This is a genomic window from Blautia sp. JLR.GB0024 (assembly GCF_037000545.1).
GTDB lineage: Bacteria > Bacillota > Clostridia > Lachnospirales > Lachnospiraceae > Blautia > Blautia celeris.
In genome coordinates, this window is sequence record NZ_JBANBF010000002.1 from 1 (window position 1) to 57,671 (window position 57,671).

The window sequence follows — 57,671 nt, forward strand, 5'->3', positions numbered from 1 at the left end:
CATCGTTTTGAGCTTGTCAAGAACTTTTTTTTATTTTTTATAGAAGTTTTTTTCTTCTGTCGGATGTTGTCGTTTTTGCGACAGCCATATTAGATTATCACATCTTTTCTGACTTGTCAACAACTTTTTTTAACTTTTTTTCATAATATTTGGAAGTTTCATTTCCTTTCTTATGAAAGTCCGTTACCAGTTGTTTCCATATCGCTTTTGCAACAACTTTGATATCTTATCATATCTTTTGTCGCTTGTCAACAACTTTTTTTCATTTCTTTTTCACTTTAAAAAGTAAAAAAGAAAACGGAGAAGGAGGGATTTGAACCCTCGCACGGCGCAAACCGTCTACACCCTTAGCAGGGGCGCCTCTTCAGCCACTTGAGTACTTCTCCAACGCCTGAATAATTGTTCTTTTATTCAATTGTGCTCATTCACGTGAGCAAAAATTATTATAACCAATGAAATGACATTTGTCAATCACTTTTTCTCATTTTTTTCAATAACTTTTTCAATTCTGCTTTTTACTTCCGCAGCAAGCTCCACGGATTTCATATTTTTGTACTCTTCATAGCAGATCGGCTCCAGAAAATGCACCTGTACTGTCACCTTTTCTATGGATTTCGTATCAAATGGCTTATAGGCGTCAATCAGAGCCACCGGTACAACGGGACACTGTGCCTTCATTGCGCTTTTAAAGCTCCCGCCCTTGAACTCGTGTACATGATTGGGATCCTTTGTCCTGGTGCCTTCCGCAAAGATCAGATAGTTCCTGCCCTCTTTCACCTCTTTTGTCACCTGTATAATAACTTTCATAGCCTGCTTAACATCATCTCTGTCAATGGCATATGCCTTCATACAGGCAAATACCTGCTTTAAGAACGGTATATTCTGAATCTCCTTTTTCATAACAACAGAAAAAGGTCTGGGACATGCTGCCATGATGGAAAGAACATCAAACAGACCCTGATGATTTGGAAAGAACATAAATCCGTTTTTCTCAGGAATATTTTCCTGTCCATGCACATCAATGGTAACTCTTCCGCCCTTAATGGCGCGGCTGTCTATAAAACGCAGTACCTTATAACGTTCTTCTTCTGTATATTTGTCTACATGACTGGCATAGTAGCACAGTTTGAACCACATATAAGGTACCAGAAGGATATTATATGCGACCATCAGCAATATTCTTTTCATAACATGAATTCCTCCGGCATGTTACTGCCTTCCCAATTATTTTGTCATCTCTTTTTTCAGATTTTCCTCAAAGTTGGGATTTTTCCTTACGAATTTCTTATAATCCTTCTCGTAGGTCTTATACTCTTCCGTCTTCATAAACTTTGCAAATTCCTCACTGGAGATCTGACTCATCTCATCTGTGACATCCTTTGCCGGCACTACATGAAACTTTTTGTCTTTCTCCTTCACAAAGTACATGGACATAGAAGGGATTTCCAGAGCTTCTGACTTTTTGTCATCCTTATCCTTTTTCACCAGATTGTAAATAGCATAAACCAGGTCATAACCGTTAAAATTCCCCAGGGATTCACATTTGGTGAAGTCCACCTCTGATGCTCCGTAGGCCTTAAACTGTTTCATATTATATTTTATTTCCTGCGTGATCTCATCCGCGCATTTTTTGTCAGGGTCCAGGCCGAGGCATTTTTTTGCTGCCTCGGTGTCCCCTTTCTGATATGCATTTACAATAGATTTCGTAACGCTTTCCGGTGATTTCGTGCTTACCTTAACGCCGCATCCGCTCAAAGAAAACATAAGCACTATCACCAGAATGCAACATAGAAGCCCTTTTAATCTACGCATTTTACTCTCCTTGGTTCTCTTCTGTCTGGGAATCTGCCTCTGCGGACTCCACGCTTTCACTTTCTTCCTTTTCTCTCACCTTTGCAATGCTGGCAACCGTCACTCCCTCGTTCAGGTCCATAAGCTTCACTCCGGATGTAATTCGTCCCAGAATAGAAATTGTACTGCACTCCAGACGGATCACAATTCCCTCTGTGGTTATCAAAAGAATATCATTTTCCTCATTGACTGCTTTTACTCCGATCACATTACCTGTCTTCTCTGTGATCTTATAGCATTTTACACCTTTTCCGCCTCTGTTCTGGCAGGTAAATTCGCCTACAGAGGTTCTCTTGCCCATACCATGCTCAGAGACGATCAGCAGATAATCCCCCTGACAGTTGAGCTGCATGCCAATGACCTCATCCTCCTCAAGCAGATTGATACCGCGCACACCCATAGATACACGTCCGGTACTTCTTACATCTGTCTCGTGGAAACGGATACACTGGCCGAATTTTGTTATAAGGATAATATCCTTCTTGTTGTCCGTAAATTTTACTTCAATCAGCTCATCGTCCTCGCGGAGGGCAATAGCCGCAAGACCTGTCTTACGCACATTACTGTAATCTTCAATCGGCGTTTTCTTTACAAGGCCGTTTTTCGTTGCCATAAACAGATAATTTCCCTGTTTAAATTCATTGATGGGGATTACTGCTGAAATCTTTTCCTCCGGCTGCAGAGAAAGCAGGTTGATAATGGCAGTACCCCTGGCTGTCCTGCTGGCTTCCGGAATCTCATATGCTTTCATACGGTAAACACGCCCCATGTTGGTAAAGAACATGAGGAAATGGTGGGTAGTGGTCATCAAAAGCTCCTCAATGTAGTCGTCATCAATGGTGCTCATGCCCTTGATTCCCTTACCGCCTCTGTTCTGGCTGCGGAAATTATCAACAGTCATTCGCTTGATATATCCTAATTTTGTCATGGCAATAACTGTGTTTTCCTTTGGAATCAGGTCTTCCATGGAAATATCAAATTCATCGTATCCGATCGAGGTCCTTCTGTCATCCCCGTATTTATCAGATATGCCCAGAATCTCCTCACGGATCACACGAAGCAGAAGGTTTCTGTCCGCAAGAATAGCCTTTAACTCCCGGATTTTTTTAACCAGCTCATTATACTCGCCCTGAAGACGGTCTCTTTCCAGACCTGTCAGTGCACGCAGCCTCATGTCTACAATCGCCTGGGCCTGGGCATCTGAGAAGCCGAATGCCTCCATAAGGGAATCCTTTGCCTCCTGTGTGGTCTTCGATGCACGGATGATACGGATAACCTCGTCAATATGTTCCAGGGCTTTTAACAGACCCTCCAAGATATGTGCACGTTCCTGTGCTTTGTTCAGGTCATACTGTGTCCTTCTGGTCACAACCTCTTCCTGGTGGCGCAGATAATGCTTAAGCATTTCCAGAAGGTTCATGACCTTAGGCTCATTGTTCACCAGTGCCAGCATGATAACGCCGAATGTATCCTGAAGCTGTGTGTGCTTGTAAAGCTGGTTCAGGATAACATTGGCATTGGCATCCCTTCTCAGCTCAATACAGATACGCATGCCTTCCCTGTTGGAATGGTCGTTAATGGCCGTAATTCCGTCTATTTTCTTATCCCTTACAAGTTCTGCCATCTTCTCAATCAAACGCGCTTTATTGACCATATAGGGCAGTTCTGTGACAATGATCTGGCTCTTGCCGTTGGGCAGTGTCTCAATATCTGTGATAGCCCGCACTTTGACCTTTCCGCGGCCTGTGCGGTAAGCCTCCTCGATTCCCCTTGTACCCAGGATCATGGCTCCGGTTGGAAAATCAGGCCCTTTTATAATGGACAGGATTTCCTCCAGCTCGGTTTCCCTGTCTTCTTCAATAATATTGTCAATGATTCTTACAACAGCAGAAATAACCTCCCTCAGATTGTGGGGCGGTATATTGGTAGCCATACCAACAGCAATACCTGATGTACCGTTCACCAGAAGATTGGGGTATCTGGACGGCAGAACCAGGGGCTCTTTCTCTGTCTCGTCAAAGTTCGGAGCAAAATCAACTGTGTTTTTATTGATGTCCGCCAGCATTTCCATGGAAATCTTGCTCAGGCGGGCCTCTGTATACCTCATGGCAGCGGCACCGTCACCATCCACAGAACCAAAGTTTCCGTGGCCGTCTACCAGAGGATATCTGGTGGACCAGTCCTGTGCCATGTTAACCAGTGCCCCGTAAATGGAGCTGTCACCGTGGGGATGGTATTTACCCATAGTATCACCCACGATACGGGCACATTTTCTGTGTGGTTTGTCCGGACCGTTGTTCAATTCTATCATGGAGTACAGAATTCTTCTCTGTACCGGCTTCAGACCGTCCCTTACATCAGGCAGTGCCCTGGATGCAATAACACTCATGGCATACTCAATGTAGGACTCCTCCATCTTTTTCTGTAAGTCCACTTCCTGGACTTTATCAAAAATATTATCTTCCATTTAGCTTCTCCTTAACTCCGCTTCCGTCGTCCGTTCCCTCATTCTGCAGCAAAACAGATCATCGCTGTCTGCCCGGCTGACTCATGGGATCAAATATCGAGATTCTTAACATATTTTGCATTCTCTTCTATGAATTCACGCCTGGGCTCAACTTTGTCTCCCATAAGTGTGGTGAATGTCAGATCTATTTCAGATGACGCCTCATCGTCCATGGTGACTCTTAAAAGAATCCTGCGTTCCGGATCCATGGTGGTCTCCCAGAGCTGTTCTGCGTCCATCTCTCCCAGACCTTTGTAACGCTGGATCCTGTTGTTGCCGTCACGTCCGATCTCATTCAGTATCTCATCCTGTTCCTTCTCGGAATAGGCATAGAAAACTTTTTTATTCTTCTCAATTTTAAACAGCGGCGGTTTTGCCAGGTATACATGTCCCTGTTTTATAAGCTCCGGCATAAAACGGTATAAAAACGTTAAGAGAAGGGTGGCAATATGGGCACCATCCACATCGGCATCGGTCATAATGATGATCTTATTGTAACGAAGCTTACTGATATCAAAATCTTCGTGAATGCCGGTTCCGAAGGCAGTGATCATGGCTTTAATCTCGGCATTCGCGTATATTTTATCAAGTCTTGCCTTCTCCACATTCAGAATTTTACCTCTCAGCGGAAGAATGGCCTGTGTTGCACGGCTTCTGGCAGTCTTGGCGGAACCACCGGCGGAATCTCCCTCTACGATGTATATCTCACATTTGGAAGGATCTTTGTCCATACAGTCAGCCAGTTTGCCCGGAAGGGACATTCCCTCCAGCGCAGACTTTCTCCTTGTCAGTTCTCTGGCTTTTCTGGCAGCATCTCTTGCACGCTGGGAAAGCACGGATTTCTCAATGATCGTCTTTGCAACAGCCGGATTCTGCTCCAGGAAAATTTCAAGCTGGCCGCTCACAACATTGTCCACTGCTCCCCTGGCCTCACTGTTTCCCAGTTTCTGTTTTGTCTGCCCCTCAAACTGCGGGTCCTCTATCTTAACACTGATAATGGCTGTCAGTCCTTCACGGATATCCTCTCCTGAAAGATTTGACTCACTCTCTTTTAAGATTTTATTCTTTCTTGCATATTCATTAAAGGTCTTGGTGAGGGCATTTCTAAATCCCACAATATGGGTTCCACCCTCAGGCGTTGTGATATTATTTACGAAACCATAAGTATTTTCTGTATAGGAATCGTTGTGCTGCATGGCAACTTCCACCACCACGCCGTCCTTTGTCCCCTCAAAGTAAAGAATATCTTCATAGAGTGCGGAATTACTTCTGTTCAGGTACTGCACGAACTCCTTGATACCGCCCTCATAGTGGAAAATGACTTCCTTTGGTTCCTCATCTCTCTTGTCCACAGCAATGATCTTCAGTCCTTTTGTCAGGAAGGCCATTTCACGGAACCGGTGTTTGAGCGTACTGAAGTCAAACACAGTCTCTTCAAATATTTGGGGGTCAGGAAGGAAGGTCACCATGGTTCCCCTCTTATCCGGATCACAGTCACCGATCACTTTTAATTTATAAATAGTTTTTCCACGCTCATAGCGCTGACGGTATACTTTTCCTTCATGAAAAATGGTGACCTCCAGCCATGTGGAGAGGGCATTCACAACAGATGCGCCAACACCGTGAAGACCGCCGGATACCTTATATCCCCCGCCGCCGAATTTACCGCCGGCATGCAGAATCGTAAAAACAACCTCAACCGCCGGAATGCCGGCTTTGTGGTTAATTCCTACCGGAATACCGCGGCCATTGTCTATAACCGTGATAGAATTATCCTCGTTTATAGATACTTCTATGGTATCGCAATAACCGGCCAGCGCTTCATCTACCGCATTATCTACAATCTCATACACCAGATGGTGCAGACCTCTGGCGGAGGTACTGCCGATATACATACCAGGCCTTTTTCTTACAGCCTCCAGTCCCTCAAGTATCTGAATCTGATCTGCTCCATACTCTGTTTTAATCTCTGTGCTCATGCATTTCCTCCTGTTTACCGGCAATGCTCACCGGTTTTCCACTGGTCGTCTCAGGGGGCAACTGTCCCCTCCACCACTTTAAACAATTTATTGATTTCAAATCTTTTATTGACAAAATCATCCAAACCTGTACAGGTTATCATAGTCTGCACATTCCGGATACTGTCCAGCAGGTAATTCTGCCTGCCTGCATCCAGTTCTGACAGAACATCATCCAGAAGAAGGATCGGAACATCCTTTATTTTCTTCTCCACCAGATAAATCTCTGATAATTTCAGGGATAGGGCGGCTGTGCGCTGCTGTCCCTGTGAACCAAACTTACGGATATCAATGTCATTTATTCTAACACATAAATCATCCCTGTGTGGTCCGGATGAAGTATTTCTGAATTTAAAATCTTTTTCCCGGTTTTTCCCCAGCTGTTCGTAGAACTCACCGCTCTTTACATTCGGCTCATAAACCAGTTCAATCTTTTCTTTTCCGCCTGTTATGCTGCTATGTATCCCTCCGATAATATCGTTTATATCACGGATAAATTCATGACGGCTTTCAATGATGGATCTTCCGTAACGTACCAGCTGTTCATCCCACACATCCAGAGTGGCCGCCAGACCGCTTTGAAATCCAATGTCCTTCAGCAGCTTGTTCCTCTGATTCAGAACATGGTTATAACTGGATAAATCAGATAAATACACCTTATTAAGTTGACATAACTCGGAATCAATAAATCTTCTTCTCTCACCGGGACCGTTCTTGATAATATTCAGATCCTCGGGTGAGAAAAATACAATGTTGACAATTCCGAACAGCTCACTGGCCCTTCGGATGGGAATACCGTCAATGGCTATGCCTTTGGCTTTATTCTTTTTCAGATGCATATCTATTTTATGGGATATGCCGTCCTTGTTCACAAACATTCTGATATGGGATTCATCCTGTTCAAACCGGATCATCTCCCTGTCTTTGCTGCCTCGGTGTGATTTCGTGGTACCGCACAGGTATACAGCTTCCAGAATATTCGTCTTGCCCTGGGCGTTGTCTCCATAGAGAATATTCGTTCCCTTGTCAAACTGCAGGGACAAAAGATTGTAATTCCTGTAATTTTTCAGTTCTATAGACTCAATATACATGTAAACACCTGTTGTTGGGATTATAGGATTAGTAAAATTATTTTACTATCTTGATTTCCTGTCCGTCATAAGTTACCAGATCCCCGTCGTAAAGTTTACGTCCTCTTCTGGTATCGGTCTCACCATTGACTTTTACGAGACCGTCCTGAATGACATATTTGGCTTCAACCCCGTCTTCCACAAGATTTGCGGCTTTCAGGGCCTGGCCTAACTTAATAAATTCATCTTTTAATTTGATTATTTCCATTTTTTCTCTCCTAACGGCTTTCAAACCCGTTTTTATCTGCTGACAGCGTTAAAGTTTACAGGAAGGATCAGATAAATATACTGCTCCTCGTCATCCCTGATAAAGCAGGGTGCCTTCGGATTCATGAGATAAATGCTGACTTCCTCGTCATCAATGACTTTCAGTGCATCTATCAAAAACTTGGGATTGAAACCGATGAGAATATCTTTTCCCTCTTTTTCAATATCAATGTCCTCTTTCATGGAACCGATCTGGGAATCAATGCGCAGCTCCATGGAGCCATCCTCAATGTGGATGATAATTGGTTTTTTATCTCCCTCTTTCACAAGAAGGGTTGCCCTGTCGATACAATCCAGAAATTCTCTTTTATTAATTTTAACTTTTGTCTCATAATCACTGGACAGCATCTGGTCAATCTTAAAGTAATCTCCCTCGATGAGACGGGATACTACCTTGGTATTATCAAATTCAAACAAGATATGGTTCTCTGCGAGATAGATATCCACCATATCTTCCATTTCACCGGATAAAATCTTACTGATCTCATTCAGTGTCTTACCGGGAACCACTACTTTTTTATCTGCGCACTCCTCCTTCAAGGCAATTTTTCTGATGGAGATCCGGTGTCCGTCAAGAGAAACAACTCTCAGCATATTGTTTTCAATCTGGAAAAGTTCACCTGTCATCAGTTTATTGTTCTCGTTGGCTGCAATGGAGAAAATAGTCTGTCTGATAATTTCTTTTAAAGTAAACTGCGAAATCCGTACACAGTCATTTTTTTCAATAAACGGAAGATAAGAAAAATCTTCTCCTGATTTTCCCGGAATATTGAACTTGGCTTTTTCACAGGTAATCAGTGTGTTCAGTTTTTCATCTGTTGTAATGGTAACATTATTATCCGGGAGCTTTCTGACAATCTCGGAAAATATCTTGGCATCCAGTGCGATGATGCCTTTTTCTTCTATAGTACCGTCGACGATTGTTTCGATTCCCAGTTCCATATCATTGGATGTGAATTTTATCTCGTTTGCTGATGCGTCAATGAGAATACATTCCAGAATGGGCATGGTTGTTTTTCCCGGTACGGCTTTCATGGCAATATTTACACTTTTTAATAGTTCTGATTTTGGACAAATTAATTTCATGATGTGTATAACTTCCTTTCTGTGCAAAAGTGGCTTTATCTATAAAATATTTAAAAGAAATCCGCAGTCGTAGCCTTAGGGGATGTGAATTTGTGAATAACCCTCGAAACCCGCATAAACTGCGGCTTTCACCGTATGGATAACTTTGTGGGTTAACGTTGAAGTTCAAGTGAATAAGCTGTTGATAAATGAGGCGCCCAAAACCGGGGTTCACGTTATCAACACTTATCCACATGAAAGTCACTGATTATTCACCTAAGGTTGTGGATAGTGTATACCTTAAAGATTACTTGGCGGGATTTATCTTTTTCTTCAATATATCTATGATTTCTCTGGTGGCGTCGTTTTCCTCCACTTCCCGCTCTATTTTATTTATGCCGCTCATGATGGTCGTATGGTCACGTCCGCCCAGGCTGTCACCGATGATCTTCAGCGTAGTCTCTGTCATGTGGCGGCACAGGTACATGACAATCTGTCTTGGATATGCTATTTTTGAACTCCTTTTGTTTCCGGTCAGGTCTGAAGGAGTGAGATCAAAGTGTTCTGCTACTATATTAATAATGAGTTCCGGTGTTATAGTTCTCTTCTGGTTTGGGGATATGATATCTTTCAATACTTTTTCTGCCAGAGCCAGATTGATCTCCCGGTTCTCCAGGTTTGCATATGCCATGATCTTGTTCAGAGAACCTTCAAGTTCACGGATATTTGACTTTACATTCTGTGCGATATACTCGATGACCTGGTCGTCAATCTGGTATCCGTCCAGCTCCTCCTTCTTTCGGAGGATAGCCATTCGGGTTTCAAAATCAGGTGAGGAGATATCCACGATCAATCCCCACTCAAACCTGGAACGAAGCCGGTCCTCCAGGATTTCCATATCTTTCGGAGGCTTATCTGAGGAGATAATAATTTGCTTTTTGGCTCCGTGCAGGGCGTTGAAAGTGTGGAAAAATTCTTCCTGGGTGGATTCCTTTCCTATAATAAACTGTATATCATCGATCAGCAGTACATCTATGTTCCGGTATTTTTCCCGAAACTTGGACATAGTTGAATTATTGCCGTTACGGATGGATTCAATCAGTTCATTGGTAAAATATTCACTGGTCACATACAAAACCTTGGACTGCGGTCTCTTCTGCAGCACAAAATGTGCGATGGAGTGCATCAGATGGGTCTTTCCAAGACCAACACCTCCATATATAAAGAGGGGATTATACACTTCTCCCGGGGATTCTGCAACGGCGACGGAAGCTGCGTGTGCCAGTTTGTTATTGCTTCCGACTACAAACGTGTCAAAAGTGTATTTTGGATTTAAGTTGGCTTTTTCAATACTTTCATTTACTGCAGCGGAAGATACGGGGGTATCCGCCGTTTCCGGCGGCACGTCATCCGGTAAGATCAAAGCAATTTCATAGTCTTCTCCCACGGTCTCTGTAATTGCCACTTTTAATGGAAGAAGATATTTGTTGGCAATATAGTTAATACCGATCTGCCCTGTGGGGACAATGATGGTTACGGTGTCCCCCTCCACTTTGTGGACTGTCAGGGATTTCAGCCAGGTATTAAAAGAGACATCAGATAACTGATGCTCCGTTTTTATCATATTTAATATGTCTGTCCATTTTTCCTGTATTAAATGCATTTTGAATTCTCCCGATATGAAATAATTATTTCAATCCACATTTTGAGTTAAAAAGTCAACTCAAAATGAAATCTTCCTCTTTGTACAAGCACACAACAATAGAAAGTACGCGTCTGCGGACTTTCTATTGCAAAAAAACGTATTATTATCTATATATTATAATAAAATAGAATTTTTAGCAATGAAAAAATATTTCTAAACAGAAATCCACAAGGTTATGTTAATAATGTGGATAAAACCGTGTGGAAAATGAGGATTGTAAAGTTAAAAACATTGTGGAAAAAGAGAGATGTGAGAAATGTGTATAACTTTATTTACATCTTCCACATGGCGAAAATATGGATAAATCAAGGCTTTTTTGTCGAAAAGGGCAAAAAAGCGTGGGGAAAACGAAAAAGTTATCCACAAGTTATCCACAATTTGTGGATAACGTTACGTAAACCAGAAATGTGTGAATAACTGTGGGGATAATCATTTCAGGGATATGATCCAGGGAATACTTTCCACAGGTCAGTATTTTGGAATGTGGAAAACGTGTGAATACACGGATTTCAGCCTATTTTCGTGATAAATATATTTAAATAAAAAAATAAAATATATCTTGACGAATCAGGGGTTTACGAATATAATTGAAATGATGTTTTCTATCATGCATAATCATAGGAATACTATCTGAAACAATAGATAGATATTTGGTTTAAAGGAGGTGCCTGGAATATGAAAATGACATTTCAGCCAAAAAAGAGAAGCAGATCCAAAGTTCATGGATTCAGAGCAAGAATGAGCAGTAAGGCCGGAAGAAAAGTTTTAGCTGCAAGAAGATTAAAAGGAAGAAAAAGATTATCAGCTTAAGACCGCAGATATGTGGTCTTTTCTTCTCTTCTTTTCATTAAAGGATGGTTTATGAAGTATTCGGAATCGTTAAAGAAAAACAGAGATTTTCAACTGGTTTATAAAAAGGGAACATCATTTGCAAATCGTTACTTAGTTATGTATGTGTTAAAAAACCAGTTGGACAGAAACAGAATTGGTATATCCGTAAGTAAAAAGGTAGGCAACAGTGTTGTGAGACATCATTTGACCAGGCTTCTCAGAGAAAGCTACCGATTAAACGAAGAAAAATTCAAGTGCGGATATGATATTGTTGTAGTAGTCAGGGTAAATGGAAAGGATCAGGGATTCCATTCCATGGAGAGTGCGCTTTTGCACTTAGGTAAGTTAACAAAGACCATAAGAAGTGAAGAGAATGAAGACAGTATTGATTAAGATGATTCGGCTTTATCAGAAATATTTATCCCCGTTAAAGAGAACCCGTTGTCCCTATATACCCACGTGTTCTCAGTATGGATTAGAAGCAATTGAGAAGTATGGTGCAGTAAAAGGTAGTTTATTGGCTTGCTGGAGAATATTAAGGTGTAATCCATTTTCAAAAGGCGGATACGATCCGGTACCATAATTGTTGTTTTATCTTGTTAGGAGATAATTATGCACCGCCGTTTTCTTAAAAGGCGGAATGCTTGAGAGATGAAGGTGACAAACCGGCTATAAGGAGGAAAATATTTTGGTTGCGTTGCTAACAAAGAGTACAATGCCGATTGTAAAATGGGTCGCTGAAGTAATGGGCTGGCTGATGAACGGCATTTACAGTATCGGGGTCACAAACCTGGGCCTCTGCATTATTTTATTTACGATTATTATTTATATGTTCATGACGCCTCTGCAGATCAAACAGCAGAAGTTCTCTAAGATGAATGCAGTCATGTCCCCGGAATTACAGAAAATAAACAAGAAATATAAAGGCAAAAAAGACCAGAACTCACAGATGAAGATGCAGGAAGAGACCATGGCCGTATATGAAAAGTACGGTGTATCTCCTACAGGAAGCTGTCTGCAGATGGTTATTCAGATGCCTATCTTCTTCGCTCTGTACCAGGTTATCATCAAGATGCCGGGATACATCGGAGGAATTAAGCACATGTTCGATTCCGCAGTTGTTAAAATCACAAATGTTGACGGATATGTGGGAATCATCACGGAATTTATTAAAGAGCATGGTATCAGAAGTTATAGCTGGCCCACAAATGGCAAGGGTGTAAATGATAACCATGTCATTGACTTTTTATACAGTCTGTCCCCCTCCCAGTGGGCAGATCTTGGCGATGTGGACAAGTTCAGCGGTTTTGCGCAGACCTTGAGTGACACTGCGGGTAAAATCCATCCCATGCAGAATTTCCTGGGACTGAACATAGCGGACACACCGCTTTCCCTGATCAAGACAGGATGGAGTGAGCACACGTATCTTCTGATCGTTGCTGCGATCATGATTCCGCTGTTGTCCTGGCTGACTCAGATGCTGAACTTAAAATTAATGCCCACAGCAGCAACAGATGACACAAACAGCCAGATGAATGCCACAATGAAGGGTATGAACACTTTCATGCCTCTGTTTTCCGCTTTTATCTGTTTCTCATTCCCTGTAGGTATCGGTATCTACTGGATCGCCGGTTCTGTGATCCGCTGTGTACAGCAGCTTGTCATTAACAGACATCTGGACAATATGAATATGGATGATTTCATTAAGAAGAACCAGGAAAAGATGGCTAAGAAGCGTGCAAAAGCAGGACTTCCGCCGCAGAAGATCACGCAGCAGGCTAAGATGAATGTAAGAAACATTGAGGAGCCGAAGAAGACAACCGCTGAGGACAGAAATGCTGCAGTTCAGAAATCTACCGAATATTACAAGAATGTGCAGAATGCAAAACCGGGAAGTTTAGCTTCAAAGGCAAACATGGTTGCTCAATTTGATCAGAAAAACAAATCTAAGAAGAAGTAGGGGTAAGGGGGAAGAAGCATGGAATTCAAAGAATTTTCTGCAAAAACTGTAGACGAAGCGATCACAAAAGCTTGTCTGGATTTTGAGACCTCCAGTGAAAATCTGGAGATTCAGGTTTTATTTGAAGGTAGTTCAGGATTTTTAGGATTCGGAGCCAAACCGGCCAGGATCAATGTTCGCAGAAAAGAAGTATCCTTACCAGAAGAACCAGTAATTGAAGAGGCTGTTCCGGTAAAAGAAGAGAGAAAAGAAGCACCAAAGGAAGAAAGAAAAGAAGCGAAAAAAGAGTTCAAGAGCGAGCCGAGAAGAGAGCCTAAGAGGGAGCCGAAAAAAGATGCCAGAAAGGCAGAGGCTTTCAAAGAGGATGTAAAACCGCAGCATGAAGAGCGGAAGGTCGTTGAAAGAACAGAGGAAGAGATCACAGCTGTCAAAGCAGACGCGGAGAAGTTCTTAAGCGGCGTGTTTAAAGCCATGGAGCTTGAAGTTGAGATCAAGATGGAATATAAGAGCGCGGAAGGCAACCTGGAAATTGAATTTTTAGGTGAGGACATGGGCATTCTTATAGGCAAGAGAGGACAGACTCTGGATTCTCTGCAGTATCTCACAAGCCTTGTTGTCAACAAGGGAAGACAGGGATATATCCGTGTGAAGCTGGATACTGAGGATTACAGAAACAGGAGAAAAGAGACTCTGGAAAATCTGGCAAAGAGCATTGCCTACAAAGTCAGAAAGACCAGAAAACCGGTTTCCCTGGAGCCGATGAATCCCTATGAGAGAAGAATCATCCACTCTGCATTACAGGGCAACCGCTACGTGGAGACTTACAGTGAGGGAAATGAACCTTACCGCCACGTGGTTGTAAAGCTGAAAAAATAATATATATTAAGTATGATTATTCTAGGTGAAAGCGTGAATAATGGAGAATAAATTTCTCTGCGCTTTCGCCTGGAATTTTTTTGATTTTGACTATAAATTTACGTTACCTGTGTTAATGTTGAAATAGAATCAGAGGAGTTGAAGAAAATGGCAGATACCATTGCAGCAATCGCCACAGCTATGACGGCATCGGGAATCGGAATCATCCGTATGAGCGGTCCCGAAAGCCGCGGGATAGTCCGGAAGGTTTACCGTTCCAAAGGCGGCAGAAAGCAGATTGACAAGGAACCGTCACACACCATTCACTATGGGTTTATCTATGACGGGGAGGAAGAGATTGATGAGGTGCTGGTCATGCTCATGGACGGCCCCAGAAGTTATACCGGTGAGGATACGGTGGAGATTGACTGCCACGGCGGTGTTCTGGCCATGAAACGGGTGCTGGAGACCGTGATAAAATACGGCGCCCGCCCTGCAGAGCCGGGGGAATTTACAAAAAGGGCGTTCCTAAACGGAAGGATAGACCTGTCCCAGGCTGAAGCAGTGATTGATGTGATCAATGCCAAAAATGAATATGCGCTGAAAAGTTCCCTGAACCAGTTAAAGGGGTCTGTGCAGAAGGTGATCCGGGAAATCAGGGAGAGTATTATCTATCACATTGCCTATATTGAGTCAGCTCTGGATGACCCGGAGCATATCAGTATAGACGGATACGGGGAGACCCTGGAAAGAGAAGTGGCTGTACAGAAATCCAGAATCGAGAGACTGCTGGAAACTGCCGGGGAAGGCAAGATGATGAAGGAGGGTATCAAGACCGTCATTGTGGGCAAACCAAATGCGGGAAAATCTTCACTTATGAACCTTCTTGTGGGAGAGGAGAGAGCCATTGTAACGGATATTGCGGGGACTACCAGGGATATTCTGGAGGAGACCATTGTCCTGCACGGCATTTCTCTCCGTATGATAGACACAGCCGGTATCAGGGATACAGAGGACCGTGTGGAACAGATTGGTGTGGGAAGAGCAAAAGAGTACGCAAAGGATGCGGACCTGATCCTCTACGTGGTGGATTCCTCTATCCCCCTGGATGAGAACGATGAGGAGATCATCTCCATGCTGGAAGATAAGAAGGCAGTCATTCTGCTGAATAAGACGGATCTGGATACAGTGGTCTCAGAGGAAAGCCTGAGGCTGCGGATGAACCATCCGGTGATACCTGTATCCGCCAAGGAGGAGCAGGGGATCGATGTGCTGGAGCAGCAGATCAAGGATATGTTCTTTGAAGGCGAGCTGTCCTTTAATGATGAGGTATATATTACAAATATCCGCCATAAGACGGCTTTGGAGGACGCTGTGAAAAGCCTGGAGCTTGTGGAAAACAGCATTGCCATGCAGATGCCTGAGGATTTTTTCTCCATTGACTTGATGAACGCATACGAGAGTCTGGGAACCATTATCGGAGAGTCTGTGGGGGAAGACCTGGTAAATGAGATATTTGCGAAGTTCTGTACAGGAAAGTAAAAATACGGCAGTGTTATCCACAAAAATCATCATATTTTATCGAAAATGTGGATAACAAAGTTCAAATAGAAAAATCATGTGAATAGTTATTTCAGAAAGGAAGCCATTAGAATGAACAATCTGGTTGAGAATTACGATATCGCCATTGTGGGTGCGGGTCATGCCGGCTGTGAGGCTGCGCTTGCCTGTGCACGTCTGGGCCTTGAGACCATCATGTTCACAGTGAGCGTGGACAGTATTGCGCTGATGCCCTGCAATCCCAACATAGGCGGGAGTTCCAAGGGCCATCTGGTGAGAGAGATTGATGCCCTTGGCGGTGAGATGGGAAAAAATATTGACAAGACCTTTATCCAGTCAAAAATGCTCAATGTATCGAAGGGACCTGCCGTCCATTCCCTGCGCGCCCAGGCGGACAAGCAGGAGTATACCAGGAGTATGAGAAGGGTACTGGAGAACACGGAACATCTCACCATCAAACAGGCCGAGGTGACAGAAATCCTGGCGCAGGAGCATAAGGCAGCAGGTGTAAAGACGTATTCAGGAGCCGTGTATCAGACAAAGGCTGTGGTGCTCTGTACCGGAACGTATCTGAAAGCCCGCTGCATCTACGGTGATGTAAGCAGTTATACAGGCCCGAACGGTCTGCAGGCTGCTAATTACCTGACGGAATCCCTGAAGAATCTGGGTGTGGAGATGTACCGGTTTAAGACGGGAACACCTGCCAGGATTGATAAGAGAAGTATTGATTTTTCCAAAATGGAAGAACAGTTCGGGGATGAGAGGGTGGTTCCCTTCTCCTTTTCGACCGATCCGGAAGATGTACAGATTGACCAGGCATCCTGCTGGCTTACTTATACCAATGAAAAGACGCATGAGATCATCAGGAATAACCTGGACCGCTCCCCTCTGTATTCCGGCATGATCGAGGGAACAGGGCCGAGATACTGCCCGTCTATTGAGGATAAAGTGGTAAAATTCGCGGATAAGAACAGACATCAGGTATTCCTGGAGCCGGAAGGGCTGTATACCAATGAAATGTATGTGGGCGGCATGTCCAGCTCCCTGCCAGAGGATGTGCAGCATGAGATGTATCACTCCGTACCCGGACTTGAGAATGCAAAGATTGTAAGGAATGCCTATGCCATAGAATACGACTGTATCAATGCAAGACAGCTTTATCCAACGCTTGAGTTTAAGGAGATAAAAGGGCTTTTCTCAGGCGGACAGTTTAACGGAAGTTCCGGTTATGAGGAGGCAGCAGCCCAGGGGCTTGTGGCAGGGATCAATGCGGCCATGGAGGTGCTGGGACGGGAAATGCTCATACTGGACCGGTCCGAATCCTACATCGGCGTTTTGATCGATGACCTGGTGACTAAGGAAAATCATGAACCTTACAGAATGATGACAAGCCGGGCGGAATACCGCCTGCTCCTCAGACAGGACAACGCGGACCTGCGCCTCAGGGAAAAGGGATATCAGGTGGGTCTGGTGAGTGAGGAGGAGTATCAGTATGTACTCTGGAAGAAGCAGAAGATAGAGGAGGAGGCAGCCCGTGTGGAGAACACCTTTGTAGGTGCTTCAAAGGAAGTGCAGGAACTTCTGGAATCCTACGGAAGTACACTGCTGAAAAACGGCTCCTCTCTGGCAGAACTGATCAGGCGTCCGGAACTTTCTTACAAAATTCTGGCGCCGCTGGATAAAAAAAGGCCGAAACTTCCTGAGGATGTGGCAGAACAGGTAAACATTAACATCAAGTATGACGGTTATATCCGCAGGCAGTTAAAACAGGTGGAACAGTTTAAGAAACTGGAGACAAAACGTCTGCCTGAGGACCTGGATTATGAGGAAATAAGCGGATTGAGGATAGAGGCAAAGCAGAAGTTAAAGGAATACAGGCCGGTATCCATTGGACAGGCGTCCAGGATCGCAGGCGTATCCCCGGCGGATATATCGGTACTGCTTGTATATATGGAATCTTACAGAAGAAACGGAATTCATAAGGAGGCGGATGCATGAGTGAAGTGACAAATCAGGAACAGAAGGCATACTGCCTGGATATACTGGAGAATGGCTGCGGGGAATTGGGGCTGACCTTAACAGAGGAACAGAACCAGCAGTTTGTGCGCTACTACGAGATGCTGGTGGAATGGAACAAGGTCATGAATCTGACGGGAATTACGGAGTTCGAGGAAGTTTTGACCAAACATTTTGTGGACAGTCTCTCTATTGTAAAAGCCCTGGATATGGAGAATATAAAATCCTGCATTGATGTGGGAACCGGAGCGGGATTCCCGGGGATTCCCCTTAAAATTGTATTTCCCCACCTTCAGGTGACACTTCTGGATTCCCTGAATAAACGTCTTAAATTTTTGGATGCCGTCATAGAAGACCTGGGGCTTGAGGGCATCCACACCGTGCACGGACGTGCAGAGGACGGGGCCAGAAGGCCGGAGCTCAGGGAACAGTATGATCTCAGTGTTACCAGGGCAGTGGCAAGGCTATGTACCATCAGTGAGTATTGCATGCCTTATGTAAAGGAAGGCGGCTTCTTTGTAGCTTATAAGTCAGGCAGAGTGAAAGAGGAACTTATGGAGGGGAAGAAAGCAGTATCTGTACTGGGAGGAAAGCTGGAGAAGACAGAAGAATTTCTCCTTCCGGGAACAGATATGGAGCGTTCCCTTGTAGTGATTCAGAAGGCAAAGCCTACACCGAAGAAATATCCGCGCAAAGCGGGAACTCCGGCGAAGGAGCCTATTTTGTGAGGTGAGCAGAATGGAATTGAAAGAAAGCCTGAAAAAGAGAGTAGAACTGTTTAAGAAAGAAAATCCTGTTGCTGACAAGGTAAAGGACAGGATCACTGCACCTTCCATGCCGTTTTTCGGGGGGGAAATTTTAGAGAAAGCAGTGACAGCCATTCTGGAGGGGGAGAATATCCTTCTCTGCGGAGACAAGGCCACGGGAAAGAATGTACTTGCCGAGAATCTGGCATGGATTTTCGGAAGGCCGCTTTACAATGTATCTTTCCATGTGAATACGGACAGCAGCACTTTGATCGGCACAGATACCTTTGTGGGCAATGAGGTAAAGCTTCGGAAAGGGCCTATTTACCAGTGCGCCAGATACGGGGGATTCGGAATCCTGGATGAGATCAATATGGCAAAGAATGATGCAGTGTCCGTCCTTCATGCAACGCTTGACTACAGGCGGGTCATTGATGTACCGGGATATGACAAGATAGATCTGGACCCGGCTACGCGGTTTATTGCTACCATGAATTATGGGTATGCGGGGACTAAGGAGTTAAATGAGGCCCTGGTCTCCAGGTTCATGGTGATCAATATGCCGTCCATGACGGAGGACAGGCTCATGGGAATCTTAAAGAGCGCGTTTCCTGATGTGAAGGACGGGGCACTTGAACAGTTCTCAGGACTTTTCCTGGATCTGCAGCTCAAGGCAAAAAACGGAGAAATTTCAACCAAAGCGGTGGATATGCGTGGACTGATTGGGGCATTGAAGCTGATAAAAGGCGGTTTAAACCCGGTTGATGCCATTGATATGGGAATCACGGATAAATGTTTCGACGCGTTTGAGAGAGAGCTGATCGCTGATATCGTCATGACCCGGATTCCTGAGGAGTGGACCAGCAGCGACGTATTTTAAACAGACGCATATGGGGAGATGTATTGTATGGAAAACGAAGATAGATGGGAAGCAGAGGCAAACCGTCTGGATATCCAGAACAGGATCAGGAATCTCATGTGGACGGTCAGCCAGGATTATGAACTGGACATTGAGGTGGATCCGGAGGCCTGGCAGAAGTCAAAATACATTGCCTTTTATGATGCTGTCCGGCATGGAGGATTTGCCAGGTATTTCAGCGTTGAAGAGTATGAGTCTTACATAACCAAAAAGGTCTATGCCGGATGGGAACCATCTGTGCTCCTTGCACTGGGAAGATTGTGTATTGACTGCGCTGTGTATAAAAAGCTGGAAAAGGAGCGGCGCGGCGTGGCGTCCATACGGCGCAAAGCCATGCGGGATACGCTGGAAAAGGACAGCATGAGGCTTACGCATACGGATTGGGGTAATATAGAAGCATGCTATCTGCGGTATATGCTGGATAAAACGGAGGCGGATGAGAGAAACCAGAGACTGATAGAGCTTATCTGTACGCTGGAAGACGCAGAGGATACTTCACAGATTGTAAATTGTCTCGGTGCTGTATATGAGGGGGCATATGCCAAGGGATTTACGAAGAAGTTCAAGGGCCTCAGCGAGGAACTCAGGGATTCTGAGGAGAACAGCAAAGAGTATACGGATAAAGAGAATCTGGAGGAGGAATCCGAGGAGAGTGAGGATGAGCATAAGGTAAATCTTTTTACCGATGAACTGATGGAGGAGGAAGAGCTGCTGAACCGGCACAAGGCAAATGTAATCGTGCTGGACGAGGAATCTTCCGCCCGCCTGGATGAGTATGTGGAGCTTAATTATGGAAGGAGCTATCTGTCTGTCCAGGAACAGAAGCATCAGAACAGCCAGGTCTGCAGGGGCAGCCATGAGGGCTGTCGTCTGCATTTTACAGACGGGCTGCTGCACGGGGATCTGGAGGAGAGCGCCAAGGCTGAGTATGTAAAAAAGGTCAGAGATGATAATCTCAGGGTGCTGAATCTGAACCAGATGGTGACCAGACAGAATGTGCAGATGCTGGCAAATACACTGAAGCGGGCACTTCTTACCAGAAATGAGAGGGAAGTGGTGTCCAGTGAGTATGGGAGTATCTGTGCAAGAAAGTTGTGGAATCTGGGGAGGACAGACAACAGAAGGCTGTTTGAGCGCGAAATTATACGGGATAACACGGATTTCGCTGTGGAGATATTGATTGATGCAAGCGGCTCCCAACAGGGCAGACAGGCCCTTGTAGCGCTTCAGGGATATATTATCAGTGAGGCCCTGAGCATTGTGAGGATTCCGCAGAGAGTTATGGGATTCTGTACTTTTGGAGATTTTACTATTATGCAGAGATTCCGGGATTATGAGGATGACAGGGCCGCAAATGAGAGAATCTTTGAGTTCTACGGTTCTGCCAATAACCGTGACGGGCTGGCTGTGAGAGCGGCGGCGGAAAGCCTGGAGAAACGGAAGGAAGAGAATAAGATTCTGATCGTACTCAGCGACGGAAGGCCAAATGATGTGATCGCAGGAAGCCTGAGGGGGAGTAAGAAGGAGGCTTATTGTACGGAATTTGCGGTGAAAGATACGGCTACAGAAGTGCGGAAGCTCAGGAATAAGAGGATTGCAGTGCTTGGAGTGTTTGCCGGGGAGGAGGAGGACCTGCAGGCAGAGAAGAAGATATTCGGGAGAGATTTTGCTTATATCCGGGATATTGGGAATTTTGCTAATGTTGTGGGACGGTATTTGAAGAGACAGCTTCTGGATGTTTAAAAGCGGCTGGCGGGGAATAGGGTTTGTTTCGTGCCCTGTCCTCCTGCCGAGCCTCCTTAAATCCGCTGAGGGGGATGTGGCAGCGGGAGGATAGAGCGCGGAGCGGAATGCGGCAGCAGGAGGCCGGTATTAGTGGTCAGAGAGTTGGTAAGGGGTGTTTTTTCAGGAAAGCCTGGGTGTTGGTAATGCCTTCCGTGAGGACGGACTGGTAGACATCCATGCTGGTGTATTTGTCATAGCGATAGAGACCTTGGGAGAGAAGGTCTTTTTTTATTGTTGTGATGGCTGTTTTCAGGGATGGAGTCTGGCGGCAGAGCATGGTTATGTTGTCGCAGTAAGCTTCGGCTTTGGTAATGGTTTCCCGGTCAAAAAACCAAAGATCAAAGTTCCAGAGTTCATCCATGAATAGGGCGTGAAAGCCGTGGAACCAGACCGTTTTGCCCTCATCGTTGATTTCCTCGCGGGCTTCGTACCAGGTGGGGCGGAAGGTTGTCAGGATATAGAGTGTAAGTGAATGAAGTTTTTCAAGGGTCATAGAATCGTTTCGGATGTCGATGTCCAAATCGTTGTAAACCATCATATCCATACGGTAGCTGCCGATGGGGTGAGGTTCACCGTATTTTTTCAGTTCTTGGCAGAGCCTGGTTTCGTGGAGGAGTTTATCTGCTTTTTCTTTTATTGTCATAATTTTTCCTTTCATTTTTTCAGAATTCAGATGTTGTGGGCGGTGAAGTAGGCACGGAAGCGCACGGCGTCGTCCAGGGTGTGGTGCCAGCCGTATTTTTTCAGATCAATGGTGTGCTCCGGTGTTACGGGGACGCCTTCTTTTTTCAGGAGGGATTCCTGAGTGTGGGGAAATGTAAAGGAGGCGGAACCTGAAAGATATCCTCTGTGGTTTACAACGCGGTGCGCAGGGATTTCTGGGGAATTCAATCTTTTGTTCAGGGCGTAGCCAACCTGGCGGGAATGGGTGGGCATGCCGCATAACAGGGCAATTTGGCCGTAGGTGGCAGCCCTGCCGCAGGGAATCTGCCTGCATACATATTCTACTCTTTTGTAAAAATCCATCTTGGTTCCTCTTCTGCAGTAAGTGTTTGTTTTCTTGAGCATACGATAATTTTTTTGAAAAGTCAATGCAGGCAGATGTGTGACAGATCTGTCGAATGATTGAGAAATTGTGCGAATGTTTGAAATTTAGAGTTCTGGATGAAAAAGGTCTGGTAATATTTCACAGAAAAATCACAGTCTTACCTAATTTTTATCACAATTAAAAAATAAAATTAGAAAGGTCAGATTATGGAAGCACAAGATTAAAGGAGGGAACATTTTGATTGAAGTAAGGAATCTTGTAAAAAAGTACGGAAATCATGTGGCAGTGGACCATCTGAACTTTACTGTGGAAAAAGGTAAAATTTACGGGTTTCTGGGACCAAATGGCGCCGGAAAGTCCACTACTATGAACATGATCACAGGATATATTGCGTCCACAGAGGGAGATATTCTGATTGACGGACATAATATCCTGGAGGAGCCTGAGAAGGCTAAAAAATGTATCGGCTATCTGCCCGAGCTGCCGCCTTTGTATCAGGATATGACAGTGATGGAATATTTGAAATTTGTGGCAGAGCTGAAATCCATTCCAAAGGCAGAAATAGAAAAGAACATATCCGAAGTTATGTCAACTACTAAACTGGAAGAAATGAAATACAGGCTGATCAAAAACCTGTCCAAAGGGTACAAGCAGAGAGTTGGCCTGGCACAGGCACTTTTGGGATATCCCGAAATTATCATTCTGGATGAACCCACAGTGGGGCTTGACCCAAAACAGATCATTGAGATTAGGGATTTGATCAAGAGTTTAGGTGAAAAACATACAGTTATCCTCAGTTCACATATCCTATCAGAGGTTAGTGCTGTATGTGATCATGTGCTCATTATTGATCGTGGCAGACTGGTTGCCAGCGATTCACCTGAAAATCTGAGTAAGGTTATGACAGGTGCAAATTCCCTTGAACTTACAGTAAAAGGACCGGAAGAGGAGATCAGAAAAGCGCTTGATATGGTGGACAATATAGAAGAACTTATCTATCATGAGTCCATGGTAAAAGACGCCTGTGATTTTACGGTCAAGATAGCCGGGGACCAGGACGTAAGGGAGAATATATTCTTTGCCCTGGCGGAAGCGAAATATCCTATCTTAAAGATGCAGTCAACGAATATGACATTAGAAGAAGTGTTCTTAAAGCTGACAGATAGCGGGGAGGAAAAAGAAGATGCTGGCGATATATAAGAAAGAAGTGAAGAGTTACCTTACATCCATGGTAGGTTATGTGTTTATGGCATTTATATTACTAATATTAGGTATTTATTTTACTGCATATAACCTGAACTATGCAACACCGGATTTCGGAGCAACTTTGAGTTCGGTTACATTTATATTTTTGATCATAACACCGGTACTGACAATGAGGATACTGGCAGAGGAGAAGAAAAATAAGACAGACCAGTTACTCTTTACTTCACCGGTGGCAGTTTGGAAAATTGTGCTGGGAAAATATCTGGGGATGGTCACGATCTATGTGATCCCTGTTATCATTGCTGCCTGCTATCCCCTTATTATGGGGAAATACGGTACGGTATCTTATCCTATGGCCTATACGGCTGTGATCGGCTTTTTCTTCCTGGGATGCGCCAACATAGCAGTGGGATTATTTTTATCCTCTGTCACAGAGAGTCAGGTTATTGCAGCTGTCCTTACATTCGGCGTTCTTTTCTGCAGTTATGTGATGAACGGAATTGAGTCCTTCTTCTCCCAGACAGCAGTGAGCTCTATGCTGGCTTTTGTGGTGATTGGGATTATAATTGCGTTCATTGTTTATCAGATGACAAGAGATGCGATCCTTACAGGCGTTGTGGGAGTTATATTGGTGGGAGTTACTGTGGTTCTGTATTTTGTAAAGTCTTCTCTTTTTGAAGGCGCCATACAAAAAGTATTGGATTTACTGGCGATCGCAAATCATTTTGATAACTTTGTTGGCGGTATACTGGATGTGACAGGAATCGTATATATGCTTTCCGTAATATGCATTTTTGTATTTCTGACAATTCAATCCATACAAAAACGGCGTTGGAGCTGATTTTGGAGGTCGAAGAAAGGAGAAAATGCAGATATGAAAGAAATAAAAAGTAATATTAATAAGAAAAAAATTAATATTAAAGATATTATTAGTAATAATAAAGAAAACAGACGAAAAAACAGGAAAAATCTGAAGCATGGAACATATAGTATGGGAGTAGTCGCGGTATTCGTGGCAATTCTGGTAGTAGTAAATCTGCTTATCCAGGAGCTACCGTCAAAATACAGAGAAATAGACTTAAGTACACAAAAGATGTACAGTATCGGAGATCAGACAAAAAAACTGCTTAGGAATCTGGATAAAGATGTTACCTTATATTTTATAGCACAGAAAGGTTCTGAAAGCAGTGATATAGAAAAACTGCTGGAACGGTATGAGGAAAGCAGTGACCATGTAAAGGTAGAGCAGAAAGATCCTGCTGTTAATCCAAAGTTTACCTCACAGTATACAACAGAAGGAGTAAACAACAATAGTGTTATTGTAGTTTCCGGTGATAAAAGTAAAGTGGTTGATTATAACTCCATGTATGAGACCTCTGTGAATTACCAGACATATGCAAGCGAAGTGACCGGGTTTGACGGAGAGGGACAGCTTACTAGTGCGATCAACTATGTGACATCAGATAATATGCCTGTAATGTATACACTGGAAGGTCACGATGAGTCTTCTATGAGCGATTCACTGAAAGATATGATACAGAAGGCAAATATTGATATCCAATCTCTAAATCTTCTTACAATGGACGCTGTTCCGGAAGATGCGGACTGCCTGTTTATTTTTGCACCATCAAAGGATATTTCGGAGGATGAGGCAAAGAAGATTATTACTTACCTGGAAGACGGAGGAAAAGCACTGATTGTATCCAATTATACAGGGGAAGACATGCCTAATTTTGCCTCTGTTTTGGAAAATTACGGCGTGAAAACCGTTGACGGCATTATTCTTGAAGCAGATACAAACCATTATATTTCTCAGAACCCATCATACCTGCTTCCTAATATAGAAAGCAATGATATTACCTCAAATCTCTCTTCCCAAAGCCGTTATATCCTTATGCCTTTGGCTCAGGGAATTGAGACAACAGATAATTATAGGGATACTTTGACAATTCAGAATATACTAAGCACATCCGACAGTTCTTATTCCAAAGTAAATGTGGAAAATATGCAGACAATGGAGAAAGAAAGTGGAGACATTGACGGTCCATTCCATGTAGGTGTGGCAATCAGTGAAGATCTGGAGGATGATAAACAGACGCAGATTGTATATTATTCATCTGAGACACTGTTTAATGACAATATGAATACAATGGTATCCGGTGCAAACTTTGAATTGATTTCCGCATCTGTCAACTGGATGTGCTCAAACGAAGATGGCAGTACAATATCAATATCCAGTAAAAGTCTGGATACGTCGACCTTGACAATACCAGCAGCAGACGCCAGCTTCTGGAGTATATTTGTTATGGCTGTAGTACCGGCATTTTTGGTGATTTTAGGTGGTGGAATCTGGATGAAGAGGAGAAAACAGTAAATGAAGAAAAAAAATACAGCACTTATTGCAGGCATTATCATATTAGCTTTGCTGCTGGTATTTTATCTTCTTCTTCATAACAGCAGCAAAGAGGACAGTCAGGATACTGAGAAAACATCAGAAACGGCATTCGAGACAACTGTAGAAGATATCAGTGAAGCGGTATTCAAATCAGGTGAAAATGAATATAAATTTACAAAAAGTAATGACATATGGAAATACAACGGAGAAGAAAACTTTCCGCTGGATCAATCAGCATTTGAAGAAATTATCAGTAAATTTGAAAAAATAGCTGCTGACAGAGTGTTAGAAAAACCGGATAATATTTCGGAATATGGTTTGGATAATCCAACTGTTACTGTAAGTTTAAAAGATAAAGATGGAAAGGAACAGACGCTGCAATTTGGAGATACAAATTCAGTTACAAGCAGTAGCTATATGACGCTGAACAAAGATAATGAAAAAGTTTATATGGTTTCCTCCACAATTGTCACTTCGCTGCAGTTTGATATCAATGATCTGGCAGAAAAAGAAACATTTCCAAGTATTACAGACATAACAGGCGTCATAATGGAAAGAAATGGACAGACATTTTCAGTTTTTAAAGACAGCAGTTCCAGTACAGGCTGGACTGTAACGGGATGGGATGGTACAAAGAAAGATGCGGGCAGTTCACAGGTATCTGAATTTACTAACCCCATAACAAGTTTATCCTGGAGCAGTTTTATAAGTCAAAATACAGAAGATTTGAGTCAGTATGGACTTGATAACCCGACAATAATTACGATAAATTATCAGGTTACTGAAACAAAATCTACTGATAAAACGAAAGATGACAGTGCAGATACTGCGGATGGCAGCAATACTACAGACAATAAAAGTAAGGATGCTGAAGCTGAGAGTGATACCACAGAAGATACAGAGGAAAAAGTGACTGTCGATAAACAGGAAGTTTTATTAATAGGTAATAAAACAGAAGATAACAGTTATTATGCTAAGCTTCAGAGTCAGTCAGGGGTTTATACTTTAAGCAGTTCTACTGTTGACAATCTCCTGAATGCAGAAGTAAATCAATTCCTCAGTACTTATGTATCCGATTATATTTTTGCCGATCTGGATAAAGTCACTATTGAAAAAGATGGAAATACCTATGAATTTACTAAGAAAACTGAGGAAAAACAGGTAGAGAGTGACAGTGATAAAGAAAATACAGATGATACAGATACAGAAGAAGAGGAAACAACAACGGTTACTACCTATTATATGAATGGCAAAGAAATAGAACTGTCTGATTTCTCTGAGTTTTATAGTCTTATAAGCGGTATGGAATGCCAGGAACGGTTAGACACGGTTCCTGATATGGAAAATCCACCTGAAATGACAGTACATTTCTACAAGGAAAATGGTGTGGATGTGACTACTGAGTATTATGCGTATGATTCCAGCTTTTATCTGGTAAAAGACAGCAAAGGAAATGCATCATTGGTAAACAAAATGAAAGTAAAAGAACTGACAGAGGCTTTTAATGCCTTTTTAGAAAAACAGAATAAGGAATCATAAAAACAAAAGTATACTTTACAATTGAGTTTATCACATATGAGTAAATAACCTAAAAAGAGTCCTGCAGCCGGAAATGCTGCAGAACTCTTTTTGTAAATGTTTCACGTGAAACATTTAATCAAGAAATATATTTAACTGTTCCATTAATTTATCGGGTGTCTCCATTTGCGGTAAGTGTTTGGCTCCTTTCAAACTAATTGCCTCAACAGCAGGATTACATTCTGTATACTGAGATATAATATCTTTGCTGTCCCTCTCTGCCTCACCTTCAATAATAAAAATACTCTGATCAATTGCCTTTAAAGCATGATTAATATTATTGTTTGTATACCGTCCTATTATGCTGGAAAGCAGATACCTTGAACTGCTCATCCCCTTATGGGCCGCTTCATAATAAGTATCCAGCCATTCGGCAGTCATGTTAAAAGGATTATACAAATACTGCTCCGTAAACAGCAGTTGAATATTACTCTGACATGTAATCATATTATAAACCAAAGTTCCAAAAACAGGTATTTCCAAAAGGAACTTATACAGTTTACTCTTTTTATCAGGTATCTTATTCAAAGCATTAAGCGCTGGCGGATTGATCATGACAATCTTACCAAACAAATCCGTTTCATTATGGCAGGCCATCAAAGCAAAGGAGCCTGAATAACCGCTGGTGATAACATCCGTTCTCTCATGAATCACATTTTTAATAAAATCTGAAATAATCTGCACATATAAGTAGTTTGTATATGTGATTCTCTGCTTATCAGACCGTCCGCACCCCAGCAGATCAATGGTATAAACCGTATGGTTTTCAGCCAGTTTATCTACAATCTTATTCCACTCATAAGCTGAGCTATAAACCGTCAAATCATGCACCAACAAAACCGGCGTCCCAGTCCCAATCTTCTTATAATATATCTTCCCAAATCGCCAATTATAATAATTGTTAGCTGTGGACTTCAACATTTCCTTCAACACAGCAGTCCCAAATATAAGCCGATTAATCACATAAATAATACCCGTTGCAATGGAAAAAAGTATACTTGCCGTAATTATTTTATGCCTGGATTTCTTCATAAAACCGTCCACCTCCTGAAAAAGAATATACTAATATTATAAGACATTAAAGTGAATTATACAAGTTAAAATAATTTACAGTTCATAATCAAATAGATAGTCATACGACATAAAGATATATCTTATATTCACATATAGTGCACGTATTGCAGCATATAATAAACATTGTTATTATTAAAGCATACAAAAGGTATTTTAACTTTATTATCACAATCTGCATGATCTACTTTGCAGCATATCTTCCCCCAATTTGTTTAATACAGCCCACTCCACAAATCTTATCTGACAAAAATCTCCTACAAACCATAGTAGATAACTTATCAAAAGCAATTTTATAACACAATTTCCTAACACATTCTATTTTATGAACGCGATTATTGCACAGACTGTCATATAGAGACTATGCGACATAAAACCTTGTATATTGTTTTAGATTAATTATTTAAAGTTAAATAATATATCTGATTTTTAAAAGAAACAAAAGCAATAGAAACAATAAATTAATAAATCCATAAAATCAGTTGCTGATTTTATGGATTTAATATAGTACAAAACCTTCATTATACATAGTTTAACAAAGCCACACTAAACAAGCCACAAATGCTTCTATAAATGTTTCACGTGAAACATTACAAGTATAATATCGATACAGAGAAAACCAGGATGGGAAGCAGGGGGAGGGCAGGTGTATGGGGAAAACGATGTCTAGTGGAGCGTTCGGGAGATCCACCTGCCCCAGACACTTAATGAGGAGGCCGTTGCCGACGAATTTAGTGACTGGGAGCAGGTTAGCTTCCGGACAAGCGAAACGCTTCGTTTTCCCCATACACCTGCCCTCCCCCTGCTTCCCATCCGTCCGCCCTCTACTCTATTTCCCCATATACAATATAACCAATAAAATACCAATAAAAAAATGTTTCACGTGAAACATTCTTATGGAAATACTCCACAATTAATGCTATAATAAACACGTATATCATAATCCAAAAAACACATCAAAAAACTTTTCCACACAGATGAAAAGAGGAGAGTATAATTGGGAAGAATTATAGCTATAGCAAACCAAAAAGGCGGCGTAGGCAAATCAACCACAGCCATTAATCTTTCCGCCTGCCTGGCAGAAATGAGCCAAAAAGTCCTCATTATAGATATCGACCCCCAGGGAAACACCACAAGCGGCGTAGGCGTAGAAAAAGAAAACTTAGACGCCACACTGTATGAACTGCTTCTCGGAGACTGCGATTTATCTGACTGCCTGATTGAAAACGTATTTGAAAACCTATCCATTATCCCGTCTAACGTCAACCTGGCCGGAGCCGAGATCGAACTGGTAGGAGTAGAAGACAGAGAATTTTTATTAAAGAATCATATTGACACCATAAAAGACAAATATGATTTCATCATTATGGATTGCCCTCCATCACTAAATATTTTGACAATCAATGCAATGACAACAGCAGATTCCGTTCTTGTACCCATTCAATGTGAATACTACGCATTGGAAGGACTGACACAGCTCATTCATACCATAGAATTAGTACAGGAACGTTTAAATCCTTCACTTGTTATTGAAGGTGTAGTGTTTACCATGTATGACGCCAGGACAAACCTTTCCCTGCAGGTTGTAGAGAACGTAAAGAGCAATCTGAATCAATCCATCTACAAAACTATTATACCGAGAAATGTCCGTCTTGCAGAGGCGCCCAGTTATGGTCTGCCCATTACACTATATGATAAAAAATCTGTGGGAGCAGAGAGTTACAAACTCCTGGCAGAGGAAGTATTACATAAGGGGGATGAAGAATGGCAGTAAGAAAAGGTGGTCTTGGAAAAGGACTGGATTCCATGATTCCGGATACCAGTACTAAGGTAAAAAAGAAAATCCCTGGCCCAACACCTGCTGAGAATACAAAAGAAGTTGACATAAAAAATGAAAAATCCGTACAGATGATTAAAATGTCAATGATAGAACCAAACAGGGAACAGCCCAGAAAACAGTTTGGGGAGGATGCACTGCTGGAACTTGCAGAGTCCATTAAACAGTTTGGCATACTGCAGCCGCTTCTGGTTCAGAAAAAGGGTGATTATTACGAAATCATCGCAGGTGAGCGGAGGTGGAGAGCCTCCAAACTGGCAGGTATCAAAGAAATTCCGGTTATCATAAAAGAATTTTCTGATCAGGAAGCAGTAGAGATTTCACTTATTGAGAATATTCAGAGAGAGGATCTGAACCCTATTGAGGAGGCCGTGGCATATAAACGGCTTATGGAAGAATTTCATTTGAAACAGGATGCCATTGCTGAGAGAGTATCTAAAAGTCGTACTGCCGTAACTAATTCCATGCGTCTTTTAAAGCTGGATGACCGTGTACAGCAGATGCTTATTGATGAGATGATCACAACAGGTCATGCCAGGGCACTTCTGGCAATAGAAGACCCTGAAATTCAGGTTATGGCAGCAACAAAGGTATTCGATGAAAAATTAAGTGTAAGGGAAACAGAAAAACTGGTAAAAGAGATCCTGAATCCCGCACCTGAGAAACAGGAAAAGCCGGTGGATGAAGCACAGAATCTGGTCTATCAGCAGTTGGAGGAAAAAATCAAACAGATTATTGGCTCTAAGGTGGCAATACACCGAAAGAACAATGATAAGGGGAAAATAGAAATTGAATATTACTCCAAGGATGAGCTGGAACGTATTATAGAACTACTGGAAACGATTAGATAAAATAAGGGAGTTGTGAACAACAGATGAGTAGTTTATTAGAAAGTCTTCAGTCTCACTCCGGAATATTGATGGTTTTACTGCTGGTCGTAGTGGTCATACTGCTGATCTGCGTATTTAACCTTTCATTGGGACTGAACCGGCTAAACAGGAAGTATACGCTGTTCATGAAGGGAAAAGATGGACAATCTCTTGAACGGCTTTTTAAAAGAAAATTCGATTTGATTGAAAAACTGGTGCGCTCCACAGATGACAATGGAGAAGAAATTGAGAAAATATGGAAAGTCATGGACAAATCCCTGAACAAATACGGTATTGTAAAATATGACGCCTTTGAAGACATGGGAGGAAAACTGAGTTTTGTGCTGGCCATGCTTGACAAAAATAATACCGGCTTTCTGCTCAATGCTATACACAGCAGAGAAAATTGCTTTCTCTATATTAAAGAGATCGTAAATGGGGAATCCTATGTAGTATTGAGTGAAGAAGAAGTGGAAGCTCTGAAACAGGCTGTGAATTTCGGTATTTTACAGGAGACAGAGTTAGATGACTGACCGCGGTCTGATAATTTGGCAGATTGAATTGTTGCCACAAATTATGTAAATAATCTTATGTAAACAAACTTGTGAAAACAAAAGGAGAACAGAGATGTTAGACATTAAATTTTTAAGAGAAAACCCGGAAATTGTAAAGCAGAATATTAAAAATAAATTTCAGGACAGCAAATTGCCGCTTGTAGATGAAGTGATCGAGCTGGACAAGAGAAACCGTGACATCAAGAAGGAAGTTGAGGCATTAAGAGCTGAAAGAAACAAAATCTCCAAGATGATAGGCGGGCTTATGAAGGAAGGCAGGAAAGAGGAGGCAGAGGAGGTAAAGAAAAAAGTTACAGCCAATGCTGAGACGGTAGAACGCCTGTCTGCAGAGGAAAGAGAAGTAGAGGAAAAGATCAGAACGATCATGATGACGATACCAAACATCATTGATCCGTCAGTGCCCATCGGAAAGGACGACACGGAGAATGTAGAGGTCCAGAAGTATGGCGAACCGGTGGTTCCTGAGTTTGAGATTCCCTATCACGCAGAAATTATGGAAAGCTTCAATGGACTTGATCTGGACAGCGCCAGAAAGGTAGCCGGAAACGGATTCTATTATCTTATGGGTGATATTGCAAGACTTCACTCTGCTGTTATTTCCTACGCAAGGGATTTTATGATAAACAGAGGATTTACCTACTGTGTACCTCCTTTCATGATCCGCAGCGATGTGGTGACAGGCGTTATGAGCTTTGCTGAGATGGATGCCATGATGTACAAGATCGAGGGTGAAGACCTGTATCTCATCGGAACCAGCGAGCATTCCATGATCGGTAAATTCATTGACACGATCATCCCCGAGGAGGAGCTGCCCAAAACTCTTACAAGCTATTCCCCGTGCTTTAGGAAAGAAAAGGGAGCACACGGGCTGGAAGAGCGCGGTGTATACCGTATCCATCAGTTTGAGAAGCAGGAAATGATCGTTGTCTGCAAACCGGAGGAAAGTAAAGAGTGGTTTGATAAATTGTGGCAGAACACCGTAGATTTATTCCGCTCCCTGGATATTCCGGTGCGTACACTGGAATGCTGCTCCGGAGACCTGGCGGATTTGAAGGTGAAATCCGTGGATGTGGAAGCGTGGTCACCGAGACAGAAAAAATATTTTGAGGTGGGAAGCTGTTCAAACCTGGGTGATGCACAGGCCAGAAGATTAAAAATCCGTATAAATGGGAAAGATGGCAAGTATCTGGCGCATACCTTGAACAATACAGTTGTTGCCCCGCCGAGAATGCTGATCGCATTTCTGGAAAATAACCTGCAGGCAGATGGCTCTGTAAGGATTCCGGAGGCTTTAAGACCTTATATGGGCGGTATGACAGAAATAAAGTAAATATTATGTAAACAAAGTTATGTAAACCTTAACCAGACGGAGGTACGTATTTGCACAGTTATTTGAAATCCATTGGTTTTTCCGGTATAAACGGAAAAAAAGAGGTGGACCGGATTCTTAAAGATGTAATCTTACATTATGATGAGAAGACAGTGATTGAAGACAGAAAAAATCATATGTTCGCGGAAATCTCTAAAACCTTTGGCTGTGATTTTGGAATAACGGTATGCGGAGAATATGATGAGAATAATGAGTTCCAGATGGAATATTATTTTCCGTATTTCCGCGGTACCGGGATTACTACCCAGGAGGACGTGGTAATCGAAAAGCATGCAGGAAAGGAATCTTACGCAGGCGCCTGTGATGACGTGAGAATTGGAGTGACCATTATATTTTATCTGCAGAATGCAGGGGAATATCTAACAGAGAGAAGCCATGGAAATTATTCCAGAGGCTCCTATGCCATAACCCTTGCGGCCCTGGCTAAGGAGGGAAAGATTCTTCTTCCTGTCACAAAGGATGAGAAACAGGAAAAAGAAGAGAAGGAAAATACCATCAATCGCAACCGTATGATCGCGGCTGCACGTAATGGCGATGAGGATGCCATGGAGAATCTGACCATGGAGGATATTGATATCTATTCCATGATCTCCGGCAGAATACCCAATGAAGATGTGTACTCTATTGTAGATACATATTTTATGCCGTACGGAATGGAATGTGACCTGTATAATGTCATGGGAGAAATACTTGACTGCTCCAGAGTCAGAAATGTCATGACAAACGAGGAAGTCTACGAACTCAGAATCTCATGCAATGACCTGGAAATTGATGTGTGTATCAACACAAATGATCTGATGGGAGAGCCTGAGGTGGGACGGCGCTTTAAAGGCGTTATCTGGCTTCAGGGGAGTATTCACTTCTGATCATATTTTTGCATATGTCGTGTTTTGTTGAGATACAGGGCAGAAAAGGGAATAAAGATTTAAGAAAAAGGTATCGGACGCTGTATTCCGGTATCTTTTTTTGTCTGTTAGATTTATTTTGGTTGAATTGCATAAAGAAGAGGCAAAAACATTGACGTTTATGTGAATTCAGCACTATAATGGATATATTGATGGTATTGTATGTGTGTTGGAGGGGCTATGGAAAAGCTATCGGTTAATAATAAAAGCAAAATATATATTATAGACAGTGATTACAGGATCGTCAGCTGCAATGATGCGCTGAAGGAGACTTTTCCCGAATTGGAGTGCGGTCAGATCTGTTATTAGATTCTGTGTAATGAGGATAAGCCCTGCGGGGAGTGTCCTCTTGCCCGGAAGGACGGGGATAATGCCATTTTCTATAATAAAAAGGTTAAGAAATGGGTGGAGGTTAATTCCGGAGCCATTGACTGGCCCGGCTCCGGTATCTGCAGCATGGTTCTGGCAAAGGAGATACATGAGGGCAATAAAAGCCTGTTCTTTAATCTTACCAACCTCACCGCATATGATGAATTGTACGAGCTGAATATTACACAAAATACATACAAAAAACTGTATCAAATGCAGGAAAAATATCCCCCTGTCCCCTCATCCGGCAGTCTTACACAGATGCTTCAGGATACAGGAGAGCGTCTGATCCATCCGGATGACAGGGAAGAGTATTTCAGGTTCTGGAACCTGGATGATATTCTGACAAGGATGGCAAAGGATACAGCGGAAAATGCCGTGAGAAGCCAGTGCAGAAAAAAGATGCAGAATGGTGATTTCTGCTGGATTCTTCAGCTTGTTGTGCCGCTTAGGCATAGCGGGGACGGAGATCAGATCCTTATGTGCTTTATCCAGGATATCAATACCCAGAAGACAAAGCAGATGAAACAGGAGCACAAAAATCAACTGCAGGACAACGCTTATGACAGTCTGACCGGGCTTTACAGGAAGAATATCTTTTTCTCAAAAGCCGATGAATTTCTGAAGGCAGGCGGGGATCAGAGATACTGTCTGATGGCTGTTGATATAGAACACTTTAAGATTTTCAATGAATGGTATGGACAGGAGGCCGGTGACAGATTTCTTAAAATAGCAGGAGGATTTTTTAAAAGGACCCAGGAAAGCAACAAGGGAATCGCCGGTTATATGGGAGATGATGATTTTGTTATCATACTGCCTGATGACAGGGAAACGATTAAAAGTATACAGGATGAGATCTTGAACTACGTAAAGCAGTACGGAGGAAATGCCGGATTCCTTCCTGTATTCGGTATGTATGAGATAACAGATAAAAGCCTGCCTGTAAGCACCATGTATGACCGGGCATCCATTGCGCTGGCATCCGTAAAGGGAAATTATGCAAAACGTGTTTCCTGGTATGATGCGGCAATGATGCAGAAAATTGAGGAAAACCACTTACTTTTATCAGAAGTGCAGAGAGCGCTGACAAACGGCGAGTTTGTATTTTATGGGCAGCCAAAATGTAATATGATGACAGGGAGGATCATAGGCCTGGAATCACTTGTCAGGTGGATTCATCCCGAGCGGGGCCTGGTTCCCCCGGATGAATTTATTCCGGTGCTGGAGAACAGCGGATTTATCGCAAAACTGGATATGTATGTCTGGGATATGGTATGCAGCAGCGTGAGAGGGTGGCTGGACAGGGGATACCGGGTGGTTCCCATATCTGTCAATGTGTCCAGAGTAGATATTTATACGGTTGATGTGGCAGAGTGTTTCTGCGGGCTGATAAAGAAGTACAGGCTGGACCCATCGCTGATAGAGATAGAGATTACGGAGAGTGCTTACGCGGAAAATTATAATATCATCAGAGCGGCTGTGGAGAACCTGCGGAAGTCAGGGTTTACGGTTCTCATGGATGACTTCGGAAGCGGATACTCCTCCCTCAATATGTTAAAGGATGTCAATGTGGACATTCTTAAAATAGACATGAAGTTCCTGGATATGAATGAGGAGAGCGCAGACAGGGGAATGGGTATACTGGAAGCCATAACGAGTATGGCACGGCTGATGGGAATCCGCGTGATCGCAGAAGGGGTTGAAACAAAGGAACAGGTGGATTTTCTCCTGGATATGGGATGTATCTATGCACAGGGGTATTATTTTTACAAACCAATGCCGGTAGAAGCCTTTGAAAAGCTTCTTGCAGATGAAAACAAAGTGGATTTCAGGGGAATCAAGGCCAGGGAGATTGAGAGGTTCCGTATAAAGGATATGTTCAGAGATAATGTGTTCAGTGAGACCATGATGAACAATATCCTGGGCGGAATAGCATTTTATGATGTTTACCGGAACGATGTAGAGCTTATACGCGTCAATGAACAATATTACAGGATCATGGAGACAGATCCTGTAGAGCTTGAGGAAAATAAAGTAAGGATCATCCAATACGTCTATGAGGATGACAGGCGGGAAATGCTGAGCATTTTCCAGAAAGCTTATGAAAAGTCAATAACAGGAGCGGAGGGCGAAGTCAGGCGTCTGAAGGGGAACGGTAAGACAATCTGGATGCATATCCATGTGTTTTTCCTGAAGGAACAGGATGGGCACAGATTTTATTACGGATCTGTCAGTGATGTCACCATGCAGAAGGAGAGGGAGGCCATGCTGGAATCTTCCCAGAGAGCACTTGCCGCTGTTCTCAATGTATCGGAAAACGATGCATCCTTTATGAAGCTGACAGAGGAGAACAGAAAGACAGCCGCCACTATATTTGCCCAGATGTCCCCGGGCGGCATGATCGGGGGATACTGCGAGGAGGGATTTCCTCTTTATTTTGCCAATTATGAGATGATCCGTCTGATGGGATATGAAAGTTATGAGGAACTTAACGCGGCCATTAAAGGACAGGTGATCAATACCATTCATCCGGATGACAGGGAGCGGGTGGGCCATGATATTGGCGCGTATTATCCGGGGGCGGAGTACACTACAACATACCGTATGCCGAAAAAGGATGGTTCCTGGTTCTGGACCCTGGATAAAGGGAAAATAATCAGGGCGGAAGATGGAAGAATGGCTATTGTCAGTGCGTGTACGGATATCTCTGAGACCATGATGGTACAGCAGCAGCTTGCGGAGCGCAACGCCATGCTGCTGAGCCAGAACCAGGAGCTCAAGTTTCTGAATTATGACATGCCCGGCGGATATCACAGATGCGCGGACACACCGGAGTATGATTTCCTCTATATCAGTGACAAATTCCTGGAAATGCTGGGCTATACAAGGGCTGAGATACAGGAGCTGTTTCAGAACAAATTTATGCGGATGGTACATCCGGATGACCGGCGCCTGGCTGAGGAAGGCGCTGAGTTACTGAGGCGTAATACCGTATCACATAATCTGGAATACAGGATCTTGGGAAAGCATGGGTATATATGGGTCATTGACCAGAGTAAATATATGAATTTTCACGGAACGTCATTTTTCCAGGGAGTTGTTGTGGATGTGACGGAGACCATGGAACTGAAAAATAAGATGCGGATGTTCATGGAGAATTTCTCAGATAATGTTGTACTTGTACATTATAAGGATGGGATATTCAGGTATGAGATACTGGGAGACGGACTTTTCCGGGAACTGGGATATACAAAGGAAGAGTATGAAAAACCATGGAAAACAGGACAGGAGCTGCAGTCTGTCAGGAGAGAACTGGAGGATGCCATCAAGTCAGGAAGGAACTACCAGGATACCATTGAGATCAAAATGCCGGATAACCTGAAGATATGGCTCAGTATGGACGGCAGGTTTATCAGCGGGGATGAGGAGGGCAGCGTCTATCTCTGCATTTACAGGGATGTGACCTCCATTAAGAAAAAGGAACATGAGCTGTGGCTGATGAGAAAGGAAATTGAGAGTATCCTCCGTTTGGCGGATATCAACGGATGGGAGTGGGATTTCAGAAGAAATATGCTCACGCTGTCTGATATCCAGCATCTGAAGTCAGGGAAAAAGAAGGATACCTCCCGGCTGATAGGGAATTTTCCGCTTTGTTTTCTGGAAAAAGAACGGATGCCTGAAGCGTACAGGGAATCCTTCATAGACATATTAAAGAAATTATACAAAAATAATTTTGGGGCCGGCGCGGAATGTACATTTCCACTGATAAAAGCAGATGGAAAGGGTGTGTGGATCAAGGCGGCAGGGGAGGCAATCTGTGATAAGAACGGCATTCCCGTAAAAGCAGTGGGATATTATCTGGATGTTACAGAGCAGAAAAACCAGGAACTGCGTCTCACTAAAATTGCTGAGGCGGATGCCCTGACCGGATTGTTTAACCGTCAGACAGCAATACCCCGAATCAAGAGTTATCTGGCGGATATGGAGGGCAGGGAGGAAACCGCTGCGATCATCATGTTTGACCTGGATAACTTTAAACTGGCTAATGACGTATTCGGCCATGCATATGGTGATGAGATGATCTGCAAAAATGCCGGGAAGCTGAAAGGGTTTTTCAGAAGCGATGACATACTCTGCAGAATCGGTGGAGACGAATTTCTTATATTCTGCAAGCGGATCAGGGACGCGGATGTGCACGCGAAGCTTGAAAAAGTGATGGAGAGTATGGTCACTGTCCGCAGTGACGGGGAGCATGAGATCGTCTTCTCCGTATCCGCCGGCTATGTCATGATACCTGAACAGGGCATGGAGTTCGATGTGCTTTACAGAAAGGCTGATGTTGCGCTTTTCAATGCTAAGATGAACGGAAAGGGTTCCTTCAGAAAGTATGAAAGTGATATGAAGGAAATCAGATATGAACTGGCAAAGGATAAGTAGCTGTTGGTGAATGACAGGTATCTTGATGGTACCTGTCATTTTGGGCTGTGAAAGAGAACAGAGGGGATTGGAGGATTTTCATGGGAAGAGAAAAGGGAAAGATCCTTGGAAAGGCGAGGATTTCTGTAAAACTGGCATTTCTGTATATGTCACTGCTTCTGGTATCCTGGAGTATTATTTTATTGATCTTTTATCGGGTCAGTGACAAAAATGCCACAGAGTCAGCACAGGCACTCTCAGCTCAGACGCTGAATACGGTCAGTAAAAATATATCAACGCTGATAGACAATACGGCTTACTATTCCAGGATCATTTTGTCCAGCAGTGATATCACAGAGGCATTGGAGCTGAAGGATGGGAAGATGCAGAAGGAGAGTCTGCATCAGTTTACATCGCTTGTGGATACGGAGACCCATATTAACGGTATTTATATGTGGGATATGGAAAGTCATGGATGCAGTATAGATAAGAATCATGTCAGAACTCTCCGCATGGAAGATATCAGGGAGACGAACTGGTATGAGGAGGTCAGGGAACTGGCAGGTTCTTACTGTTTGAAGCTAAATGCTGACCGTGTTCTGACTCAGAGCAGCGCTGAGACTACGGTATCTCTCATCCGGGTGATCAACAACCCCACGGATTACCATCCTGTTGGAATATTGATGATAAATATGGACCCGAATGCATTTGCAGACAGTTACGGGGGATTGGACAGCAAGAGTATACCGGTAATATATGTTCTGGATGATACAGGTAAGATCGTCACTTCCCAGTCGGATATGTCCCTGCCCAGTGTAAAGGAAGCATTGAAAAGTAAGAAAAACAATGACAGTCTTCTTCTTGCGCAGCAGGATATCGAAGGCAATAACTGGAAGGTACTGGCAGGTGTAAGGATTGAAAACGGATTGAAGCAGTCAGGGATCGGCGGGATCATTTTTGCCATGGCAATGATATTTTTGGCCCTGTTCTGCGGGATCGGATATTTTATCATGAAACGGTATGTGGCTGACCCGCTGGAACAGATGGCAGGTTCCATGAACCGCATGAGCGGAAGAAAGTTTGAGAAGATCAGGATGTGGGGAAACAGGTATAACACATTCGGGGAAATGGAGATTCTGGAGACTACATATAACAAGATGGTGGATGAGATAGATGCCTTGATCGAGAGAGTATATGAAGAGGAAAAGATAAAGAGAAGGGCAGAACTGAACGCGCTGCAGGAACAGATGAAGCCGCATTTTCTATATAATACAATTGACGCGATGGGATATCTTGCACTGAGCGGAAAGAATGAGGAGGTATATGATGCTCTGGAAGCTTTCGGCAGCTATTACAGGATACTGCTGAGCAAGGGAAGGGAAATGATCTCGGTCAGGGAAGAGGCAGAGATGGTGAAGGATTATCTGGAACTGCAGAAATTACGGTATGGTGATTCCCTGCACTATGTTCTCAATGTGGACCCGGAGATACAGGGGACTTTTATCTTAAAAATGGTGCTGCAGCCTCTTGTGGAGAATTCAGTAAATCATGGAATCCGTCCAAAAGAAACACCAGGTGTGGTGTATGTGGAGGGGACAGCGGAGGATGGATATCTGAAGTTCACCATAGAGGACGACGGTGTGGGAATGGATGAGGATAAGATCAAAGAGCTGAACAGAGAGAATATAAGCAGCAATGAGAAGAGTTTCGGGCTTCGGGGAACCATAGAGAGAATGAGAATATTCTATGAGTCAGATATAGATTATACAATTCAGAGCACAAAAGGAAAAGGGACAACTATTGTACTGAGGGTGCCTGTCTGTTATGAAGGAGATGAAGGTCATGATGAAAGTATTGCTTGTGGAGGATGAAGTGGGGACCAGAAACCTTCTCAGAATTATTGTGAACTGGGAAGAGTTTCATATGAAGATCATAGGGGAAGCCCAGAACGGCAGGGAGGCACTGTTCCGTATACAGGAGGAAATACCGGATCTGGTGGTTACGGATATTAAAATGCCCATTATGGACGGCATTTCGCTGGCGGAAGAGATCATGAAGAAATATCCGCAGGTTAAGGTGATCATTGTTACTGCCTATGACGATTTTAAGTACGCGCAGAAAGCACTCCGGGCCGGGGCTGTGGATTTTATCTTAAAGCCCTTAAAGCGGCAGGAGGTAAAGGAAGCCCTTGCAAGAGTGGGCAGGCAGATTGAAACAGTGGAGGAAGGGGCAAAGGAGGTTATGGAACAGATAAGGGATTATCTGGAGGAGAATTACGCCCAGAGCAGCCTTTCCCTTTCCACAACGGCCGAGAGATTTTACCTGAACCCCAGTTATTTAAGCCGTACATTCAGAAAGAAGACAGGCATCCCATTCGTGGAATATCTCAATAAAGTGAGGATTGAACACGCATGTGATTATCTGAAATCAGGAAACTGGAAGGTGTATGAGATTGCAGAGAAAGTCGGTATTCCGAATCCTGACTACTTTGGCCGTTGCTTTCGGAAATATATGGGGATGTCGGTTAATGATTATAAAAAAAGTAAAATATGTGCGGAATAGGGTAAAAATACTGGGTTCAGAGTGGCGGGGATTTTTTCTATACTGTAACCATAGCAAGTGGTAAGGCATAAAAAGCTATAGTAAGTATCAGGAGGAAAAGAAAATGAGAAGAAAAATAGCAATGCTTTTATGCGCAAGTATGGCAATCGGCCTGCTGGCAGGCTGCGGCGGCAGTTCAGAAGAGAGTAAGGCCTCAGAGAGTAAAGAGGAAAAAGGTGCGGACACATCGGATAAGGATTCAGGGGAAAAGGTAAAGCTTACATTCTGGAAATCACCGCATTCGGATCGTGAGGATGACATATGGGCCGGTATGATCGAGGATTTCAACAAGGAAAATCCGGATATTGAAGTGGAATTTCTCAATGTTGCATGGGATTCTGTTGTGGAGAAGGAGACAGCAGCTTTCTCAGCAGGCAGCGGTCCGGACATCAGTTTCCAGACAGAGCAGTTCCCGCTGTATGCCAAGAATGGATATCTTCTGTCACTTGATGACTATGCGGACGAGAAAAAGTTATCAGGTTATCCGGAGTCGGCTTTGGAATACTGTTCTCATGACGGGAAACTTATGGGAATACCGTTTGTTGCACTGAATTCGGTTATGTTCTACAACAAGGATATGTTTGAGGAAGCAGGAGTTACAAAGGTGCCGGAAACATGGGAAGAACTGAGAGAAGCAGCGAAAAAGCTTACCCAGGATAAAGATGGTGACGGCGAGACTGACCAATGGGGCATGATGTATGAGATGGATGACTACTGGCAGCCACTGTCCTACATTATCCAGGCCGGAGCTGATATGTGGAATAAAAACCTTACCAATATTGGATTTAATAATGAACAGGGTGTGGAGGGACTGACTTTCTTTGACCAGTTGTATCATGAGGATCAGGTAGTTCTTCCACTGGAAAAATATACGAATAAGGATGAGGAGCGGTCATATTTCTATAACGGACAGGTTGCCATGTTCCCACAGCAGATTCATTATACAAATATTATTAAAGAGGCTTCAGATATTAATCTGGGAGCATTTGCCCTTCCGGCAGGACCGGCCAGTGACGAGGAACATGCCAAATGGAATTTTGCCAACATTGGTATGCTGTCCATCTCCAGCCAGACAAAATATCCCGATGAAGCGTGGAAATTCGTTGAGTATGTCACCAGACCGGAAGTTGAAAAGATATATCTGTCAGAAGTGGGATTTTTCTCCCCGCAGCTGGCTACCAATGACATGATGTATGAGGGAGACGAAATAATGGCTGTTGCCGCGGAAGGAATCAAGAAGCTCCAGGTCAGCCCTGCTTCTGATTACGCCAATGCAATGCTTCAGAATCTGAAGATTATGTATGAAAATGTTGCAAGAGGTGAGAAATCACCGGCGGATTCCATCCAGGCTATGTATGATTCTATGAAAGCAATCAGCGGAGAATAAGTTTTGGGACTGAGGGGGGCTTTTACAGGCCCCTCTGCTGTTTAGGAGAAGAGTGTATTTATGAATAAGAGAAGAATTAAGGAATATGCTGTGTCCTATAGTTTTTTACTGCCATTTGCAGTTTTCTTTATCACATTTACAATTATACCTATAGGATACGTTTTTTATCTCAGCCTGCATGACGGTAACTTTCTGCAGGCACAATTTGACTGGGTGGGACTGAAGAACTTTAAGGATGTGCTGCAGACACCGGATTTCCAAAACGCTTTTAAGAACACGTTCATCTATATGCTGATCGAAGTGCCGGTGAGCCAGTTCCTGGGGATCTTTTTTGCCCTTTTGATCAAGAAAAAAACACGGTTTGGACATGTGTGCGAGGTCATCTATTTTCTTCCCATGCTGATTTCCATGGTTGTGGCCAGTGTTCTGATCTCCTATATTTTATCGAACAACGGACCTTTGAATATGTTATTCCAGGTGCTGGGCATGAAGCCCATAAGCTGGCTGAACGGGAGATTCAGTGCAAAGATGGCAGTTATGATACTGGAACTCTGGAAGGGTGGAACTTTCTTTATCTTTGTGTATATGTCGGCAATGCGTTCCCTTCCCGCAGATTGCCTGGAGTCCTCCAGAATAGACGGGGCTAATGTAGTGCAGGAGACAATCTATGTGGTGCTGCCGCTTATCAGAAATGCGATCATTCTGTGTGTGACCATGAATACGATCTGGCAGTTCCAGATATTTGAATCTGTGTATATGCTCACAAACGGAGGGCCTCTCGGTGCGACACAGACCGTGATATATGAGATTTACCAGTACAGTTTTAAATATTACAGAGTGGGATTCGGGGCAGCAGCTTCACTTGTATTTCTTCTTGTGATCCTGTTGATCTATGGTCTGGAGAATCTGTTATTGAGAGAAAAGGATAAAACCAGAAGAAGGGGGAAAAAGAATGAATAGATATAGGGCAAAGAAAAAAGTTTTTTCCTTTTTGAAGACATTTATGCTGTTTTTACTGGTGGTCATCATTGCATTTCCTTTCTGGCAGCTTATTGTATCCTCCATGCTGGATACCAATGCAATCATCAGTTATCCGCCGAAATTCTGGCCCAGCGGAGGCTCACTGGATAATTATACAGAAGTTTTGAAAATGCAGGGCGGGGCATATCTGCGCTGGATGCTGAACAGTGTATTTGTTGCAGGCAGCAATACGGTGCTGGTGGTACTGGTGGCATCCATGGCAGGATACGCATTTGCAAAAAGAAGGTTTCCCGGTTCCAAGGTACTGTTTAATGTGGTGGTCGCGACGCAGATCATTCCCAGTGTTACCACATTGATTCCTCTTTTTCTGATCGTTTCCAAGCTGGGATGGGTGAATACTTATAAATCTCTGGTATTTCCGGGGGTGGCAAGTGCTTTTGGAGTCTATATGATGACACAGTTTATGAAAGATATACCGGATTCATTGATAGAGGCAGCTAAGATAGATGGGTGCAGCAATTATGGGACATTTTTCAAGATTGTACTGCCTATAACAGTGCCGCAGTTAAGTCTTCTGGCAATCTTTAACTTTACGCAGCAGTGGGGAAGTCTGACATGGCCCCTTATCACTGTAAATGAAACTATGATGAAAACCCTTCCCCTGGGCATTGCGTCCATGAAGGATTTAAATGGTACACTGACAGGAACTATAATGGCAGCATCCATGATAAGTTTTATACCTCTGCTTATTGCATTTATTTTTGCAAGTGATAAATTTATAGAGGGAATGACATTAGGAGCTGTGAAAGGATAAGAAAATGAAACGTATATTGTGTTATGGTGATTCCAATACATGGGGACATAATCCTGAGCCTGACGGTGAAGATTTCAGGTATGGGGATGATGTGAGATGGACCGGGATTCTGCAGAAATGTCTGGAAGGCAGGGCGAAAATAATTGAGGAGGGCCTATGCGGACGTTCCATTATGTTTGATGACCCTACATCACCTGACAGGAATGGCAGAAAGTTTCTAGGCTGCAGCCTGCAGAGCCATCAGCCTTTGGATCTGGTGGTGTTCATGCTGGGGACAAATGATATCCGTCATATATTTACGCCCAGTGTTAAGGAGATAGCAGCAGGTATGGTGAATCTTGTTAAAATGGCCCGAAATCCGGATACATACTGGGTAGGAGAAAGACCGGAGGTCCTGGTGATCGTCCCGGCACCGGTGCGGGATGAGATTGCGTCATCTGATTTTTATGGTATGTACGATGAGGAATCTGTGAGTAAAAGTAAGGCTTTGTATGCCGCTTATGAGGCTGCTTTAAAGGGAATGGAGGGTGTCTGGCTGCTGGATGCCGGGAAGGTTGCGGAGATTTCCGTGAAGGATTGTATCCATCTGAGCAGAGAAGGACACAGAAATCTGGGAAGAGCCGCGGCAGAGTGCATTGAGGAGATATTAAAAATCTGAGTTTTATGAAGGACAGCATGGGTGATAGCAGATGGAAAAACGGCAGAGAATTATTTTATTGGGGTTTTTATTTCTTTTGGCAGCGATAACATTGCTCTGTTTTCGCGTTCTTCCAAAGTCCGAGGAGAAGAAAAGCGGTGAGGAAGAAGAAAGGATAGATCTGTGTCTGTGGTATCCATGGGAAAATGAGGGGGAGGCATATAAGAAATCCTTTCTGGAAGCTGTGGAGGAATTCAACAAAGCGCATGATACCGTACAGGTATTGGCGGAAGGTACGGAGATGGAGCTTTACAGAGAAAAGCTGCCGTCTGCCATTGCTTCCAATGATACACCGGATATTTACTTCTGTTTTGGAGACAGTTATCTGAAGGGGGCGGTCAGTTCGGGAAAACTGCTGAAGATGAATGAATATTTGTCTGAAGATATTAACAGCAGGATAGACGAGAAAGCGATGGAAGGTATGAATTATGAGGGCGGTATATATGGTCTGGGATTTTCTGAAAGTGTGGCTGTCCTTTTTGTCAACCGGGAGATGTTTGATGCATGCGGACTGCAGATTCCTTCGGATTGGGGCGAACTGGAGGAGGTATGCAGGGAGTTTATTGCCCGGGATATCACGCCTTTTGCCTGTTCGGGGGACACGGATACCGGTTTCAGGCTTTATCTGGAAAGTATATGTGTAAGTGAGGCCGGGAGTGATGTCTGTAAAAGGGTGCTGAGACAGGAAGGGACAAAGGAGGACATTTCCGCTTTCCTGAACGGTGTTGATAAGTTCTGTCTGCTCAGGGATATGGGGGCTTTTGGAAGTCCTTTATTTACAAGGAGCACGCAGGATGTGGAAAATGATTTCTATCTGAGCAGGATTCCCATGTATCTGGCAAAAAGTGATTTCGCCGGAAATGTCATGCAGGAAAACAGTCCACTGCATGGGAAATTATCCGCAGTTCCGTTTCCGGGTGTGTATACCGGCAGAGAGAGCCTTGGGGGAGTCAGTGATGCTTTTGTTGTGAATAAGGCTGCGGAGCATCCCGAGGTGACAGTTTGGGCACTGGAAGAAATACTGGAGAATTTTGCCGTGAAATTGTATGAGAGAGGAGCAGGGATTCCGGTATGGGATACAGGTGATGCATGTAAGCCGGAGGATGACGTCTGCCGGCAGATTGAAAATATGGCCGGATCAGCAGACAAAAGAATGCAGTATTGGGAATTTTATCTGGACAGACGCAGAGCAGAGGTTTTTATGAGAGGTTCAGAGGAGCTGGGCAACGGAAACATATCCCCGGAACAGTTTGTCAGGGAACTGTGTGAGAAAGAGTGACGGTAATGATTTCATTGATCAGTAAAAAGGAGTGAGTATATGCACCTGCTGTCGAGGTCAGCGGTACGGACGGATGATGCAGGACAGATTTTACTCAGATACTTAGGTTCCTAATGTTTGCCGGGAGGATATTTTAGCTGCAGGAGAAAACAGAAGGCCGGTCGGGCGAGTATAGGACATTTATGCGGGATGTATTTGTTTTTCTTTCCATAAGAAGGTGTGTTTGTTATAATAGGTGTAAAAGCAGTCAACTAATGGTTGAATTTTGAAAAAATCTTAAAAATCAACCTACGGTTGCTTGTAAATGCACTCAAATTCCGGATATGCTGTTAGTATCTTAAAAACACGACGCGCCGTTTTATCAGATAATCTTCGTGTACAGATAACAGGCTGTGCACTGCAGCAGGAATTTACTTATAACTTGTAAACGCTGAACAGGAAAGTTGAATGGGTAAAAAATATGGATGAGAATACAAATATGAAAACAGCAAATATCCGTCTTCCGGAAGCATTTGGAGACAGGATTTCATTTTTAAGAAAACTTAAAGGACTTACACAGGCACAGCTTGCTGAGAAGCTGGGAATCTCCGCTCAGGCAGTAAGTAAATGGGAGAGCGGTCTCTCCTGCCCTGATATTATGATGCTGGTTCCCCTGGCAGATATATTTGGCGTCAGTACGGATATGCTGCTGGGCGGCGGTCAGCTTGCCGGAGGTGAAATGCCTTCGGGAGGGGAGCCGGAGGCAGAAAACTCGTTCCGGGGACAGAGCGCTGAGGAGGAGAAAAAATCTTCCGGTGAGGAACAGAATCAGATTCGACTGGAATGGCAGGCTGAGATGGAGTGGCAGATAGATCAGGCGACAGGTGATACGACGGAAGAGGAAGACGCAGCGCAGGGTCAGAAGAGAGCGGATAGGCAAGTCAGTACAGGAGATGACAGTACAGAGCAGAAACGGATGAGCGTGGAAGAGCAGGTAAATGCAGGTGAGAATGACAAAGAGCGGAGTCAAGTCAAAACGGAAGAACAGGTAAAGAAAAAAGAGACTGCCGAAGCGCAGAGCCGGGTTAAGACAGAACATATAAACGAAGAGGGGGCAGGCCAGCCGCAGAGCCGGTCCGGACAGGGAAGTAAGACTGGAGCATCCGGTACGGATGGGTTCGGAACTCAGGAGAATGTAAAACCGGAGGCTGACCGGACCCAGGATAACGGGCCGCAGCAGGATAAGGCTGACAGAAGAAAATGGGAGGAGGACTGGAAGAACGGCACACTGGAAATCAGAAAAGTTTTCCGTGAGAATAATGTGATGATCCATTCTCTGAACATTGATATCGGAATGGCGGACGCTATCATTAAGGAGGGTGATGAGTTTGCCCTCGACCTGTCATGTTATCCGAACGGGGACTGCAGAGAAGAGGTAAGGGATGGAGTCTGGAAGATAAAGGACAGAGGGTATAGGGATCTGTTCCTGCTGAGTAACATTACCAATATTTTCTCGGAGCGGAAAATCATTATCATTATACCGAGAGGATATCATTTTAAAGATGTAAAGATAAAACTGGGTGCAGGAAAACTGGTGGGAAGAGGAATCCTGGCAGATGCCAGTACCCTGGATCTGGGGGCCGGTGAGATTGTGCTGGCAGATTATTACAGCGGTGCTGCCAAGATCAAATGCGGTATGGGTAAAATCATGCTGGAAGGCCAGATGCGGGGCAGATGTAAACTGGACTGCGGCATGGGAGAGATTGCGGCAAGCCTTGTGGCACCTTCGGAATACGGATACAGGGTGAAGGTAGGAATGGGAGATGTCAGAGTGGGTGATAATCAGTTTGGAGGCATGGGCGGTACTTATAAGGTAAATACCGGTGCTGAGAACTTCTTTGATATCAACTGCGGCATGGGAGCAGTAAAAGTTTTGTTTGAGGAATGAGGATTGAAAAGGGGCTTGTCTTGAGATATTCAAGATAAGCCCCTTTTGTACGTTCCTGAGGTGATTCGAACACCCGACCTACCGCTTAGGAGGCGGTCGCTCTATCCAGCTGAGCTACAGAAACATAATATTTATGATATTTCCTTACGACCCTCTAATTTTATACTACCCAAAAGAAAAAGTCAAGATAGCATCCCTGTTTTTTTCTGGTTTCTTACGAAGATTTATAAAAATTACTGCCAGATATTGAACAGGATATTTGGGAAATATCGACAAAGTTTTCTTAAAGTTTATTAATATACTATTCATTGCAACGACGATTTGCTATAATAGTAATATAGAAAAGGAGTGGTTATTCACAGGCAGATAATGAATGAAAGAGGTGAAAGATTATGAAGCGTAAAGTGAAAAGAATGCTGGCGATGTTTCTTACTTTTATCATGGTATTTTCCATGGCAACCGTTTATGTTTCCGCAGCGGAAGAGGGGACGGGCAAGAACACAGAGGCAGCAGGAAAACCGGAACTGTCCAAGAAGACGGCGGACAGCGTGACCCTGAAGACAAAAGAGGGGTATGTATACGGCATTCAGGAAAATGGAAGCACATGGAAATGGGCAGAAGATAAACAGTATGATAAGACGGCAAAGACAGTTTCATTTACAGGACTGAAGGCTGAGACGGAGTATGTATTTGCTCAGAAGACAAAAGATGCAGAGACAGTACAGGATGCAGATCAGCTGAAAGTAAAAACAGAAGCTGCAGCAATACAGGCGGAGACTCCAAAGCAGGAAGAGGTAAAGAATGAAACTCCAAAAGTTGAGGAAACGCCAAAGACAGATGATACAGATAAAAATGCAGAAACTAATAAACCGCAGGATGACAGTTTAAACACTGAAGTTCAAAAACCTGAGGGAACAGATCAGACGAATACCGGTGTAGAAGGCAATAAAGTAAATGTGCCGGACGGGACGGAAAAACCAGACGAGACACAGAAACCGGATGATACCAACAAACCGGATGGCAGTGGTGATGTAAACCCACCGACAGATATGGGAAATACGCTGGATGAAACGCCGGCCATAGATAATAACACGGCAGTAAATCCACCATCTGACAGCCTCGATCCACCAAAAACAGACGGGGATAAAAAGGAAGAGCCGAAGGGAGATACCTCTAAGAGCCACCAACAGCAGAATAATGCCTTGGTAAATAAAGACAATGAGATACACAATTCGACAAATACCAATACTGACAAGAATACGCCGCAAAAAGCGGATACACCAGAGAAACCTCTTGTTGAAAAAGTGACAGACACAAGTGTTGTGCTGAAACCTGGCAGTGACGCCGACAAGTATACTTACAGTTATAAGCTGGAATTAAAGGACAGCAAGGCAAAAGCAGTGGAGCTGACCAATGATACCGGTGAGTTCAAGGACCTGAAGCCTGACACAGATTATCTGGCTTATGTTATGATCAAGGGTAACGATAAAGCTGATAAACCATATTCTGACAGTGACTGGAGTAAAGCAGCAGCGGTACACACATTAAAGGCAGCGGCAGATAAGCCGAAAGCAGCTCCGAAGCTTGCGGAAAAGACAGACACAACGATTAAACTTGATACCTCCACAGCAGACCTGGAATACGGCGTATATCTGGACAGCGGCGATATCAGTTGGAACAGTACAGGCGAATTCAAGGGACTGACAGCAGGCAAAGAATATAAGTTTGTTACACGTGTCAAATTTGACAAAGACAAACAGATGGAAAGCCCTGTCAGCGATGTTCTGAAAGTTACGACCAAAAAGGCAGCAGCAGCGGCTCCTGAAGCTCCGGTCTGCATCGGAAGGACAGAAAACAGCATTACCCTCAGAGCCGTAAACGGTCAGGAATATGCAGTGCTTGAAAACGGAAATCCTGTAAAATGGCAGGACAGCGAAGTTTTCAGCGGATTAAAACCAAACACAAGATATTCTTTTGTGACAAGAGTAAAATATAACCCCGATGAGGCAATGGAGAGCAAGGTGAGCAGCAGCTCATCCGCAAAGACAATTATCACATTCGAGGGTTCCAGCGTGACGGGCATCGAAGTAAACGGCGTCTATGACAAAAATGCTGTTGTAAATATTGCAGCAAACGGAAACGGCATGGACAATCAGAAACCGGAATCACAGGATACCAGATGGGTTCCTGAGAGCTGGAAATGGGGTGCTTCTGCAAAGGGTACCTGGAAAAAATCTCCGTATACCGCGAAGTTGACATTGAATAAAGCAGGAAAAATGGAACTTCAGGTAGTGTTCCAGTTGGAAGAGTATACAGAAAAAGGCTGGACAGATATGACTGTTGAGAAGAAGACTATCATAGTTCCGTTCAGCGTAAAAGAACAGTATACGATCACTGCATCCGCAGGTTCCAATGGTAAGATTTCTCCTTCCGGCAGCGTTAAAGTTATGGAAGGCAATGACGCGACATTCACCATCACTCCAAACAAGGGATACCAGATTTCCCAGGTTACTGTGGACGGCAAGGCTGTTACCGTGAAAAACAGCAAGTACACATTTGAGGATGTGAGCGCAAACCACAAGATTTCCGTAACATTTAAGAAACTGACCAAGACAGTTCCGAAGACGGGAGATACCATGAACATGGCAGGCTATCTGATGCTGGCAGTTCTCTCCGCAGGCGCTGTGTTTGCAGTAGTGGTTTCTGCTAAGAGAAAGAAAATGAACCGCAGATAATGAACAACAGGTACACGCAATAGTCCCGCCGGATGCTGTCCGGCGGGACTATTTTGTGGAAAGTTATATTTTACTCCTCAGGTGAAGTGTCCTGAAGTGCCAGGAAACCTTCCTCTCCTGTACGGATTTTAACTACATTTTCTATATCGTATATGAATACCTTGCCGTCTCCAATCTGCCCGGTATGAAGAATCGTTTTTGCAGTATCAATCACTTTCTGGACAGGAACAAGACTGACGACAATCTCTATCTTGACTTTTGGAAGAAGATTCATATCCATCTCAACACCCCTGTAATAGGTGGTGGAGCCTTTCTGGATTCCGCAGCCCAGTACGTTGGTGATAGTAATACCAGTCACTCCGATTTCATTCATGGCGTGCATAAAGTCTTCCAGCTTGCTGCGTCTTGTGATAATGACCACTTTTGTGAGTTTGTGTACTGTGGTTCCTTCTTTTGGAAATTCCCCTGGTACTTCAGCAGGTGCCTGCGTGGCAGAGGAGCCTTCTGATGCCGGGGTGTATTTTTTGGCTGTGCCCATGACGCTTGGAACTGTGCCCATGGAATCCTGTGTTACAAAGTCAGCGTAGCTGCTGGTAAGTCCGTGTTCCCTGATATCCAGTCCCGCAATCTCCTCATCAGCGGATACGCGGAGGCCGACGGTGTGTTTGATTGCCTGGAAAATAACAATCATAGTCACAACAACCCAGGCTGCAGTTGCAAGGAAGCCGATGAACTGTACACCTAACTGATGGAAACCGCCGCCAACTAAAAGTCCTTTGGCTTGCGTGCCTGCACCGTCTGAGAAAAGACCCACGCAGAGGGTTCCCAGTGCACCGCACATACCGTGAACGCCGACAGCGCCCACAGGGTCATCAATTTTACAGATTTTATCAATAAATTCAATACCGAATACAACCACGAATCCGGCCAGAATGCCAATGACAGCAGCGGATGTGGGGGAAACGGTGTCACAGCCTGCCGTGATGGCTACAAGTCCTGCCAGCGTACCATTCAGTGACATGGAAACATCCGGTTTTTTATACATGATCCATGTAATGCACATGACTGTAACGGTCGCCACAGCAGCGGCAAGATTGGTTGTGACAAATATTTTTCCGGCAGAGACAATGGCATCGCCCTCCATAGATACCGTGGAGGCACCGTTGAATCCAAACCAGCAGAACCAGAGAATAAAGACACCTAAGGCGCCTACAGTCAGATTGTGGCCCGGGATAGCTTTTGATTTGCCGCTTTTTGAGTATTTGCCAATACGGGGGCCAAGAATTTTGGCACCTACAAGGGCAGCAATTCCGCCTACCATATGAACCGCGCAGGAACCTGCAAAGTCATGGAATCCCATCTGTGCCAGCCAGCCGCCGCCCCAGATCCAATGACCGGAGATGGGGTATACCACCAAGCTGATGAGAAGGCTGTAAATGCAGTAAGATGAAAATTTGGTCCTCTCAGCCATGGCACCTGAGACAATGGTTGCGGAGGTTGCACAGAAAACAGTCTGAAAGATCAGGAATGCCCAGAACGGAACACCGTCCGGAAGCATGGCTGTGCCGTAATTGGATTCAGAGGCAATGCCTGCCACGGAACCGAAAAAGCCGCTGCGGGAGCCGAACATAATACCAAAGCCCACCAGCCAGAAGGCAGGGGTACCGATACAGAAATCCATCAGGTTTTTCATAATAATATTGCCGGCGTTTTTGGCCCGTGTAAAACCGGTCTCCACCATGGCAAAGCCTGCCTGCATAAAGAAGACCAGTGCGGCGCCTAAAAGTACCCAGATCGTGTTTACAGATGAAAAATCACTCATAAAAATATCTCCTTCCTTTTTCAAGTTTTTACATTTTCCTTCCCAGAATAAAAACAAAAAAGGTGCGTATTTAAGAGTTATGGGAGACTCTGAAAATACGCACCTTTGCATAAAGAAAAATGTGATATATGTAATCGGAAAATGACGGCCACGGGAAATGACCGCGCATCTCCGCAATTACTGTTGATAACAGCAGGAAACAGGTATAGATTATCTATTGTTTGTTGTCTGCTGTATGGCCTGTGATATCCATGGGATAATGGCTGTCAAAGCAGGCTTTGCACAGAGGCAGTTTTCCCACCATGGACTGCAGGTCCCGTGGGTTCATATAACCCAGGGAATCGGCACCGATCATGGCGCAGATCTCATTAGCTGTGTGGGAAGAAGCAATTAACTGTTTGTTGGATGGAATATCTGTTCCAAAGTAACAAGGATACAGAAACGGTGGAGAGCTGACACGAACATGAACGCTTTTTGCTCCGGCTTTTTTCAGCATACGGATGAGGTTCGCTATGGTTGTGCCGCGGACGATGGAGTCGTCAACAAGGATAATACGTTTATCCCGCACAACAGGTTCTAAAACATTTAATTTCAGCCGGACGCTTGATTCACGCTCTTTTTGTGTCGGTTTGATGAAGGTTCTTCCCACATAGCTGTTTTTATAAAAGGCTAATGCAAATGGAATCCCTGACGCTTCCGAATAGCCTTTAGCTGCCGGAATCCCGGAATCCGGGACGCCGGTCACAAGGTCTGCATCTGCAGGATATGCCGCCGCAAGGGCTGCGCCTGCACGGATGCGGGCATCATAGATATTGACGCCGTCCAGGGTACTGTCCAGCCGCGCAAAATAGATGTACTCAAAAATGCAGTGTGCATGAGTCTCCTGGCATAGCTGGCAGTTGGAGGTAATGCCATCCGCCGTGATGGTGAGAATCTCACCCGGACGGATATCACGGATAAATTCTGCGCCGATTGCAGAGAGGGCGCAGCTCTCGGAAGCAATGATATAAGATGAATCACGTTTGCCAAGGCAGAGCGGCTTCAGGCCAAGAGGGTCACGGACGCCTATCAGCTTTCTGGGGCTGGCAATGACCAGTCCATAGGCTCCGCGTATTTTTTTTGCCGTATGCAGAATTGCCTCTTCTACATTGTGAGTGCGGACTCTTTCCCTGGCGATGCAGTAAGCGATGACTTCCGAATCCGTGGTTGTATGGAATATTGCTCCGGTTTGTTCCAGTTCACATCTGAGGTCCTGAGTGTTCACCAGATTCCCGTTATGGGCCAGAGCAAGTGTTCCCTTAATGTAATTCAATACCAGAGGCTGCGCGTTTGAAAGAGTGGCAGCCCCTGTGGTGGAATAACGGACGTGGCCGATACCCAGATTACCGTGAAGCTTCTCGAGGATATCATCCTTAAAGACTTCACTTACCAGCCCCATTCCTTTGTGAGTATTCATGTTGCCTTTGGGACCTTTGGTATCACAAACAGCGATGCCGCAGGATTCCTGGCCCCGGTGCTGCAGAGAGCAGAGGCCGTAGTAAATGGATGACGCAGCATCCTCTCCGTTTGGATTAAAGATGCCAAATACACCGCAGGCTTCTTTTATTTCCATATCTGACTGTAATTCCATGGGGCTGTCTCCTTAGACATAAAATAACAGATGGTCATAGGTCGGATATGGAAGTATTTCATCAGGAATTTTTATTTCTGCTTCATTTGCAGCGTTCTTCAGCTCTTCCATTACAGGAAGAACTTCAGTGAGGAACAGGTCAGCCTGCTTCTGCATATCCACTGCGGATTCAGCTTTGGCGGTTGCCTCTTTTAAGGTGGTTACACCGGCTGCAATACGGTTGGAGATTTCAGTCAGGTTTGACACCAGGGCTTCCTCAGATGCAGTGGAGAGTTCCGCAAGCAGAGCTTTTTTATCGGATACCTGTTTGGCAGCAGCAGCGGCGTAGCGGTTGACTGCCGGGAGAAAATCTTTTATGAGCATTTCCTGCATGGTTTTGGATTCGATGGCAACGGTTTTGGAATAGGTCTCCAGAAGAATCTCATAGCGGGAGAAAATCTCCTCCCTGGTAAATACACCGTGTTTGATAAACAAATCCAGATTTTTATCGGCAATAAAGCGGGGAAGGGCTTCAGGTGTAGAAACCAGGTTGTAAAGTCCTCTGGATTCTGCCTCTTTTACCCAATCTTCTGTGTAGCCGTTACCGTTGAAAATAACTTTTTTATGCTTTTTGACTGCGCGTTTGATCAGTTCATGGACGGCATGCTCCATTTCCTCCGGCGCAGTGTCTTTCAGTTCATTGTAGAACTGGGACAGAGCCTCTGCCACAGCGGTGTTCAGAACCATATTGGGATTTGCCACAGACGCGGCGGAGCCCAGCATACGAAATTCAAATTTGTTGCCCGTGAAGGCAAAAGGCGAGGTGCGGTTTCTGTCTGTAGTGTCCTTGGTAAAGTGAGGCAGTACATGTGCACCGGTTTCCAACTGTACGGGATGGGCCTTTCCGAAGTAAGCGTCCTCCTCAATAGATTTCAGTACACTTTCCAACTCATCGCCGATGAAGATGGAGACGATGGCAGGAGGTGCTTCGTTGCCGCCGAGACGATGGTCATTGCCGGCGCTGGCAGCAGATACACGCATAAGGTCTGCGTAGTCATCCACTGCTTTGATCACAGCCATAAGAAATACCAGGAATTGAATGTTTTCGGCAGGAGTTTTGCCCGGGTCCAGCAGGTTGATACCTGTGTTGGTTGACATGGACCAGTTGTTGTGCTTGCCGCTTCCGTTGATGCCGTCGAAGGGTTTTTCATGGAGAAGGCAGACAAGGCCGTGCTTCTCCGCTGTTTTTTTCATGATTTCCATGGTGAGCTGGTTGTGGTCAACCGCCACGTTGGCAGTATCGAAAACAGGGGCCAGTTCGTGCTGGGCAGGAGCCACTTCGTTGTGTTTTGTCTTGGCCGGAATGCCCAGTTTCCAGAGTTCCTCATCCAGTTCATGCATGTAGGCAGCAATTCTCGGTTTCAGAGCACCAAAGTAGTGGTCCTCCATTTCCTGGCCTTTGGGGGCAGGGGCACCGAACAGTGTTCTGCCTGTAAAGATGAGATCCCGTCTTTTTTCGTAAAGCTCTTTAGGGACAAGGAAGTATTCCTGTTCCGGTCCTACCGTGGTGGAGACACTGGTTATTTCCTTGTTGCCAAGGAGATGGAGCATTTTAACGGCTTCTTTATTCAACGCTTCCATGGAGCGGAGCAGGGGCGTTTTTTTATCCAGTGCTTCTCCGCTGAAGGAACAAAATGCTGTTGGTATGTAAAGTGTGTTATCTTTGATAAAAGCTGGCGATGTAGGGTCCCAGTTTGTGTAACCTCTTGCTTCAAATGTGGCACGCAGGCCGCCTGAGGGGAAACTGGACGCATCGGGTTCTCCTTTTACCAGTTCTTTGCCGGAAAATTCCATGATGACTTCACCGCTTCCATTGGGTGATATGAAGCTGTCGTGTTTTTCAGCGGTATAGCCGGTCATGGGCTGGAACCAGTGGGTAAAGTGTGTGGCGCCGTTTTCTACGGCCCATTCTTTCATGGCTACAGCTACGGAATTGGCTACGTCCAGTTCCAGGTGGGTTCCATTTTGAATGGTTTTGTGAAGGGCTTTGTATACGTCCTTCGGGAGTTTGTTGCGCATCACTTTGTCGCTGAAAACCAGGCTTCCATATAGTGTGGGAATATCTTTTGGCATATTCACAGCACTCCTTTCGAGATTTATTTTGGGGTATAAATGAGCAAACAAAAAGGGCGCCTTGGATGGGGAATCCAAAGCGCCTTTGCTTTATGGTGAGTAGTATTGCATGGAAAATGGGAAATGTCAAGGGGTATTTGAAAAAAATATGCAGAACGGACGTCACCCGGGCGTGGGAGATGCCCATGCCCGGGTAACTGAGCGTTGGAAGGCGGAAGGAAAATTTTTGTGGATTTTTATGGGATTGACAGAGTGGGGGGAGGAAGGTATAATCGGTTTATCTGGAGAGCATTTCATTTAATCTGCGGCAGGTCTGCCGAAAAATCCAGAAAGTATAAAATTGTATATTGTCGGACGAAAGAGAAAAACGGCAGAAACTGCAGTGCGATGCAAAGTAAAAGTTGATATAAACTGTGTTTTGGTTTATATTATTGGTATAGGATACAGATATCCTGTGGTCTGGTGGTCTGCCTTTTACTTTTTGTCCGGGGAGGAGGTCTATGAAAGGAATTGTACTGACAGCCATGGATGACGAAATCTATGAGGTACTGTCAGATAACGAAATCTTTGCAGATTTATTTAATGGTGCCTTGTTTGGGGGAAATCAGATTATCAGGCCGGATATGCTGGAGCAGGAAAACGAAAAGAAAGTTATGCGTGTAGGAAAGGAAGGCGGAAGGCGGGTAATACTCAGAAGAATCCGGGATGTGCAGAAACTGTCTGGGCTTCGGGAGAGCTGCCTGGCAGTTGTATTGGCCGCAGAAGGGCAGAGGAATGTACATTATGCCATGCCGGTCCGGTGTATGCTCTATG

The 57,671-nt window shown here is 44.1% G+C and carries 45 protein-coding genes and 2 tRNA genes (1 of these 47 running past the window's edge); 31 read left to right on the forward strand and 16 right to left on the reverse strand.

Annotated features, from left to right (window positions below; translation table 11 throughout):
• Nucleotides 1–298: 298 nt before the first annotated feature.
• The 9 genes from V8Q34_RS04340 to dnaA all read right to left on the reverse strand — a co-directional run bounded on the left by V8Q34_RS04340 (nt 299) and on the right by dnaA (nt 10,500).
• Nucleotides 299–386 (reverse strand) — tRNA-Ser (locus tag V8Q34_RS04340).
• 85 nt (nt 387–471) lie between these two features.
• Nucleotides 472–1,188 carry a lysophospholipid acyltransferase family protein gene (locus tag V8Q34_RS04345; protein WP_033143165.1) on the reverse strand — a complete coding sequence of 239 codons (717 nt, stop codon included), beginning with the start codon at nt 1,186–1,188 and terminating at the stop codon, nt 472–474.
• A 36-nt stretch (nt 1,189–1,224) separates the two neighbouring features.
• Nucleotides 1,225–1,812 (reverse strand): LptM family lipoprotein, encoded by a 588-nt coding sequence (locus V8Q34_RS04350; RefSeq protein WP_033143166.1) that lies wholly within the window; start codon nt 1,810–1,812, stop codon nt 1,225–1,227.
• A 1-nt stretch (nt 1,813) separates the two neighbouring features.
• Nucleotides 1,814–4,318 carry a DNA gyrase subunit A gene (gene gyrA / locus V8Q34_RS04355; protein ID WP_033143167.1) on the reverse strand — a complete coding sequence of 835 codons (2,505 nt, stop codon included), beginning with the start codon at nt 4,316–4,318 and terminating at the stop codon, nt 1,814–1,816.
• A gap of 89 nt (nt 4,319–4,407) precedes the next feature.
• Complete coding sequence (gyrB, locus tag V8Q34_RS04360; protein ID WP_033143168.1) at nt 4,408–6,336, reverse strand: DNA topoisomerase (ATP-hydrolyzing) subunit B; 1,929 nt, start codon at nt 6,334–6,336, stop codon at nt 4,408–4,410.
• Nucleotides 6,337–6,386: 50 nt separating this feature from the next.
• Nucleotides 6,387–7,466, reverse strand: coding sequence for a DNA replication/repair protein RecF (gene recF / locus V8Q34_RS04365; protein ID WP_033143169.1), 1,080 nt, complete (start codon nt 7,464–7,466; stop codon nt 6,387–6,389).
• Nucleotides 7,467–7,503: 37 nt separating this feature from the next.
• Nucleotides 7,504–7,713 carry an RNA-binding S4 domain-containing protein gene (locus V8Q34_RS04370; RefSeq protein WP_033143170.1) on the reverse strand — a complete coding sequence of 70 codons (210 nt, stop codon included), beginning with the start codon at nt 7,711–7,713 and terminating at the stop codon, nt 7,504–7,506.
• A gap of 32 nt (nt 7,714–7,745) precedes the next feature.
• Nucleotides 7,746–8,858 (reverse strand): DNA polymerase III subunit beta, encoded by a 1,113-nt coding sequence (gene dnaN / locus V8Q34_RS04375; protein WP_033143171.1) that lies wholly within the window; start codon nt 8,856–8,858, stop codon nt 7,746–7,748.
• A gap of 286 nt (nt 8,859–9,144) precedes the next feature.
• Nucleotides 9,145–10,500, reverse strand: coding sequence for a chromosomal replication initiator protein DnaA (gene dnaA, locus V8Q34_RS04380; RefSeq protein ID WP_033143172.1), 1,356 nt, complete (start codon nt 10,498–10,500; stop codon nt 9,145–9,147).
• Between the two features lie 717 nt (nt 10,501–11,217).
• Between dnaA and rpmH the strand changes: the two genes are divergently transcribed.
• From rpmH to V8Q34_RS04430, 10 genes are all read left to right on the forward strand, one after another.
• A complete protein-coding gene (gene rpmH / locus V8Q34_RS04385; RefSeq protein ID WP_033143174.1) occupies nt 11,218–11,352 on the forward strand; it encodes a 50S ribosomal protein L34 in 135 nt (44 codons plus the stop codon).
• A gap of 51 nt (nt 11,353–11,403) precedes the next feature.
• Complete coding sequence (gene rnpA, locus V8Q34_RS04390) at nt 11,404–11,766, forward strand: ribonuclease P protein component (RefSeq protein ID WP_335834916.1); 363 nt, start codon at nt 11,404–11,406, stop codon at nt 11,764–11,766.
• Nucleotides 11,747–11,956 carry a membrane protein insertion efficiency factor YidD gene (gene yidD / locus V8Q34_RS04395; RefSeq protein ID WP_081960513.1) on the forward strand — a complete coding sequence of 70 codons (210 nt, stop codon included), beginning with the start codon at nt 11,747–11,749 and terminating at the stop codon, nt 11,954–11,956. Before rnpA ends, yidD begins: the two co-directional genes overlap by 20 nt.
• A 105-nt stretch (nt 11,957–12,061) precedes the next feature.
• Nucleotides 12,062–13,333: a YidC/Oxa1 family membrane protein insertase gene (locus V8Q34_RS04400; protein ID WP_081960514.1), complete on the forward strand. Its 1,272-nt coding sequence runs from the start codon at nt 12,062–12,064 to the stop codon at nt 13,331–13,333.
• An 18-nt stretch (nt 13,334–13,351) separates the two neighbouring features.
• A complete protein-coding gene (gene jag, locus V8Q34_RS04405) occupies nt 13,352–14,209 on the forward strand; it encodes an RNA-binding cell elongation regulator Jag/EloR (RefSeq protein WP_033143177.1) in 858 nt (285 codons plus the stop codon).
• A 147-nt stretch (nt 14,210–14,356) separates the two neighbouring features.
• Complete coding sequence (gene mnmE / locus V8Q34_RS04410; RefSeq protein WP_335834917.1) at nt 14,357–15,730, forward strand: tRNA uridine-5-carboxymethylaminomethyl(34) synthesis GTPase MnmE; 1,374 nt, start codon at nt 14,357–14,359, stop codon at nt 15,728–15,730.
• A 111-nt stretch (nt 15,731–15,841) separates the two neighbouring features.
• Nucleotides 15,842–17,746 carry a tRNA uridine-5-carboxymethylaminomethyl(34) synthesis enzyme MnmG gene (gene mnmG, locus V8Q34_RS04415; RefSeq protein ID WP_148392059.1) on the forward strand — a complete coding sequence of 635 codons (1,905 nt, stop codon included), beginning with the start codon at nt 15,842–15,844 and terminating at the stop codon, nt 17,744–17,746.
• Nucleotides 17,743–18,492, forward strand: a complete 750-nt coding sequence (gene rsmG / locus V8Q34_RS04420) for a 16S rRNA (guanine(527)-N(7))-methyltransferase RsmG (RefSeq protein WP_335834918.1) — start codon at nt 17,743–17,745, stop codon at nt 18,490–18,492. Before mnmG ends, rsmG begins: the two co-directional genes overlap by 4 nt.
• 10 nt (nt 18,493–18,502) lie before the next feature.
• Nucleotides 18,503–19,390: an AAA family ATPase gene (locus V8Q34_RS04425; protein WP_227211562.1), complete on the forward strand. Its 888-nt coding sequence runs from the start codon at nt 18,503–18,505 to the stop codon at nt 19,388–19,390.
• A 27-nt stretch (nt 19,391–19,417) separates the two neighbouring features.
• Nucleotides 19,418–21,172: a cobaltochelatase CobT-related protein gene (locus V8Q34_RS04430; RefSeq protein ID WP_227211563.1), complete on the forward strand. Its 1,755-nt coding sequence runs from the start codon at nt 19,418–19,420 to the stop codon at nt 21,170–21,172.
• A 136-nt stretch (nt 21,173–21,308) separates the two neighbouring features.
• Here the strand turns inward: V8Q34_RS04430 and V8Q34_RS04435 are convergent, their stop codons facing one another.
• Nucleotides 21,309–21,857 carry a hypothetical protein gene (locus V8Q34_RS04435; protein WP_335834919.1) on the reverse strand — a complete coding sequence of 183 codons (549 nt, stop codon included), beginning with the start codon at nt 21,855–21,857 and terminating at the stop codon, nt 21,309–21,311.
• 26 nt (nt 21,858–21,883) lie between these two features.
• Nucleotides 21,884–22,240, reverse strand: coding sequence for an MGMT family protein (locus V8Q34_RS04440; protein WP_186971200.1), 357 nt, complete (start codon nt 22,238–22,240; stop codon nt 21,884–21,886).
• A 259-nt stretch (nt 22,241–22,499) separates the two neighbouring features.
• Between V8Q34_RS04440 and V8Q34_RS04445 the strand changes: the two genes are divergently transcribed.
• The 4 genes from V8Q34_RS04445 to V8Q34_RS04460 are packed head-to-tail and all read left to right on the forward strand — an operon-like array spanning nt 22,500 to nt 27,402.
• Nucleotides 22,500–23,462 carry an ABC transporter ATP-binding protein gene (locus V8Q34_RS04445; protein ID WP_033143184.1) on the forward strand — a complete coding sequence of 321 codons (963 nt, stop codon included), beginning with the start codon at nt 22,500–22,502 and terminating at the stop codon, nt 23,460–23,462.
• Nucleotides 23,446–24,309 (forward strand): ABC transporter permease subunit, encoded by an 864-nt coding sequence (locus V8Q34_RS04450; RefSeq protein WP_033143185.1) that lies wholly within the window; start codon nt 23,446–23,448, stop codon nt 24,307–24,309. The genes V8Q34_RS04445 and V8Q34_RS04450 overlap by 17 nt, the downstream gene beginning before the upstream one ends.
• A gap of 33 nt (nt 24,310–24,342) precedes the next feature.
• The gene (locus tag V8Q34_RS04455) at nt 24,343–25,842 is read left to right on the forward strand and encodes a GldG family protein (protein ID WP_335834921.1); all 1,500 of its coding nucleotides are present in this window, start codon (nt 24,343–24,345) and stop codon (nt 25,840–25,842) included.
• Nucleotides 25,843–27,402, forward strand: coding sequence for a DUF4340 domain-containing protein (locus V8Q34_RS04460; RefSeq protein ID WP_335834923.1), 1,560 nt, complete (start codon nt 25,843–25,845; stop codon nt 27,400–27,402).
• A 114-nt stretch (nt 27,403–27,516) separates the two neighbouring features.
• Here V8Q34_RS04460 and V8Q34_RS04465 read toward each other — a convergent pair whose 3' ends face one another.
• Nucleotides 27,517–28,473, reverse strand: coding sequence for an alpha/beta fold hydrolase (locus tag V8Q34_RS04465; RefSeq protein WP_054352636.1), 957 nt, complete (start codon nt 28,471–28,473; stop codon nt 27,517–27,519).
• Between the two features lie 1,036 nt (nt 28,474–29,509).
• Between V8Q34_RS04465 and V8Q34_RS04470 the strand changes: the two genes are divergently transcribed.
• From V8Q34_RS04470 to V8Q34_RS04540, 15 genes are all read left to right on the forward strand, one after another.
• The gene (locus tag V8Q34_RS04470) at nt 29,510–30,286 is read left to right on the forward strand and encodes a ParA family protein (protein ID WP_033143188.1); all 777 of its coding nucleotides are present in this window, start codon (nt 29,510–29,512) and stop codon (nt 30,284–30,286) included.
• Complete coding sequence (locus tag V8Q34_RS04475; protein WP_335834924.1) at nt 30,277–31,200, forward strand: ParB/RepB/Spo0J family partition protein; 924 nt, start codon at nt 30,277–30,279, stop codon at nt 31,198–31,200. The genes V8Q34_RS04470 and V8Q34_RS04475 overlap by 10 nt, the downstream gene beginning before the upstream one ends.
• Before the next feature lie 23 nt (nt 31,201–31,223).
• Nucleotides 31,224–31,751: a DUF4446 family protein gene (locus V8Q34_RS04480; RefSeq protein ID WP_335834925.1), complete on the forward strand. Its 528-nt coding sequence runs from the start codon at nt 31,224–31,226 to the stop codon at nt 31,749–31,751.
• A 94-nt stretch (nt 31,752–31,845) separates the two neighbouring features.
• Nucleotides 31,846–33,123 (forward strand): serine--tRNA ligase, encoded by a 1,278-nt coding sequence (serS, locus tag V8Q34_RS04485; protein WP_033143191.1) that lies wholly within the window; start codon nt 31,846–31,848, stop codon nt 33,121–33,123.
• Between the two features lie 50 nt (nt 33,124–33,173).
• Complete coding sequence (locus V8Q34_RS04490) at nt 33,174–34,049, forward strand: DUF3881 family protein (protein ID WP_033143192.1); 876 nt, start codon at nt 33,174–33,176, stop codon at nt 34,047–34,049.
• Nucleotides 34,050–34,268: 219 nt separating this feature from the next.
• Nucleotides 34,269–34,397 (forward strand): hypothetical protein, encoded by a 129-nt coding sequence (locus V8Q34_RS04495; protein ID WP_335834926.1) that lies wholly within the window; start codon nt 34,269–34,271, stop codon nt 34,395–34,397.
• A 96-nt stretch (nt 34,398–34,493) separates the two neighbouring features.
• Nucleotides 34,494–38,894 carry an EAL domain-containing protein gene (locus V8Q34_RS04500; protein ID WP_335834927.1) on the forward strand — a complete coding sequence of 1,467 codons (4,401 nt, stop codon included), beginning with the start codon at nt 34,494–34,496 and terminating at the stop codon, nt 38,892–38,894.
• 80 nt (nt 38,895–38,974) lie between these two features.
• The gene (locus V8Q34_RS04505) at nt 38,975–40,744 is read left to right on the forward strand and encodes a sensor histidine kinase (protein WP_186971197.1); all 1,770 of its coding nucleotides are present in this window, start codon (nt 38,975–38,977) and stop codon (nt 40,742–40,744) included.
• Nucleotides 40,716–41,435 carry a response regulator transcription factor gene (locus V8Q34_RS04510; protein ID WP_227211568.1) on the forward strand — a complete coding sequence of 240 codons (720 nt, stop codon included), beginning with the start codon at nt 40,716–40,718 and terminating at the stop codon, nt 41,433–41,435. The genes V8Q34_RS04505 and V8Q34_RS04510 overlap by 29 nt, the downstream gene beginning before the upstream one ends.
• Nucleotides 41,436–41,538: 103 nt before the next feature.
• Nucleotides 41,539–42,861 carry an ABC transporter substrate-binding protein gene (locus V8Q34_RS04515; protein ID WP_054352631.1) on the forward strand — a complete coding sequence of 441 codons (1,323 nt, stop codon included), beginning with the start codon at nt 41,539–41,541 and terminating at the stop codon, nt 42,859–42,861.
• 60 nt (nt 42,862–42,921) lie between these two features.
• A complete protein-coding gene (locus V8Q34_RS04520) occupies nt 42,922–43,821 on the forward strand; it encodes a carbohydrate ABC transporter permease (protein WP_335834928.1) in 900 nt (299 codons plus the stop codon).
• The gene (locus V8Q34_RS04525; RefSeq protein ID WP_033143197.1) at nt 43,814–44,656 is read left to right on the forward strand and encodes a carbohydrate ABC transporter permease; all 843 of its coding nucleotides are present in this window, start codon (nt 43,814–43,816) and stop codon (nt 44,654–44,656) included. Before V8Q34_RS04520 ends, V8Q34_RS04525 begins: the two co-directional genes overlap by 8 nt.
• Nucleotides 44,657–44,660: 4 nt before the next feature.
• Complete coding sequence (locus V8Q34_RS04530; protein ID WP_103731402.1) at nt 44,661–45,314, forward strand: GDSL-type esterase/lipase family protein; 654 nt, start codon at nt 44,661–44,663, stop codon at nt 45,312–45,314.
• A gap of 31 nt (nt 45,315–45,345) precedes the next feature.
• Nucleotides 45,346–46,632, forward strand: coding sequence for an ABC transporter substrate-binding protein (locus V8Q34_RS04535; protein ID WP_335834929.1), 1,287 nt, complete (start codon nt 45,346–45,348; stop codon nt 46,630–46,632).
• Between the two features lie 478 nt (nt 46,633–47,110).
• A complete protein-coding gene (locus V8Q34_RS04540; protein ID WP_148392047.1) occupies nt 47,111–48,559 on the forward strand; it encodes a helix-turn-helix domain-containing protein in 1,449 nt (482 codons plus the stop codon).
• Between the two features lie 50 nt (nt 48,560–48,609).
• On the opposite strand, the gene V8Q34_RS04545 is transcribed toward V8Q34_RS04540, so the two are convergent.
• Nucleotides 48,610–48,683: transfer RNA gene (locus V8Q34_RS04545), tRNA-Arg, on the reverse strand.
• A 268-nt stretch (nt 48,684–48,951) separates the two neighbouring features.
• Here V8Q34_RS04545 and V8Q34_RS04550 point away from each other — a divergent pair.
• Entirely contained in the window at nt 48,952–51,294 is a 2,343-nt protein-coding gene (locus tag V8Q34_RS04550) for an InlB B-repeat-containing protein (RefSeq protein ID WP_335834930.1), read from the forward strand.
• 70 nt (nt 51,295–51,364) lie between these two features.
• On the opposite strand, the gene V8Q34_RS04555 is transcribed toward V8Q34_RS04550, so the two are convergent.
• From V8Q34_RS04555 to V8Q34_RS04565, 3 genes are all read right to left on the reverse strand, one after another.
• The gene (locus tag V8Q34_RS04555; protein ID WP_033143937.1) at nt 51,365–53,116 is read right to left on the reverse strand and encodes an ammonium transporter; all 1,752 of its coding nucleotides are present in this window, start codon (nt 53,114–53,116) and stop codon (nt 51,365–51,367) included.
• A gap of 214 nt (nt 53,117–53,330) precedes the next feature.
• Nucleotides 53,331–54,746, reverse strand: a complete 1,416-nt coding sequence (gene purF / locus V8Q34_RS04560; protein ID WP_033143936.1) for an amidophosphoribosyltransferase — start codon at nt 54,744–54,746, stop codon at nt 53,331–53,333.
• 12 nt (nt 54,747–54,758) lie between these two features.
• Entirely contained in the window at nt 54,759–56,858 is a 2,100-nt protein-coding gene (locus V8Q34_RS04565) for a glutamine synthetase III family protein (protein ID WP_227245197.1), read from the reverse strand.
• Between the two features lie 500 nt (nt 56,859–57,358).
• Here V8Q34_RS04565 and V8Q34_RS04570 point away from each other — a divergent pair, with 500 nt between their 5' ends.
• Nucleotides 57,359–57,671: the beginning of a hypothetical protein gene (locus V8Q34_RS04570; protein WP_335834931.1), read on the forward strand. 689 nt of this gene lie beyond the right edge of the window; the window shows 313 of its 1,002 coding nt (coding positions 1–313); the start codon lies at nt 57,359–57,361; its stop codon lies off the right edge, out of view.

Coding starts and splice junctions, on each gene's coding strand:
- V8Q34_RS04345 (WP_033143165.1), bottom strand. CDS start 1,188: ATGAAAAGAATATTGCTGATGGTCGCATATAATATCCTTCTGGTACCT.
- V8Q34_RS04350 (WP_033143166.1), bottom strand. CDS start 1,812: ATGCGTAGATTAAAAGGGCTTCTATGTTGCATTCTGGTGATAGTGCTT.
- gyrA (WP_033143167.1), bottom strand. CDS start 4,318: ATGGAAGATAATATTTTTGATAAAGTCCAGGAAGTGGACTTACAGAAA.
- gyrB (WP_033143168.1), bottom strand. CDS start 6,336: ATGAGCACAGAGATTAAAACAGAGTATGGAGCAGATCAGATTCAGATA.
- recF (WP_033143169.1), bottom strand. CDS start 7,466: ATGTATATTGAGTCTATAGAACTGAAAAATTACAGGAATTACAATCTT.
- V8Q34_RS04370 (WP_033143170.1), bottom strand. CDS start 7,713: ATGGAAATAATCAAATTAAAAGATGAATTTATTAAGTTAGGCCAGGCC.
- dnaN (WP_033143171.1), bottom strand. CDS start 8,858: ATGAAATTAATTTGTCCAAAATCAGAACTATTAAAAAGTGTAAATATT.
- dnaA (WP_033143172.1), bottom strand. CDS start 10,500: ATGCATTTAATACAGGAAAAATGGACAGACATATTAAATATGATAAAA.
- rpmH (WP_033143174.1), top strand. CDS start 11,218: ATGAAAATGACATTTCAGCCAAAAAAGAGAAGCAGATCCAAAGTTCAT.
- rnpA (WP_335834916.1), top strand. CDS start 11,404: ATGAAGTATTCGGAATCGTTAAAGAAAAACAGAGATTTTCAACTGGTT.
- yidD (WP_081960513.1), top strand. CDS start 11,747: ATGAAGACAGTATTGATTAAGATGATTCGGCTTTATCAGAAATATTTA.
- jag (WP_033143177.1), top strand. CDS start 13,352: ATGGAATTCAAAGAATTTTCTGCAAAAACTGTAGACGAAGCGATCACA.
- mnmE (WP_335834917.1), top strand. CDS start 14,357: ATGGCAGATACCATTGCAGCAATCGCCACAGCTATGACGGCATCGGGA.
- mnmG (WP_148392059.1), top strand. CDS start 15,842: ATGAACAATCTGGTTGAGAATTACGATATCGCCATTGTGGGTGCGGGT.
- rsmG (WP_335834918.1), top strand. CDS start 17,743: ATGAGTGAAGTGACAAATCAGGAACAGAAGGCATACTGCCTGGATATA.
- V8Q34_RS04425 (WP_227211562.1), top strand. CDS start 18,503: ATGGAATTGAAAGAAAGCCTGAAAAAGAGAGTAGAACTGTTTAAGAAA.
- V8Q34_RS04430 (WP_227211563.1), top strand. CDS start 19,418: ATGGAAAACGAAGATAGATGGGAAGCAGAGGCAAACCGTCTGGATATC.
- V8Q34_RS04435 (WP_335834919.1), bottom strand. CDS start 21,857: ATGACAATAAAAGAAAAAGCAGATAAACTCCTCCACGAAACCAGGCTC.
- V8Q34_RS04440 (WP_186971200.1), bottom strand. CDS start 22,240: ATGGATTTTTACAAAAGAGTAGAATATGTATGCAGGCAGATTCCCTGC.
- V8Q34_RS04450 (WP_033143185.1), top strand. CDS start 23,446: ATGCTGGCGATATATAAGAAAGAAGTGAAGAGTTACCTTACATCCATG.
- V8Q34_RS04455 (WP_335834921.1), top strand. CDS start 24,343: ATGAAAGAAATAAAAAGTAATATTAATAAGAAAAAAATTAATATTAAA.
- V8Q34_RS04460 (WP_335834923.1), top strand. CDS start 25,843: ATGAAGAAAAAAAATACAGCACTTATTGCAGGCATTATCATATTAGCT.
- V8Q34_RS04465 (WP_054352636.1), bottom strand. CDS start 28,473: ATGAAGAAATCCAGGCATAAAATAATTACGGCAAGTATACTTTTTTCC.
- V8Q34_RS04475 (WP_335834924.1), top strand. CDS start 30,277: ATGGCAGTAAGAAAAGGTGGTCTTGGAAAAGGACTGGATTCCATGATT.
- V8Q34_RS04480 (WP_335834925.1), top strand. CDS start 31,224: ATGAGTAGTTTATTAGAAAGTCTTCAGTCTCACTCCGGAATATTGATG.
- serS (WP_033143191.1), top strand. CDS start 31,846: ATGTTAGACATTAAATTTTTAAGAGAAAACCCGGAAATTGTAAAGCAG.
- V8Q34_RS04495 (WP_335834926.1), top strand. CDS start 34,269: ATGGAAAAGCTATCGGTTAATAATAAAAGCAAAATATATATTATAGAC.
- V8Q34_RS04505 (WP_186971197.1), top strand. CDS start 38,975: ATGGGAAGAGAAAAGGGAAAGATCCTTGGAAAGGCGAGGATTTCTGTA.
- V8Q34_RS04510 (WP_227211568.1), top strand. CDS start 40,716: ATGATGAAAGTATTGCTTGTGGAGGATGAAGTGGGGACCAGAAACCTT.
- V8Q34_RS04515 (WP_054352631.1), top strand. CDS start 41,539: ATGAGAAGAAAAATAGCAATGCTTTTATGCGCAAGTATGGCAATCGGC.
- V8Q34_RS04520 (WP_335834928.1), top strand. CDS start 42,922: ATGAATAAGAGAAGAATTAAGGAATATGCTGTGTCCTATAGTTTTTTA.
- V8Q34_RS04525 (WP_033143197.1), top strand. CDS start 43,814: ATGAATAGATATAGGGCAAAGAAAAAAGTTTTTTCCTTTTTGAAGACA.
- V8Q34_RS04530 (WP_103731402.1), top strand. CDS start 44,661: ATGAAACGTATATTGTGTTATGGTGATTCCAATACATGGGGACATAAT.
- V8Q34_RS04535 (WP_335834929.1), top strand. CDS start 45,346: ATGGAAAAACGGCAGAGAATTATTTTATTGGGGTTTTTATTTCTTTTG.
- V8Q34_RS04540 (WP_148392047.1), top strand. CDS start 47,111: ATGAAAACAGCAAATATCCGTCTTCCGGAAGCATTTGGAGACAGGATT.
- V8Q34_RS04550 (WP_335834930.1), top strand. CDS start 48,952: ATGAAGCGTAAAGTGAAAAGAATGCTGGCGATGTTTCTTACTTTTATC.
- V8Q34_RS04555 (WP_033143937.1), bottom strand. CDS start 53,116: ATGAGTGATTTTTCATCTGTAAACACGATCTGGGTACTTTTAGGCGCC.
- purF (WP_033143936.1), bottom strand. CDS start 54,746: ATGGAATTACAGTCAGATATGGAAATAAAAGAAGCCTGCGGTGTATTT.
- V8Q34_RS04565 (WP_227245197.1), bottom strand. CDS start 56,858: ATGCCAAAAGATATTCCCACACTATATGGAAGCCTGGTTTTCAGCGAC.